51 protein-coding genes, 4 tRNA genes and 3 pseudogenes (1 of these 58 cut by a window edge) are annotated in these 56,065 nt (G+C 68.9%); 41 read left to right on the plus strand and 17 right to left on the minus strand.

The window, feature by feature from the left end; all coding sequences use genetic code 11:
* Positions 1–456: 456 nt before the first annotated feature.
* The 3 genes and pseudogenes from BMX93_RS09155 to BMX93_RS13560 form a co-directional block, all read left to right on the plus strand.
* Positions 457–1,539, plus strand: coding sequence for a DNA cytosine methyltransferase (locus tag BMX93_RS09155; protein ID WP_091970317.1), 1,083 nt, complete (start codon positions 457–459; stop codon positions 1,537–1,539).
* A 28-nt stretch (positions 1,540–1,567) separates the two neighbouring features.
* A complete protein-coding gene (locus tag BMX93_RS09160; protein WP_091970319.1) occupies positions 1,568–2,098 on the plus strand; it encodes a LuxR C-terminal-related transcriptional regulator in 531 nt (176 codons plus the stop codon).
* A gap of 54 nt (positions 2,099–2,152) precedes the next feature.
* Positions 2,153–2,233, plus strand: a pseudogene (locus BMX93_RS13560) (VOC family protein); the annotation flags it as partial.
* A 44-nt stretch (positions 2,234–2,277) separates the two neighbouring features.
* On the opposite strand, the gene BMX93_RS09165 reads toward BMX93_RS13560, so the two are convergent.
* Positions 2,278–2,955: a TetR/AcrR family transcriptional regulator C-terminal domain-containing protein gene (locus BMX93_RS09165; protein ID WP_091970321.1), complete on the minus strand. Its 678-nt coding sequence runs from the start codon at positions 2,953–2,955 to the stop codon at positions 2,278–2,280.
* A 44-nt stretch (positions 2,956–2,999) separates the two neighbouring features.
* Here BMX93_RS09165 and BMX93_RS09170 point away from each other — a divergent pair, with 44 nt between their 5' ends.
* The 11 genes from BMX93_RS09170 (at position 3,000) to BMX93_RS09220 (ending at position 13,095) form a co-directional block, all read left to right on the plus strand.
* Positions 3,000–4,484 (plus strand): MFS transporter, encoded by a 1,485-nt coding sequence (locus BMX93_RS09170; RefSeq protein WP_091970323.1) that lies wholly within the window; start codon positions 3,000–3,002, stop codon positions 4,482–4,484.
* A 297-nt stretch (positions 4,485–4,781) separates the two neighbouring features.
* Complete coding sequence (locus tag BMX93_RS09175; protein WP_245725813.1) at positions 4,782–5,603, plus strand: helix-turn-helix domain-containing protein; 822 nt, start codon at positions 4,782–4,784, stop codon at positions 5,601–5,603.
* Positions 5,604–5,826: 223 nt separating this feature from the next.
* Positions 5,827–6,900 carry an ArdC-like ssDNA-binding domain-containing protein gene (locus BMX93_RS09180; protein WP_091970327.1) on the plus strand — a complete coding sequence of 358 codons (1,074 nt, stop codon included), beginning with the start codon at positions 5,827–5,829 and terminating at the stop codon, positions 6,898–6,900.
* Complete coding sequence (locus BMX93_RS09185; RefSeq protein WP_091970330.1) at positions 6,900–7,799, plus strand: bifunctional DNA primase/polymerase; 900 nt, start codon at positions 6,900–6,902, stop codon at positions 7,797–7,799. The genes BMX93_RS09180 and BMX93_RS09185 overlap by 1 nt, the downstream gene beginning before the upstream one ends.
* Positions 7,796–8,452 (plus strand): DUF2637 domain-containing protein, encoded by a 657-nt coding sequence (locus BMX93_RS09190; RefSeq protein WP_245725814.1) that lies wholly within the window; start codon positions 7,796–7,798, stop codon positions 8,450–8,452. Before BMX93_RS09185 ends, BMX93_RS09190 begins: the two co-directional genes overlap by 4 nt.
* On the plus strand, positions 8,449–8,874 hold the full coding sequence (locus tag BMX93_RS09195; protein WP_091970332.1) for a hypothetical protein: 426 nt from the start codon (positions 8,449–8,451) through the stop codon (positions 8,872–8,874). Before BMX93_RS09190 ends, BMX93_RS09195 begins: the two co-directional genes overlap by 4 nt.
* Positions 8,875–8,956: 82 nt before the next feature.
* Positions 8,957–9,820, plus strand: a complete 864-nt coding sequence (locus tag BMX93_RS09200) for a hypothetical protein (protein WP_091970334.1) — start codon at positions 8,957–8,959, stop codon at positions 9,818–9,820.
* The gene (locus tag BMX93_RS09205) at positions 9,817–10,887 is read left to right on the plus strand and encodes a ParB/RepB/Spo0J family partition protein (RefSeq protein ID WP_091970336.1); all 1,071 of its coding nucleotides are present in this window, start codon (positions 9,817–9,819) and stop codon (positions 10,885–10,887) included. Before BMX93_RS09200 ends, BMX93_RS09205 begins: the two co-directional genes overlap by 4 nt.
* Positions 10,888–10,955: 68 nt before the next feature.
* Positions 10,956–11,642 (plus strand): hypothetical protein, encoded by a 687-nt coding sequence (locus BMX93_RS09210; RefSeq protein ID WP_091970340.1) that lies wholly within the window; start codon positions 10,956–10,958, stop codon positions 11,640–11,642.
* Between the two features lie 17 nt (positions 11,643–11,659).
* Positions 11,660–12,829: a M23 family metallopeptidase gene (locus tag BMX93_RS09215; protein WP_091970342.1), complete on the plus strand. Its 1,170-nt coding sequence runs from the start codon at positions 11,660–11,662 to the stop codon at positions 12,827–12,829.
* Positions 12,829–13,095, plus strand: a complete 267-nt coding sequence (locus BMX93_RS09220) for a DUF6112 family protein (RefSeq protein WP_091970344.1) — start codon at positions 12,829–12,831, stop codon at positions 13,093–13,095. The genes BMX93_RS09215 and BMX93_RS09220 overlap by 1 nt, the downstream gene beginning before the upstream one ends.
* A 13-nt stretch (positions 13,096–13,108) precedes the next feature.
* Here the strand turns inward: BMX93_RS09220 and BMX93_RS09225 are convergent, their stop codons facing one another.
* Positions 13,109–13,963 carry a TIGR02391 family protein gene (locus BMX93_RS09225; protein ID WP_091970346.1) on the minus strand — a complete coding sequence of 285 codons (855 nt, stop codon included), beginning with the start codon at positions 13,961–13,963 and terminating at the stop codon, positions 13,109–13,111.
* Between the two features lie 133 nt (positions 13,964–14,096).
* On the opposite strand from BMX93_RS09225, the gene BMX93_RS09230 reads away from it, so the two are divergent.
* From BMX93_RS09230 to BMX93_RS13330, 11 genes and pseudogenes are all read left to right on the plus strand, one after another.
* Positions 14,097–14,366 (plus strand): DUF6112 family protein, encoded by a 270-nt coding sequence (locus BMX93_RS09230; RefSeq protein WP_066475040.1) that lies wholly within the window; start codon positions 14,097–14,099, stop codon positions 14,364–14,366.
* A 40-nt stretch (positions 14,367–14,406) separates the two neighbouring features.
* Positions 14,407–15,885: a TrbL/VirB6 family protein gene (locus BMX93_RS09235; protein WP_091970348.1), complete on the plus strand. Its 1,479-nt coding sequence runs from the start codon at positions 14,407–14,409 to the stop codon at positions 15,883–15,885.
* Between the two features lie 4 nt (positions 15,886–15,889).
* Positions 15,890–17,350 (plus strand): SCO6880 family protein, encoded by a 1,461-nt coding sequence (locus BMX93_RS09240; RefSeq protein ID WP_091970350.1) that lies wholly within the window; start codon positions 15,890–15,892, stop codon positions 17,348–17,350.
* Between the two features lie 52 nt (positions 17,351–17,402).
* On the plus strand, positions 17,403–18,617 hold the full coding sequence (locus BMX93_RS12935) for a hypothetical protein (RefSeq protein WP_177170163.1): 1,215 nt from the start codon (positions 17,403–17,405) through the stop codon (positions 18,615–18,617).
* The gene (locus tag BMX93_RS09250) at positions 18,614–20,164 is read left to right on the plus strand and encodes a TraC family protein (RefSeq protein ID WP_091970352.1); all 1,551 of its coding nucleotides are present in this window, start codon (positions 18,614–18,616) and stop codon (positions 20,162–20,164) included. The genes BMX93_RS12935 and BMX93_RS09250 overlap by 4 nt, the downstream gene beginning before the upstream one ends.
* Positions 20,161–20,688, plus strand: coding sequence for a hypothetical protein (locus BMX93_RS09255; RefSeq protein ID WP_218139287.1), 528 nt, complete (start codon positions 20,161–20,163; stop codon positions 20,686–20,688). The genes BMX93_RS09250 and BMX93_RS09255 overlap by 4 nt, the downstream gene beginning before the upstream one ends.
* On the plus strand, positions 20,685–22,457 hold the full coding sequence (locus tag BMX93_RS09260; RefSeq protein WP_091970354.1) for a type IV secretory system conjugative DNA transfer family protein: 1,773 nt from the start codon (positions 20,685–20,687) through the stop codon (positions 22,455–22,457). Before BMX93_RS09255 ends, BMX93_RS09260 begins: the two co-directional genes overlap by 4 nt.
* Before the next feature lie 72 nt (positions 22,458–22,529).
* A complete protein-coding gene (locus BMX93_RS09265; protein ID WP_091970356.1) occupies positions 22,530–23,009 on the plus strand; it encodes a single-stranded DNA-binding protein in 480 nt (159 codons plus the stop codon).
* 11 nt (positions 23,010–23,020) lie between these two features.
* Positions 23,021–23,593 carry a hypothetical protein gene (locus BMX93_RS09270; RefSeq protein WP_091970358.1) on the plus strand — a complete coding sequence of 191 codons (573 nt, stop codon included), beginning with the start codon at positions 23,021–23,023 and terminating at the stop codon, positions 23,591–23,593.
* Entirely contained in the window at positions 23,593–23,829 is a 237-nt protein-coding gene (locus BMX93_RS09275; RefSeq protein WP_091970361.1) for a hypothetical protein, read from the plus strand. The genes BMX93_RS09270 and BMX93_RS09275 overlap by 1 nt, the downstream gene beginning before the upstream one ends.
* Positions 23,830–24,088: 259 nt before the next feature.
* A pseudogene (locus BMX93_RS13330) lies at positions 24,089–25,066 on the plus strand (recombinase family protein); the annotation flags it as partial.
* 610 nt (positions 25,067–25,676) lie between these two features.
* Here BMX93_RS13330 and BMX93_RS09285 read toward each other — a convergent pair.
* Positions 25,677–25,749: transfer RNA gene (locus BMX93_RS09285), tRNA-Lys, on the minus strand.
* Positions 25,750–26,206: 457 nt separating this feature from the next.
* Here BMX93_RS09285 and BMX93_RS09290 point away from each other — a divergent pair.
* Both BMX93_RS09290 and BMX93_RS09295 read left to right on the plus strand, forming a co-directional pair.
* Positions 26,207–28,225, plus strand: coding sequence for an SH3 domain-containing protein (locus BMX93_RS09290; RefSeq protein ID WP_091970363.1), 2,019 nt, complete (start codon positions 26,207–26,209; stop codon positions 28,223–28,225).
* A gap of 73 nt (positions 28,226–28,298) precedes the next feature.
* Positions 28,299–28,371 (plus strand) — tRNA-Glu (locus BMX93_RS09295).
* 1 nt (position 28,372) lies between these two features.
* Here BMX93_RS09295 and ppk2 read toward each other — a convergent pair.
* Complete coding sequence (gene ppk2 / locus BMX93_RS09300) at positions 28,373–29,269, minus strand: polyphosphate kinase 2 (RefSeq protein ID WP_177170164.1); 897 nt, start codon at positions 29,267–29,269, stop codon at positions 28,373–28,375.
* Between the two features lie 108 nt (positions 29,270–29,377).
* Between ppk2 and BMX93_RS09305 the strand changes: the two genes are divergently transcribed.
* Together BMX93_RS09305 and BMX93_RS09310 are read left to right on the plus strand one after the other, a co-directional pair.
* Positions 29,378–29,451 (plus strand) — tRNA-Asp (locus BMX93_RS09305).
* A 13-nt stretch (positions 29,452–29,464) separates the two neighbouring features.
* A tRNA-Phe gene (locus BMX93_RS09310) sits at positions 29,465–29,538 on the plus strand.
* 127 nt (positions 29,539–29,665) lie between these two features.
* On the opposite strand, the gene BMX93_RS09315 is transcribed toward BMX93_RS09310, so the two are convergent.
* The 5 genes and pseudogenes from BMX93_RS09315 to BMX93_RS12940 all read right to left on the minus strand — a co-directional run bounded on the left by BMX93_RS09315 (position 29,666) and on the right by BMX93_RS12940 (position 33,977).
* Complete coding sequence (locus BMX93_RS09315) at positions 29,666–30,694, minus strand: alpha/beta hydrolase (RefSeq protein ID WP_091970365.1); 1,029 nt, start codon at positions 30,692–30,694, stop codon at positions 29,666–29,668.
* A gap of 15 nt (positions 30,695–30,709) precedes the next feature.
* Positions 30,710–31,000, minus strand: a complete 291-nt coding sequence (locus BMX93_RS09320) for a DUF3073 domain-containing protein (RefSeq protein WP_425438780.1) — start codon at positions 30,998–31,000, stop codon at positions 30,710–30,712.
* A gap of 54 nt (positions 31,001–31,054) precedes the next feature.
* Positions 31,055–32,116: a phosphoribosylformylglycinamidine cyclo-ligase gene (gene purM / locus BMX93_RS09325; protein WP_091970367.1), complete on the minus strand. Its 1,062-nt coding sequence runs from the start codon at positions 32,114–32,116 to the stop codon at positions 31,055–31,057.
* A 206-nt stretch (positions 32,117–32,322) separates the two neighbouring features.
* Positions 32,323–33,753 (minus strand): annotated as a pseudogene (gene purF, locus BMX93_RS09330) (amidophosphoribosyltransferase); the annotation flags it as partial.
* A 29-nt stretch (positions 33,754–33,782) separates the two neighbouring features.
* On the minus strand, positions 33,783–33,977 hold the full coding sequence (locus BMX93_RS12940; RefSeq protein ID WP_177170165.1) for a hypothetical protein: 195 nt from the start codon (positions 33,975–33,977) through the stop codon (positions 33,783–33,785).
* Between BMX93_RS12940 and BMX93_RS12945 the strand changes: the two genes are divergently transcribed.
* Positions 33,967–34,281 (plus strand): hypothetical protein, encoded by a 315-nt coding sequence (locus BMX93_RS12945; protein WP_091970373.1) that lies wholly within the window; start codon positions 33,967–33,969, stop codon positions 34,279–34,281. The two genes, BMX93_RS12940 and BMX93_RS12945, sit on opposite strands and share 11 nt — an antisense overlap.
* Before the next feature lie 549 nt (positions 34,282–34,830).
* On the opposite strand, the gene BMX93_RS09345 is transcribed toward BMX93_RS12945, so the two are convergent.
* Positions 34,831–36,165, minus strand: coding sequence for an NAD(P)/FAD-dependent oxidoreductase (locus BMX93_RS09345; RefSeq protein WP_091970375.1), 1,335 nt, complete (start codon positions 36,163–36,165; stop codon positions 34,831–34,833).
* A gap of 204 nt (positions 36,166–36,369) precedes the next feature.
* Between BMX93_RS09345 and BMX93_RS09350 the strand changes: the two genes are divergently transcribed.
* Together BMX93_RS09350 and BMX93_RS09355 are read left to right on the plus strand one after the other, a co-directional pair.
* Positions 36,370–36,639, plus strand: a complete 270-nt coding sequence (locus BMX93_RS09350; protein WP_091970378.1) for an ACT domain-containing protein — start codon at positions 36,370–36,372, stop codon at positions 36,637–36,639.
* A 3-nt stretch (positions 36,640–36,642) separates the two neighbouring features.
* Positions 36,643–37,992 (plus strand): PFL family protein, encoded by a 1,350-nt coding sequence (locus tag BMX93_RS09355; protein WP_091970380.1) that lies wholly within the window; start codon positions 36,643–36,645, stop codon positions 37,990–37,992.
* 117 nt (positions 37,993–38,109) lie between these two features.
* Here the strand turns inward: BMX93_RS09355 and BMX93_RS09360 are convergent, their stop codons facing one another.
* The gene (locus tag BMX93_RS09360; RefSeq protein ID WP_091970382.1) at positions 38,110–39,705 is read right to left on the minus strand and encodes a xylulokinase; all 1,596 of its coding nucleotides are present in this window, start codon (positions 39,703–39,705) and stop codon (positions 38,110–38,112) included.
* A 97-nt stretch (positions 39,706–39,802) separates the two neighbouring features.
* On the opposite strand from BMX93_RS09360, the gene BMX93_RS09365 reads away from it, so the two are divergent.
* Entirely contained in the window at positions 39,803–40,378 is a 576-nt protein-coding gene (locus BMX93_RS09365; RefSeq protein WP_091970384.1) for a P-loop nucleotide/nucleoside kinase family protein, read from the plus strand.
* 4 nt (positions 40,379–40,382) lie between these two features.
* Here BMX93_RS09365 and BMX93_RS09370 read toward each other — a convergent pair whose 3' ends face one another.
* The 4 genes from BMX93_RS09370 to purL all read right to left on the minus strand — a co-directional run bounded on the left by BMX93_RS09370 (position 40,383) and on the right by purL (position 46,328).
* Positions 40,383–42,050 (minus strand): formate--tetrahydrofolate ligase, encoded by a 1,668-nt coding sequence (locus BMX93_RS09370; RefSeq protein ID WP_091970386.1) that lies wholly within the window; start codon positions 42,048–42,050, stop codon positions 40,383–40,385.
* 132 nt (positions 42,051–42,182) lie between these two features.
* Positions 42,183–42,596, minus strand: a complete 414-nt coding sequence (locus BMX93_RS09375) for a DnaJ family domain-containing protein (RefSeq protein ID WP_091970388.1) — start codon at positions 42,594–42,596, stop codon at positions 42,183–42,185.
* 44 nt (positions 42,597–42,640) lie between these two features.
* Positions 42,641–43,987, minus strand: coding sequence for a dipeptidase (locus BMX93_RS09380; RefSeq protein WP_091970390.1), 1,347 nt, complete (start codon positions 43,985–43,987; stop codon positions 42,641–42,643).
* Between the two features lie 76 nt (positions 43,988–44,063).
* The gene (gene purL, locus BMX93_RS09385) at positions 44,064–46,328 is read right to left on the minus strand and encodes a phosphoribosylformylglycinamidine synthase subunit PurL (RefSeq protein ID WP_091970393.1); all 2,265 of its coding nucleotides are present in this window, start codon (positions 46,326–46,328) and stop codon (positions 44,064–44,066) included.
* Positions 46,329–46,435: 107 nt separating this feature from the next.
* On the opposite strand from purL, the gene BMX93_RS09390 reads away from it, so the two are divergent.
* Positions 46,436–46,846, plus strand: coding sequence for an NUDIX hydrolase (locus BMX93_RS09390; RefSeq protein WP_425438781.1), 411 nt, complete (start codon positions 46,436–46,438; stop codon positions 46,844–46,846).
* 63 nt (positions 46,847–46,909) lie between these two features.
* On the opposite strand, the gene BMX93_RS09395 is transcribed toward BMX93_RS09390, so the two are convergent.
* Positions 46,910–47,944, minus strand: coding sequence for an NAD(P)-dependent oxidoreductase (locus BMX93_RS09395; protein ID WP_091970397.1), 1,035 nt, complete (start codon positions 47,942–47,944; stop codon positions 46,910–46,912).
* Positions 47,945–48,062: 118 nt separating this feature from the next.
* On the opposite strand from BMX93_RS09395, the gene BMX93_RS09400 reads away from it, so the two are divergent.
* The 7 genes from BMX93_RS09400 to BMX93_RS09430 all read left to right on the plus strand — a co-directional run bounded on the left by BMX93_RS09400 (position 48,063) and on the right by BMX93_RS09430 (position 55,454).
* On the plus strand, positions 48,063–49,121 hold the full coding sequence (locus BMX93_RS09400) for a D-2-hydroxyacid dehydrogenase (RefSeq protein ID WP_091970399.1): 1,059 nt from the start codon (positions 48,063–48,065) through the stop codon (positions 49,119–49,121).
* A gap of 74 nt (positions 49,122–49,195) precedes the next feature.
* Positions 49,196–50,038 (plus strand): IclR family transcriptional regulator, encoded by an 843-nt coding sequence (locus tag BMX93_RS09405; protein ID WP_091970401.1) that lies wholly within the window; start codon positions 49,196–49,198, stop codon positions 50,036–50,038.
* Between the two features lie 228 nt (positions 50,039–50,266).
* A complete protein-coding gene (locus BMX93_RS09410; RefSeq protein WP_091970403.1) occupies positions 50,267–51,688 on the plus strand; it encodes an MFS transporter in 1,422 nt (473 codons plus the stop codon).
* Positions 51,685–52,461: a glucose 1-dehydrogenase gene (locus BMX93_RS09415; protein WP_091970405.1), complete on the plus strand. Its 777-nt coding sequence runs from the start codon at positions 51,685–51,687 to the stop codon at positions 52,459–52,461. Before BMX93_RS09410 ends, BMX93_RS09415 begins: the two co-directional genes overlap by 4 nt.
* Before the next feature lie 2 nt (positions 52,462–52,463).
* Complete coding sequence (locus BMX93_RS09420) at positions 52,464–53,522, plus strand: zinc-binding dehydrogenase (RefSeq protein ID WP_218139288.1); 1,059 nt, start codon at positions 52,464–52,466, stop codon at positions 53,520–53,522.
* The gene (locus tag BMX93_RS09425; protein WP_091970407.1) at positions 53,519–54,268 is read left to right on the plus strand and encodes a fumarylacetoacetate hydrolase family protein; all 750 of its coding nucleotides are present in this window, start codon (positions 53,519–53,521) and stop codon (positions 54,266–54,268) included. The genes BMX93_RS09420 and BMX93_RS09425 overlap by 4 nt, the downstream gene beginning before the upstream one ends.
* A gap of 91 nt (positions 54,269–54,359) precedes the next feature.
* On the plus strand, positions 54,360–55,454 hold the full coding sequence (locus BMX93_RS09430) for an aldose epimerase family protein (protein ID WP_177170166.1): 1,095 nt from the start codon (positions 54,360–54,362) through the stop codon (positions 55,452–55,454).
* Between the two features lie 12 nt (positions 55,455–55,466).
* Here BMX93_RS09430 and BMX93_RS09435 read toward each other — a convergent pair whose 3' ends face one another.
* Positions 55,467–56,065: the 3' end of an MFS transporter gene (locus BMX93_RS09435; protein ID WP_091970411.1), read on the minus strand. The gene runs 658 nt beyond the window's last position; the window shows 599 of its 1,257 coding nt (coding positions 659–1,257); its start codon lies off the right edge, out of view — the gene reads right to left on this strand; it ends in the stop codon at positions 55,467–55,469.

A 56,065-nucleotide genomic window follows, 5' to 3' on the forward strand; every position in this document is an offset into this window, starting at 1 on the left:
CCTCGGCTTCCGCAACCTCACCAACTACATCGCCCGCAGCCTGCTCGAGACCGGCGGCTTCAGACCCCACCTACACCCTCATCTGTGAAGAGCCGTCAACGGCGTCGAGAGCGACCTGTCCCCGTCGCCGGCCGCGACCGTGCGCAGCAGGTACTTGTACCCGTCGCCCGCGCTCATCACGCGCATCGAAACCGTCAACCGACCCACCGCCTCCGCTCACCGGGCAGGTGAGCGGAGGCGGTCTGTCGCATCCGACGCGAGACAACGAATCTCGCGGTGCCCTCGATCTGCAAGACGCGTGGTGGCTCTGAGGCAAGGCCGGAACGACGGCTCGGGAGGGGCCGGGTCGGTTGGTGCGAGGCCGGGTGCGGAGGCGGGCGAGCACCTGGCAGGTGACCAGCCCGGTCAGGAGGCGTAGCGGTACCGGCCGGGGATCGAGAGCCTGCCGGAGTCCTCATGCGCGAACCGAACGACGAGAACGACGATCGCCCGCTGCGGGTCGGGTCACTGTTCTCCGGCTACGGCGGACTCGACCTCGCCGTCGAGGAAGTCTTTAGCGCCCGCACGATCTGGTTCTCGGAGATCAACGAGCCCGTCGCCCGCGTCTTCGCCCACCACTGGCCCGCCGCCCCCAACCTCGGAGACATCACCGCCATCGACTGGAACACCGTCGAACCTGTCGACGTGATCTGCGGCGGCTTCCCGTGCCAGGACGTCTCCACGGTCGGGAAGATGGCCGGCCTGAAACACGGCACCCGCTCCGGCCTCTGGGCGCACATGGCGACCGCCGTCGAGGCGCTGCAACCCGAGTGGGTCGTCATCGAGAACGTCCGGGGGCTGCTTTCGGCAACCGCGATCCGCGCGACGACGGAAGGAGACGACGATGAGCAACGCAACCCCGAGACCGCACCCCCCGAGGACGCAACCCTTCGCGGTTTGGAACCCGACCCGTGGGGTCTGGGAGACCAGCCAGCCCGACCTCTACGGGCACTTGGCGCCGTACTCGGAGACCTGGCCGACCTCCGGTACGACGCACGATGGGTCGGCCTACCCGCTTCCGCCATCGGCGCACCGCATCCCCGATTCCGCATTTTCATCCTCGCGCGACGCGCTGTTCCGCACTCCACTTGCCTCGGACTCCGCCAGGGGTGGCGAGACGTTGGTACAGGTGAAGGCCCGTCGCGGCACGATCGCGCTCAGCCATCAGGTGATCGACCTCGTGACCCGGCGCGGACGCCAGCCCCCACCGGAGGCGACGTTCGCGTTGATCGAGGAGTTCTTCGACGCTGGGGACGCTACGCCGCCGCCATCGCCCGATGGGAACACATCACCGGACGACCCGCCCCGGAACCAGCCATCCTGACCGAGAAGCTCGGCCCGCGCCCCGCCCCTGCCTTTGTCGAGTGGCTCATGGGACTGGATGAGGGATGGGTTACAGAGTCCGGTCTCGGGCTTACGTCGACTCAGCAGCTTGCCGCGCTCGGCAACGGTGTTCTTCCTCGCCAGGCAGTAGCGGCGATCCGATCCATCGGTTGGTAGCTTCCGTGCGGGATCTGACAACGGCCTCATGGACATCCACATACCCGGCCTCGACGGCCTCGAAGCGACCCGGCGGCTCCTGGACGCAGACGCCCCCGATGCCGACGGCGACGTGCCACGCATCGTCATCCTCACCACTTTCGACCTGGACAGATACGTGTACGCGGCCCTCCAGGCCGGAGCCAGCGGCTTCCTCCTCAAGGACGTCTCGGCCGACCACCTCATCGCCGCGGTTCGCACGGTGCAGGCCGGAGACGCGCTCCTGGCACCCACGATCACCCGGCGCCTGGTCGAGCGGTTCGCGCGACCTCGGGCGACCGCAACCCCGACGCTGCGGCCCTCGGCCTTCTCGCTTCCCGGGGAGAACGAGGTCCTCGGCCACGTGGCGCGCGGAATGAGCAACGCCGAAATCGCCGAAGCCCTCATCGTCGGCGAGACGACGGTCAAGTCCCACGTCGCCAACCTGCTCGGCAAACTCGGGTTGCGGAACCGGGCCCAGACCGTGGTGCTCGCCTGTGAGACCGGGCTCGTCCGGGCAGGTGATCCACCGACCCTCTGACTCACATGCCTTGTCCTCGCCTCGTCGCCGTGTCGATAGGCGATGCTGCGAGCGAAGCCCAATGCCGACATCTTCGGCCGCGCCTTCGTCATCGCGGACCCGGACGGGAACCTCATCCGCGTCTCGCCGTTTGACTCACAGGCGAGCGGGCGACCGCGACCCCCGCCAGTGGCTCTCGATCAGGTCGCGCGGCCCGATCTGATGCCGGTCAGGAGCAGGTCGAGCCCCGTCGCGAACTGCTCACGGTCGTCGTGCTCGCGCAGGTCGGGCGCCGCCGTGCGGAGGAACGGGTAGGCATCCGGATCGAGCTGCGCCCAACGTTGCGACTGCTCGGTGAGCCACTCGTCCTGTGTCTTGCCCTGAGCGGCGATCTGCGCGTTGCGGGACATCTGAGCCGCCACGCCGAGCACGTACGTGAAGATCGCGGTCGCGACGTAGAACTGCCGGTCGGCAGGGACACCGAACGAGCGCAGCAGACCGCCGATGCGGTCGAGCGCCCGGAGCCTGCTGGACAGGCCGGGGCTGTGGGGCAGGTGCGCACCGATCCACGGATGCCGATCCAGAGTGTCGAACAGGGACAGCGCAAGGTCGCGGATGGCGTCGAGCTCATCGCCGGCCCCGGCCGGGATGTCGGACTCGGCGAGGACCGCATCGCAGGCCAGGTCGAGGAGCTCCTGGCGGTTCGCCACGTGCCAGTGGATCGCGCCCGAGCCACTGTGCAGGCGCTCGGCGAGCGTTCGGAAGGTGAGTCCCGGCGAGCCCGCCTCGTCCAGGATCGCGATCGCGGCCGCCACGACGGCATCTCGGGTCAGCGAGTTGTCCTTGGGGCGGCGGCCGGCGGTGCGCGGCGAGGTCATGCATCCATCTTGACACGAATGGAACAGTAATCCAATATGAGGTTATGGAACAGCAATCCAATCCTTCCCACGCCCCCGCCACAGGTGCCAGCGGCTCTGGCCGTCCGCAGTCGCTCCGTGCCGCGTGGCCGGCGCTCACGGGCTTGGCCGCTGTGTTCCTCATCGAGATGCTGGACACCTCCGTGCTGAACGTCGCCCTACCGACGATCGCCAAGGACCTGTCCGCCTCGGCGTCCGAGCTGCAGTGGGCCAGCGGCGCCTACGCGCTCGTGTTCGGCGGGCTGATGCTCGCCTTCGGCACGATCGCCGACCGGTTCGGCCGCCGCCGGATGATGCTCGTCGGGCTCGCCCTGTTCGGGTTGGCGAGCCTTTCGATTCTGCTGGTCACCCATCCGCTCGGCTTGGTCGCCGTTCGGGTCGCGATCGGGGTCGCGGCGGCGATGACCGCACCGGGGTCGATGGCGCTGTCGTTCCGGCTGTTCGACGACGACGCGCTGCGGGTGCGGGCCACCGCCCTCATCTCCACTGTGGGGCTTGTCGGCCTCGCGATCGGGCCGACAGTCGGTGGCCTGCTCCTCGCCGTCGCCCCCTGGCAGGTGCTGCTGCTGCTCAACGTTCCCATCGCGATCCTCGCGTTCGGCGGAGTCCGCTTCGGCATCCGCGCCGACCGGCCCGATGAGCTGCACCGGGTTCCCGTCGACATCGTGGGCGCGCTGCTGGGCACCGCGACGATCGTGCTCGCCCTGCTCGCCCCGACGCTGTTCATCGACCTCGGCGGGCACAACCCGTGGCCCTGGGTCGCCGCCGGTGCCGCCGTGGCCGGACTCATAGGCTTCGTCCTTCGCCAGCGGCTGGCTGCACATCCGCTCATCGACCTCGCCCTGTTCCGCCGCCCCTCGGTCGCCACTGGACTGACCTACCAGGCCGCCCTCGGCCTCGCGACGGCTGGCCTCGGCTACACCGTCACCCTCCAACTCCAGCTCGCCTGGGGCTGGCCGCCCGCGCTCGCCGCGCTCGGCACTCTCCCGCAGGTGCTGACCATGATCGCCATCGCCCCCCTCGTCGAGCGGATCGTCAAGAAGGTCGGCATGGACAAGGCCGGCCTCTATGGCTCCTCCGCCGTCGTGGCCGGCCTCCTTGTCTACGCACTGCTCGGCCGCTACTCCTACGCACTCATCGCGCTCGCGCTCGTGCTCGTCGCCGCCGGCATGCGGATCACCATGATCACCGCGACCATCAACGTGATGCGTGGCCTTCCGCCCGAGCGCACGTCGATCGGCGCGGCCCTCAACGACACCGCGCAGGAGGTCGCGGCCGGCATCGGCATCGCGGTAGTCGGGCTCGTCATCGCCGCATCCATCGCCGGCGCCCTCACCGGTGCGGCCTGGACCCCGACCGAGACCGCCGCATTCGAGAACTCCGTCACCCTCGGCGTCCTCATCCTCACCGCCGTCGCTGTCGCCCTCCTCGCTACCGCCCTCATCCGCACCGCCCGCACGCGCACCCCGAACCCCGCGCCGTCGAAGTGAGCAAAGGGGATGCTGAGCACGACCGAGGTCCGCGACTGCCTGCGAGCGCACGGCTCGCCGGCAGCTGGCCGGGTCCAACTGGCCAACTTCGGCGGCAATCGAGCGGATGCAGCAGACCTCGGCAACTGCCCGATCGGGGTGCAGGCTCGCTCCACGGGCCGATGAGGTGGCTAGGCGATGTCGGCGCCCGCCGCTCAGGCTGCGAAACAGTCGAGGGACGCCGGGGCCACCTTCGTGCCGGTCATGGCGCGCACGTGCGTTCATCACGAACCAACCGCACCGGTAGCCCACGACTGCGTGAAGCTGATCTTTGTCCGCTCGGGTTCCGGGATCGTGTTCAGTGAGTTCGGGCAGCGATCCGTAGCTCTTGGCGATGTGGTGATCCTCGGCGCCAGCACCTTGTGCGGTCACGAGCCGCACGAGCATCTCACCGTCACGACGATCTACCTTGACCCGGACTACATGATCGACCAGGTGTTCTGGCAACACTCGGCCGTCCTGTCCGACCGTTTCCACGCGCAGCAGTTCGCGGAGACCGTCTACAGCGAGCCGGCCCAGGTGGCGAGCCTAGGAAAGGAACGAGCAGGCATGCTTATGCCCTGGCTGGATGAGATGGTCTCGCTCACCCTTGACGGCCCCGCACCGGAACGGTTCTACCGGATGCAGGCTCTCCTTTGCGCCGTTCTCGATGTCCTCATCCCGTACATCAAGACGACACCCGCACGGATGTCAGCGAGCCAACGTGCCCGGATCATCCCCGCCGCGCCACGGCTACGGCAGTTCCTGCCGCTTCGCGCGGAAGCCGCCCAGGCTCGCACGCTCCTGCATGAGTCTCCTGAGCAGCTGTGGACACTCGCAGCGCTGGCCGCGGAGGTCCATCTCTCACCCAAGCAGCTTTCACGGGTGTTCGTCGAGGCATATGGAAAGACACCGCTGGCGTATCTGACCATGATCCGCGTCGAACGCATGGCGCACTTGCTGCGTGACAGCGACCTGAACGTCACCGCGGCAGGCAGAGCGGTCGGCTGGGCCAGCCGCAGTCGCGCAGCCGAAGCCTTTCGTCAATGCGTCGGGGTCACCCCGCAGGAGTACCGAACCAGCACCCGCGTGGCCAGGTGACCGGGATCGGGACATCCCTGTAAGCGATAACGACACCATCGCCACCTCCCCTCCCCATGGCTGGATCGGGCTGGTAATCCGGTAGGGACTCGTCGGGTTCATCGGAGCCTGACGGTCGCCACTCTCCGTTCCGTCCGTCCTGGTTTCCTGATCCTCCCGGCGTACCTCATGGTCGCAAGGGCCACCGGCGCACGCCTCCGGCCCTCTCCGGGAGGAGGTCATCATGGCGACGGACGAAGAAGCCCGCGCGGCGCGGGACGCGAAGCTCGACGCCCTGCACGAGAAGCTGGCCGGTGCGGTCGAGCAGGTCGTCTCCGGTGAGGACTGGATGCGTGCGCTCGAATTCGCGGCGCGGTTCCGGGCGCGGTCGTTCGGGAACACGCTGCTGATCTGGGCTCAGCACGAGGAGGCCTATGAAGCCGGCCGTGTGTCTGAGCCGGAGCCGTCCTATGTCGCCGGGTACAGGCAATGGCAGTCCCTCGGCCGGCAGGTCGAGAAGGGTCAGCCGGGCTACATGATCTTCGCTCCGGTGACGGGGCGGTTCGCGTCGAGCAACCCGTCCGATTCGGAGTCGTGGCGGCGTCTGGATCGTTTCGAGAAGCCGAAGCCGGGCGAGGTGGTGCGCTCCCGGATGGTCGGGGCGAAGCCGGCCTACGTGTGGGATGTCTCGCAGACCAGCGGCGGCCCGGTACCGGAACGTCCGCGCCCAATTCTGCTGGACGGCGAGGCGCCGGAGGGCCTGTGGGCGGGTCTCGTCGGGCTCGTGGAGGCCGAGGGCTACTCGGTGCTGCGGGTCGAGCATGAGGGCCTGATCCGCGGCGCGAACGGCCTGACCGACTACCAGGCGCGCACCGTCGCGGTGCGGGCGAACATGGACCCGGCCGCGCAGGCCAAGACCCTCGCGCACGAGCTCGCACATGTGAAGCTGCACGGCCCCGGCAACGAGGACGGTGTGCGGCATCGCGGGATCGCGGAGGTCGAGGCCGAGTCGGTGGCGCTGATGATCGGCGCCGCGCACGGCATGGACACCAGCTCGTACACGATCCCCTACGTTTCGGGCTGGGCCGGCACGGTCAAGGACAAGTCCCCGGCCGAGGTCGTGCAGGCCACCGGGGAGCGGGTGCGGCGCGCGGCCGGCGCGATCCTCGACGCGCTGCCGACCGTCCAGCTCGGCGGCGGCGATCCTCCGGGACTCGACCGCGAGGCCCAGGCGACCGAGAGCGGCCGACGCCACGAGGCGCCTGCGCCGGAGCAGTCGCGCCCGGCGCGGACGGCCGAGCTGGCGAGGAGCCTGTGATGGACCCGGCCGCGTTGTTCGCCTCGGTCACCGGGATGGCCCTGCCTCGGGCGGCCGGGGTGCTGGCCGCATCCGGGCTGCCGGTGTTCCCGTGCGTGCCCGGCGGCAAGCGCCCGCTCACCTCGCATGGCTTCCAGGAGGCCAGCAACGATCTGTCGCGGGTCGCGGCGTGGTGGCGGCGCTGGCCGGGCGCGAACATCGGGGTGCCGACCGGGCGGGCCTCGGGGCTGGAGGTCGTCGACGTCGACCGGAAGGCGTCGGGCAGCGGGTTCCCAGCGTTGCACCGCGCGCGCGGCGCGGGCCTGATCGCGGGATGGCAGGCGGTGGTGCGCACGCCGTCTGGCGGCGCGCACCTCTACTTCCCCGCCGACCCATCCCGGCCGCAGCCGTCCTGGCAGGCCGCCGGTCCGCACATCGACTTCCGCGGCGAGAGCGGCTACGTCATCGTGCCGCCCTCGCACGTCGGTACCGGCGAGTCCCGAGCGGGCTACGTCGTGGCCGGTGGCCCCGACCGGGGCATCGCCGCAGTGGACGCGGCACGGCTGCGGGACTTCCTCGACCCGCGCCCCGAACCCTCGATGACGCGGGCTCGGGGCGTGATCCGCGACGGGGACGCCGAGCGATTGGCCGCGTGGGTGGCGCTGCGCGGGGAGGGCGAGCGCAACCGCGGCCTGTTCTGGGCCGCATGCCGTCTCGCGGAGGCCGGCGTCGACCCCACGGTGACGATGGATGCGCTGGGTCCGGCGGCCGAGCACGCGGGCCTGCCGCCGCGGGAGGTCGCCGTGACGATCCGCTCCGCTTACCGCGCCGCGCTCGCTACACCGCGCGCGGGCGCCGCGTACGGGCAGGGCGAGGCGCCGCGGCGCGGGCGGCGGGTCGAGAGCCAGGTGCTCTCGTGATCCCCGGCACGCCGGCGAGCGGGCGGCTCGCGATGGTCACCGCCGTCGCCGGGACGGTGCTGATCGCCGCCGGCGCGTTCTGGCTGTCCTTCACCGCGCTCGCGGACCTCGCCCGGCGGTCCGGGGTGAACGCCGGGCAGGCATGGGCGTGGCCGGTGATCGTGGATGGGCTGATCGTGGTCGCCACGGTCGCCGTCGTCGCCCTGGCCGGCCAGCGAACGGCCTGGTATCCGTGGGGGCTGCTCGCCGGCGGGGCGCTCATCTCGGTCACCGCGAACGCGCTGCACGCGGTCGTCGCCGCTGATGCCGACATGCCCGGCGTGCTCGCCGCGTGCGTGGCCGCGGTTCCACCTCTCGTGCTGCTCGCCTCGACGCACCTGACGGTCGTGCTCGTCCGCTCTCAGCACAGCACGCCGGTCGCAGAGCTCGCACTGGAGCCCGCCGATTCGGCGGTGTCGGATGCGGCTGAGGCACGGGACCCGATGGGACGGCGCGGGGTCGCGGCGCGCCTTCGGGTGGAGGGTTGGTCGAACAAGCAGATCGCCCGGCACCTCGGCGTTGCCCCGTCCACTGTGGGCCGGTGGTTCGCCCATCCGGCCCTCGCTGCGGGAGCACCTGCCTTGCAGGAGACCGCAGAGGAGCTGAGCGAATGAACGACACCGAGCACACCGTCCCGCGCGGGCACGACGACGAGCCAGCCCGCACCCGCACACGTGAGGCGGAGCCGGGCGAGGCATCGGACCTGGCCCGACACCGCGACCCGTCCCTGACGAAGCAGGCAGCGACGACGACCGAAGTCGCGGCGAAGAAAAAGGCGCGTCCCGGCGTCGAGTGGGTGCGCCCCTCAGAGTTGCTGGTCTCTCGCGGTGGACGGATCGCGGGCCGGGGCATCAACTTCCAGGCCGAGCTCGCCCGCCGTGCCCGCCGGCTGCCCGGCCAGACCTACCGGGCGACCCGCTCCGGGGTGCAGTCGATGAGCGAGCGGGCGCGGAAGCTGCCGCCGGCATCGGCGTTCGGCCGCGGCGCCGGGGAGCGGTTCTCGTGGGTGTCGCGCTCCGGGGTCGGGCTGGGCTGAGGTAGCCATGAGCACCCCCGGCACCACGACGACAACGGTTGCTGGGGGCCGTGTGCGCACCTGCCGTTCAGGAGGTGCCGTGATGCCGACACGACTGGACGGCCGCGAGTCTCGGGCGAGGTTCGAGGACCCGGAGGGGCTGCGCGCCCTGCTCGACCGTCTGCACGCGGCCGGGCGTGGTTCGTGGCGGGATGACCCGGAGGCCGCGGCGCTGATGCGGCATGCGGCCGAGAAGTACGCGGCACTTGCCCGCCGGCACGGGCTGGACCCGTGGGAGGCGGCCGCTGCGGCGTTCGACGCGATGCGCTCCGCCTCGGTGCGCCGGGCCGAGGACCCGTGGGCGATGGTGACCCGCGCGGTGCAGGTGACCTGCATCGCCGAGGAGCGAGCCAACGGCCTGCTGTGCTCGGTGCATCAGGCCCGCAGGCCCCGCTACTCGGTGTTCCATGACGCGGAGCGGTTCAGCGACCGGGAGAACCTGCTGACCGACTACCACCCCGCCTTCCGCGTCGAGGACCCCGAGCCCGACGACGAGGGCGAGCCGGGTGCCGGGCCGGAGCCGTCGACCAGCGCGGCGACGGCGGTGGAGGACGCGATCGCGTTGCTGGCCCTGCTCGGCTGGGAGCCTGGCATCGCGCGCGCCGGGGTGGAGTTCGTCGCCTCCCGGCTGGCCGAAGCCGCATCTCGATCCTCAGCGTTCGAGGTGCTGCGCCGCGACCGGCACGCCCGCGCCCTGCTCGATCTCCCCGGTGCGTCGTGGACGACGCTGCTGCGGACCCTCCTCGGCTCGCCGGACACCGCGCTCGCGCACACCAACGCCGGGCGCGGGGTGCTGCTGCGCCTGTTGATCGGCGAGCCGCTGCGTGCCCTCCTGCTCGATGACGAGCTGGTGCGGGCGGTGAGTCTCGCCGCCCCGCGCCGACCCCGCGGGGGTGAGCAGGGATGAGCGCGCCTGCCGGGTACATCGAGTTGGAGCGGACCGTCGACTCGATCACGGTCGGGCGACGCCACCGTGAGGACCTGGGCGACCTTGACCCGCTGGTCGCCTCGATCCGCCGCGACGGCCTGCTCCAGCCGATCACGATCACCCCGGACGGGCACCTGATCTGCGGTGCCCGGCGTCTGGCGGCGATCAAGCGGCTGGGCTGGAAGACGGTGAACGTGTGGGTGCGGTCGGGCATCTCCGACCGGCTCGGGCAGCTCCTGGCGGAGCAGGACGACAACCTGCTTCACAAGCCGCTCACCCAGTTGGAGGCCGCCGCCCTCTACCGGGAGCTGAAGGAATTGCTCGCGGAGGACGCCGCACGCCGGCAGGAGGCGACCCGGTTCCGGGCCGTCGGCGAGGGCGGAGAGGACGGTGGTGCCAACTTGGCACCACCGCAGAACCCGGCGGGCAAGACCCGCGCGCAGGCGGCGCAGATGGTCACCGGCCGTAACTCCTACACGACCCTGGAACGCATCGGCCGGCTCCAGGACCTCGCCGCCGATCAGACTCAGTCCGAGCGGGTGCGTCAGCGCGCCGCCGAGGAGCTGGCGCTGATCCAGGCCGGCGGCGGCGTGTTCGCCTCGCACCAGCGGATCAACGCCGAGCTGTCGCTGGCCGAGCTCGACCAGCTTGCCGCCGACGCCGCTCAGCCCGCCGGCGTGCGCGAGCAGGCATGGGCGGAGGCTGCCGCGATCCGCGACGCCGCGCAGGCGGGGAAGGCCGCGGAGCTGGAGCGCCTGGCGGATGCGGCCCTCGCCCGCGTCAAGGCGAGCAAGGGCCGGGGCAAGGCGAAGCGGCCGGCGCTCACGGCGGTTGTGCCGGGCGAGCCGGTGCCGTTCCCGCTGCGGGTGTTCGTCCTGACTTGGGACGAGCTCGACGGGTGGTGGTCGCACTACGACCCGGCTGAGGTCGGCCCGGCGCTGACGGCCGAGCAGTGGGCACGGTTCGAGGCGACCGTGACCGGCACCGTCGCCTTCGCGGACGCGGCACGCATCGCACGCAAGGACGAGACCGAACGCACCGCCTGATCGGACCTCCGGGCGGCGGGGCGCACCTGCCTTGCGACAACGCTTCGTCCGCACTCCCGGAGGCACCAATGGATCAGCCCGCCGAGCCCCGCCGTCACCGCCGCCTGCTCATCGCCGCCATCGCCGGTGGCCTCGCCCTGCTGGTCGCGGTCGGCGTCGGCATCTACGGGCTCGTCCGCGGCCCCGGCGACACCCGCCCGGACCCGGCGCGGTCCGGCACCGTCGCCACGAGTCCGGCCGCGCCGTCGAGCACGCCGGCAGGGCCGGCACGGCTGCCGGCGACCGGGGATGCGGAGGCGTTCGCCCGTGCGGTCGCCGAGGCGCTGTTCACCTGGGACACCCTCTCCGGCGCAGCCCCGGCCGATTACGCGCAGGTGCTCGCGGATGTGGCCGACACCTCGGAGGCTGGCGCGCTCGCCTCCGACGTGCGCGCCTACCTCCCGACCGCGGAGGCGTGGGCGCAGCTCACGACCTATCAGACCCGCCAGTGGCTCACCATCGACACCGCGGCCGTGCCCGAGGCGTGGACGACCGCCGAGGCGCAGGCCGCACCCGGCCAGCTCCCGCAAGGGGCGGCCGCCTACACGATCACCGGGACCCGGCACCGCTCCGGCATCTGGGGCACGGAGCCGGTGGAGGCGTCCCGGCCGGTGTCGTTCACGGTGTTCCTTGTCTGCGCGCCGCCGGCGCCGGAGTTCCGCGTCGGCCTGTGCCGCCTGCTGCGGCTCTCCGAGCTCGACAACCCGCTGCGCTGAACGGCGGCCCCACGGTGATGAAGAAGCTGATCGCGATCGCGGTCGCCCTGACCTTCCTCGGCCCGTCCACGGCGCTGCTCGGCGTCGGGGTGCTGATGAACCCGGCCGCGACCGCGACCTGCGTCTCGTCGTCGCTGATCGTCGGCCCGGTGCCCGACTCGCTGACCGCGACCACGAGGAACGGCGAGACGGTCACGCTGAACAGAACCCAGCTCACCCACGCCGCCACGATCATCACGGTCGGCGCCCAGACGGCCGGCGTCGGCCGGCCCGGCGTCGTCATCGCGCTCATGGCCGCGCTCACCGAATCCTCGCTGCGAATGCTCGCCAACACGAGCGCCTACCCCGAGTCTGCCGGCTACCCGAACGACGGCAACGGCGGCGATCACGACAGCCTCGGGCTGTTCCAGATGCGCCCCGCAAGCGGGTGGGGCACCGTCGCGGAGCTCATGGACCCGACCTACCAGGCCCGCGCCTTCTTCGGCGGCGAGTCCGGCCCGAACTACCCGAGCCCGCGCGGCCTGCTCGATATCCCCGGCTGGCAGGGCATGGACCCCGGCGCCGCGGCGCAGGCCGTCGAGGTGAGCGCCTACCCGGACAGGTATCAGAACTACCAGCCCGTCGCCGAGGCGATCCTGACCGCCCTCACCCGGCCCGCCGCCTCCGGAGGCGGCGGAAGCGACACGGTCATGCCCGAGACGACGCGCCTCGTGTTCCCGCTCCCCGAGGGGAGCTGGGTGCGGACCAGCCCGTTCGGGTGGCGGAACGACCCGATCACCGGCGAGCGGCGCTTCCACTCCGGCAGCGACTTCGCCGCCCCGGACGGAACCCCCATCTACGCCGTCGCTGACGGCGTGGTCGTGCGCGCCGGATACACCGACTCCGGCGGCGGGGTCATCGTCATCGAGCACACCGTCCAGGGCCAGCGCGTCGCCTCCTATTACATCCACATGTGGCAGGACGGCATCTACGTCTCCGAAGGCGAGACCGTCACCGCCGGCCAGCACATCGGCGATGTCGGCTCCTCGGGGCACTCGACCGGGCCTCATCTGCATCTGGAGATCCATCCCGGCGGGTACGGCGCCGAGGCCGTCGACGCCGACGCCTGGCTCACCGAGCACGGCGCCGAGGGCATCACCGCAGGCGACGCCGCCCCAGCCGCTTGCACGGCGGGAGGGCTGCGCTGATGGACGTGTTCCCCGACTTCGGCGGCGTCGGCGGCGCGACCGACCTGCGCTCCATCGTCGGCGCGCTGCTCATGTTCGTCCTAGTCACCGCCGTCCTCATGCTCATCGTCTGCGCGATCGTGTGGGCCGTCGCCTCCGCCCACGGCAACTACCACGCCGCCACGAGAGCCCGCACCGGCCTGTGGGTCGCGGTCGGTGCCGCCGCCCTGGCCGGCGCCGGGGTCGCGTGGCTCAACTTCCTGCTCGACGTCGGCACGCGCCTGTAGGAGCCCGCCGCGACTAGTCCTCCTGGACCTTGCCAATCTCGCACTTGTCGAGGAGCCGGGCGAGGTAGCTGTAGGCGGCAAGCCGCTCCATCGCTTCCTGCTCGCCGAGTTCGTCGCGGGTATGCGTCGTGACGTTGCGGATGGTGAGGTTCAGGCCCGTGGCGAGGCTGTTGAGCGCTTTCGTCAATGGCTCCAGACCTCCACGCATGCTCTTGGTGGTCTTGTCGCTGGGGTCTCCTGGCCATGTCAGCTTCGGTCGTCCCTGTTCTGGATCGCCTGGTGAGAGCGTCTGCTGCCAGAACACGGTGTCGTTGACGTCGGTGCGGCCGAGCTTCGTCTTCCAGTGAACTGTGAGTGCTTCGGACGCCTCGCGCACCGCAACGCGGTACTGATGCGTCGTCCAGTGAGCCGCCGCGGCCGACCAGACGATCGGGTGGAGCTGGGACGGTGCGAAGCCGGGGATACCGGATTCCTCGGCGGCTTCCGCTTCCGAGATGAGCGTGTGCAGCCGGCCTCGGATTGTCGCGGCGGTCGTGCGGATGTCCTGCGGTGCGATCAGCGCCTTCGGCGCGGACATCAGCGACCAGTTGGCGATCGGGTCGATGGCGCCGATGCCGGCGACCGCGATGTGCGCGCCGGTCACCGAGACGGCGCGTGCGGCTGCACCGGCGGCCTCCGCGACGTCGAGTTCGAGGCTCCGCACCTTCGCGGCGTCCTGGCGGTCTTTCGTCCAGACGGTCGGCATCAGGCCACGGGAGCTCATGTGATCGGACTCGACCTGCGTGACCATCCACGCCTCGAAAGCCCGCTCGAAGTCCTCGACCGCGGCGAGCAGTCGCCGCAGATAGTCCGCACCGTAGACCGCCACGCCAGTCGCTCCTTCTCTGCGGCGCCGTCGAAGCACCCGCAGCCCTCAGCAAACCACCTGCCTCCGACGTTACTGGCCAGCGCTGGCGCACCTGACTGCCGAGAACTCATCTCGACCAGTCAAGGGAGCAACCGTGATCGACATCGACCCCAACGGGACCGGCCTGCCGGGCATCGAGCAACTGCGCATCATCGTCGGCGCGGTGATGACCGTGGGCCTCATCCTCAGCGTCTTGGCCTTGATCGTCTCGGCGATCGTGTGGGGCTTCGGCGCGAACAGCAGCAACCCACACTTGGCCTCGCGCGGCAAGGTGGGCGTCCTGGTCTCCTGCGGGGCCGCGATCATCTGCGGCGCGTCGGTGACGCTCGTGAACTTCTTCTGGAACGTGGGCCAGGCGGTATGAGCCGCCCGGAGCACAGCTCGGCAGACCGGGAGCCGGGCCGATGAGCGTCTGCGATGTCCCGGTCATCTCCTCCGTCTGCGACGCCGTGGGCGAAGGAACCGCATCCCTGATCGCGGCCCCCTTCGACTGGCTCGCGCAAGCGATGGGCCAGGCCGCCGCCTGGCTGTTCGAGGCCGTCTGGACAGTCTTCGACACCACGACCCTCGTGGACGTCACCGGCGCGCAGTACGTCGCCGTCTACAACATCCTGTTCGGCGTCGCGGTCTTCCTGTTCCTCATCTTCTTCTGCCTCCAGCTCATCACCGGCCTCATCCACCGCGATCCCACCGCCCTGACCCGAGCCGCCCTCGGGCTGGCGAAGTCGGTGCTGGGGTCGTTCCTGGTCATCACGCTCACGGCGCTGCTGTTGGAAGTCACCGACCAGCTCTGCGTCGGCATCGTGCAGGCCACCGGGAACACGATGGAAGGGATGGGCGACCGGATCGCCCTGCTCGCCGCCGGGTTCGGTGCCATCAACATCGCCGCCCCCGGCGTCGGCGCGATCATCACCATCTTCCTCGCAGGCCTCGCCATCAGCGCGGCGGCGATCGTGTGGTTCTCCCTGCTCATCCGCAAGGCGCTCCTGCTGGTCGCCATCGTCTTCGGCCCCATCGCGCTCGCCGGGGCGACCTGGGACGCGACAAAGGGATGGTTCGCCAAGTGGGCGACGTTCGTCATCGCCCTGATCTTCTCCAAGCTCGTCCTCGTCGTCATCTTCCTCGTGGCGATCACCCAGGTCTCCGCACCCATCGAGCTCGACCTGGCCTCCATCAGCGACCCCATCGCCGGGGTCGTGCTCATGGGGATTGGTGCGTTCGCGCCGTACATCACCTACAAGTTCCTCTCGTTCGCGGGCATCGACATGTACCACGCGATGAGCTCCGAGCAGGAGGCCAAGCAGGCCCTCAACCGACCCGTCCCGATCCCGTCCGCACCCTCGGCCGACAGCGCGAAGAAGGTACTCAACGGCGGCACACCTCCCAGCGGAGGCGGTAGCAGCAGCGCGAGCCCCACCGGGCCCGCGCCGGGCGGCGGCGCTCCCGCTGCGGCTTCCGGCGGCTCCGGGGCTGCGTCCGCGGGAGCGGGTGCGAGCAGCGGCGCCGGGGCTGGGGCCGCGGGCGCCGGAGGTGCCGGAGCAGGTGCCGCTGGTGCAGGTGCCGCGGGTGCCGGAGCAGCAGCCGGCTCGGTCGGAGCGGCCGTCGTCGTCGGCGCCGCGGCCGTCAAGACAGCGGCGACCGTCGGCCCGAAGGCCGGCGGCGCAGTCGGCGGCGCGGCCGAGAGCCACGCCGGAGCCGCCACCGAGCAGGCATCGCCGCCTCCTGCCCCGCCCTCGAACGGCACGCCACCGACCCGGCCTGCTACGCCCGCACCGTCCTCGGCACCGCCCGCATCCTCGGCACCGCCCGCCGCGTCGGGGTCCGCGCCGAGACGGCAGGACCCGCCGCCTCCACCGTCCGCAAAGCCGACAGGAAGGGAGTAGGCCGATGGCCTCCAATACGCACAGCGACTACCCGCTCGCCCCCGTGCAGTTCTCCCGCCTCACCCGCCGCGGGGTCATGCTCGGCCTGTCCCTGCCGCAGCTCGTCGTCCTCGCGGTCGCGGTGCTCTCCGTCGTCGCCGGCCTCTACACCGACGGCGGCATGGGCCTGGCATGGGCCTCCCCGGTCTGGAGCACCGCGGCCCTGCTCGCCGTGATCCCGGCCGGCGGCCGGAAGCTGATCGAGTGGGTTCCCATCGTGGCCCGCTGGACCGCACGGACCTACCTCGGGCAGCTCATCTATCGGCGGCGCGTCATCAAGCCGAGGCCCGCAGGGACGCTCGCCCTCCCCGGCGACGCGGCGCCGCTGCGGGAGTGGGAGGACCCCGAGACCGGCGCGGCGATGATCCACGACCCTCACGCCCAGACCCTCACCGCGATCCTCGGCGTCTCTCATCCGGCTTTCGTGCTCCTCGACCCCGGCGAGCAGCAGCGCCGCGTCGGAGGGTGGGGCCGCGTCCTCGCCGCCGCCTGCCGCTCCGGCAGGATCGCCCGCATCCAGGTCTCCGAGCGGACCCTGCCGGACTCCGGCACGGGCCTGGCCGAGTGGTGGCGTACCCACGGCACCGACGACGGCTCCTGGGCCGCAACCACCTACGCCGAGCTCATCGAGCGCGCCGGCCCCGCCGGGGAACGCCACGCCACCACGATCAGCCTCGCGCTGGACATGAAGGCCTCAAGCCGACAGATCAGGACCAGCGGCGGCGGGATGTGCGGGGCCGCCGCGGTGCTGCGCCAGGAGATGAGCACCCTCACCACGGCGCTGCGCGCCGCAGAGCTCACCTCGACCGGATGGCTTACGCCCGGCGAGGTCGCCGTGATCCTGCGCTCGGCCTACGACCCGGCCGCCGCGCCCGCACTTGAGCGGCACGGCGACCTCGGCCGCGACCTCGCCATCGCCGGCCCGGTCGCGGTCACCGAGACCTGGGACCGGCTGCGGTCGGACTCCGCGCACCACGCGGTGCTGTGGATTACCGAATGGCCCAGGTCCGCGGTCTATCCGGGCTTCCTCGCCCCGCTCGTGCTGTCCAACGGAATCCTGCGCACCCTCGCCCTGCACTACACCCCGGTACGTGCCGACCAGGCAGCCAGGGACCTGCGGAAGAAGAAGACCGAGCTCATCTCCGACGCCGCCCAGCGCCGCAAGATCGGCCAAGTCGAGGACACCGCCGCCTCCGCAGAGCTCGATGACGTGCTCCAGCAGGAAGCCGACCTGACCGCCGGCCACGGCGTGCTGCGCGTCACCGGCCTCGTCTCCGTCTCCGCGCCGACCATCGACGACCTCGACGCCGCCGTGGCCGCCGTCGAGCAGGCCGCTATCCAGGCGAGCTGCGAGACACGGCGGCTCGTCGGCCAGCAGGCGCAGGCGTTCACCGCCGCCGCGCTGCCGCTGTGCCGGCCGGTCTGACCGGGCGCACCTGCCGAACGCCACTCATCCGATCCGTAGAGGAGACACGATCATGCCGACCTTCGATGACCCCAGGAAGGACGCGGCCGAGGCGTTCGAGGCCCTGCGGGGCCTCGCCCACGCCTCCCGTTCCTTTGCCGACCCTGCCGACACCTATGCCGTGACGGGCGATCTGCTGGGCGGCGTGCGGTCGCTGCGGCAGGTGGTCGACCAGCTCGCCGCCGCCCACATCGCGCACCGTGGCCGCGCGTACGACGACGCGGGCAGCCAGGCGGCCGGCGCGACCTCCGCCTTCGCGGCCGCCGACGAGCTGCACCAGGCCGGCACGCTGCTGGATGCCGTGGAGGAGCGGCTGAACGCGGCTTCCCAGCACTCCGGCCGCATCGCCTCGCACCCAGCCACCGAGCGCGAGAGCATCGGAGCGGCCGGCCCAGAGCGCACCGTGACGCAGGCCGGTGCGCTCACGCTGACGGTGTGGCCGGACACGCCATTGGGTGAGCATCAGCGCCACGGCTACCGCGTCGAGGACACAACGACGGGGGAGGCCGTCGAGGGCCGTGACCTGTTCACCGGGGCGGGAGCCCCGGTGACTCCGGATCAGGCCGTGCGCGAGCTCGCCGTGTTCCTCTCCGCCGCCGGGGAGGCCCGGCAATACGCGCTGGACAACCCCGGCACGAACCCGGAGAACGAGGGACTGTTCCCCGAGCGGATTGCCGACGCCGCGCGCCTCAACGCCGACGCACTGAACGAGCTTGTCGAGCACGGCCCGAACCGTGCCGCCCGCGACGAAGCGCCGGAGGCCGAGCTGCGGTGGATCAGCGTCGTGTTTCTCCAAGGCGAGGAAGCCGACAAGGTGCTGACGCTGATCGACCGCGACGGCACGGACGCGGCAATCGAGCACCTGGCCGGATTCGACTACGGCGAGGAGACCATGCGGGCCGCGCTCGAGAACGGATACATCTACGCCAGCCCTCCGGCCGGGACGCTCGACCGGACCGCGACTCGGGACGACTACACGCTCGTCCACAACCCTTTCAACGGCTACGTGTCCCTCTACCGCGAGTTCATCGCCACGCCCGAGCTCGCCCCCGAGCCGACCGAGGTACACCCTCTGGTCACCGCCCTCATCGAGCGGCACGCCCAGCGGCGCGACACCCCGACGCCGCAACGCCCGGTCCGCCCGGACGTGCGCGGGCAGGCCGCCGCGGCCGACTGGTTCGCCCGCCCGCCGGCATCTTCGGCGCACGGCCGGGGGCGCGTGCTGTGACCGGGCAGGAGGAAGGCCGGCTGCACACGAGCGTCCTGGTCGGCCCGAACGGGGAGCGCCGCAAGCACCGCAAGGCCCGCCGCCAGTCCGCCGCGCAGGTCGAGGCCGACGCCCGGCAGACCCGCAAGGCCGAGGCGAAAGCGAAATGGGAGGCGGAGCAGGCCGAGAAGCGGAACACGGTCTACCTGCCCGCCGCAGGGGAGCCCGGGCCGGGCGCGCTGCGCACGCCGGGCCGGTTCCGGCTCCCGCGACACCAGGACACGTCCGCGACGCTCGCCGGGCAGTACCCGTTCCTCGCGGAAGCCGGCCTCGGGTCCTCGGGAGTGTTCGTCGGCCAGGACCTCTACAGTGGCGGGAGCTTTGTGTTCGATCCGTGGGAGCTCTACCGGCGCGGGATCATCACTGCCCCCAACATCGTGCTCGCCGGCATCGTGGGCAGCGGGAAGTCGTCGCTCGCCAAGAGCCTCTACACGCGGTCGCTGCCGTTCGGGCGTCGGGTCTATGTCCCGGGCGATCCGAAAGGGGAGCACACGCCCGTCGCCGAGGCGGTCGGGGGGCGGGCGATCGTCCTCGGCCACGGGCTGCGGAACCGGCTCAACCCGCTCGATGAGGGCCACCGCCCCTCCACGGTCAGCGACGCGGAGTGGGGCTCTCAGGTCGCCGCCCGCCGCCGCGACCTCATCGGCGCACTCGCGGAGACCGTGCTCGACCGCGCCCTCTCCCCGCTGGAGCACACCGCCATCGACCTCGCGCTGAACGATGCGGTGCGCACCTCCGAGGTGCCGATCCTGCCGATGATCGTGGACCGCATCCTCGCCCCGAGCCGGGAGGACGACGCGGACGGGCGGCTCGCAGAAGACGGCCGCCTCGTCGGCCACGCCCTGCGCCGGCTCGTGGCCGGCGACCTCCAAGGGCTGTTCGACGGACCCTCCACCGTCCGGTTCGACCCGTCCTTACCGATGGTGTCGCTCGACCTGTCGCGGGTCGCAGAGAACTCCACCCTCATCTCCGTCCTCATGACGTGCTCCAGCGCCTGGATGGAATCGGCCCTCTCGGACCCGAACGGCGGCCAGCGTTTCGTCATCTACGACGAGGCATGGAGGCTCATGCAATATCCGGCGCTGCTGCGCCGGATGGACGCCCAGTGGCGGCTCGCCCGGCACTTCGGCATCAGCAACATGCTCGTCTTCCACAAGCTCTCCGACCTCGACAACGTGGGCGACGCCGGAACCGCGATGCGCGCACTCGCGTCCTCGCTGCTGGCGAACGCCGAGGTGCGGATCGTCTACCGACAGGAGCCGGACCAGCTCGGCTCCACCGCGCTCGCCCTCGGGCTGACCGGGACCGAGCAGAAGCTGCTGCCGTCGCTGGGGACCGGGCAAGGACTCTGGCGGATCAAGGACCGCAGTTTCGTCGTCCAGCACCAGCTCCACCCGGCCGAGCTCGCCGCCTTCGACACCACCGCCCGGATGACCAGCGATTCCCGCAGGTTCACGAATCCCGACGCGGCTTCGGGAATCCCGAACGTTCCGAGCGAAGCCCGATGAGCCGGCCCCGCTACAAGCGATCACCGGGCGAGCACGCAGCCGATGACAAGGAGATTCCCGTCGTCCTGCCGCATGTCGTCATGACGGTCGCCGAAGACGGCACCATGACCGTCACCATCGACGGGGCGCCGCACCTGCCAGAGCCGTTCGCACCGCCCTGGCGGCGCGAGTCCTTCGCCCAAGTGCTCGACCAGCTCACCGGCCAGCGACGCTCCCCGGTGCGCGTCGAGGTCCGCGAAGCAGACGGCACCGTGTTCACCGACATCATCACGCCCTCCCGACGCCGCACCGTCCCCAAGCCGCCGGCGAGGGCCGCCGTGCCCGCGCTGCCAGTGCTTTACGGGGAGGGCTTCGTGCCGGGCGAGGACGTGGCGGTCGCCGTCGTCATCGCCCACGGCGACGCCGCCCCGGACGGCACCATGCGCGGCCTCATCGAGGCGGCGCAGCTCGCCGCGAGCCCGACCCGCGAGATGATCCTGCTCGGCCGCGTCTCCGGGGCCCTGACCATCGGGCACCCCGAATGAGCACGCCCCGCCCGGCCAGCTCCCTCGGGGACGAGCTGAGCAACCTCGGCATCGGCATCCTCATCGCCGCCGCCGTCCTCGCCGGCATCCTGCGCGGCGCCGGCTCCGTTGCCGCATGGATCACCGGCGTCGACCAGCCTGCAGGCGGGGTCGAGGCAGGCCTGGGCGTACTGCTGAACCCGCTCGACCCCGCCGTGCCGCTCGAGGCACCGGGCCTGAGCCCGGTGGCCTACTGGATCAACGCGACCGTCCTCATCCTCGGGACCGGCACGCTCGGCTGGTGGGCCTGGCGGTTCTTCCGCGAGCACGGCCGCCAGGCCAGAACCGACCCCTACCGCATCCCCGGCATCGCCGTCCGAAGCGACGTCGCCAAGGCTGCATCCGAGCGCGCCCTGCTGCGCCGGGCCGGACACCTGCGGCCCTCGCTCGACAAGCCGACGCCGGAGGACGTCGGCTACCGGCTCGGCGTCTCACGCGGCACCGGCGTCTGGGCCTCCGTGGAGGACAGCATTCTGCTGATCGGCCCACCGCGCTCCGGCAAAGGCGCCCACATCGTCATCAACGCCATCCTCGACGCGCCCGGTGCCGTCGTCACGACGAGCACCCGGCCCGACAATCTCACCGCAACGCTCCGAGCCCGGCAGAAGATCGGCCCGGTCGCCGTGTTCGACCCGCAACACTTGGCCGAAGGCGTGCCCGCCGGGCTGCGCTGGTCGCCGATCCGGGGATGCGATGACCCGCTGACGGCGATGATCCGTGCCACCGGGCTTGCCGCCGGCACCGGACTCTCCGCAGGCGGCGTCGAAGGCGGCGGGTTCTGGGAAGGCAAGACCCGCACCGCCATCCAATCTCTGCTCCACGCCGCCGCACTCGATCACCGAGGCTCCGGCGAGCTGTTCCGCTGGACTCTCGACCCCTCGGCCGCCGCCGACGCGGTGGCGATCCTCACCGCCAGCCCGCGAGCCGCGACCGGATGGGCGGACGCCTTGCAGGCGATGATCGACTCCGACCCCCGCACCCGCGACTCCATCTGGCAGGGCGTCTCATTGTCCTTGGCCGCTCTCGCGGACCCGCGCGTGCTCGACGCGGTGAGCCCGAGGGACGGCGAGGACTTCGACCCCGAAGCCTTCCTACAAGCCAAAGGGACCCTCTACCTGCTGGCGACCGGGGCCGGCGCGAACAACTCCGCCGCGCTCGTCGCGGCGTTCGTGGAGGACCTCGTGGAAGCCGCCCGCCGCATCGCCGCCCGCAGCCCAGGTGCCCGGCTCGACCCGCCGCTCCTGCTCGCACTCGATGAGGTCGGCAACCTCGCGCCCCTGCCCTCGCTGCCGACCCTCATGGCGGAAGGCGGCGGCACCGGCATCACGACGATGCCGGTCTTGCAGTCCCTCGCCCAAGCCAGAGAGAAGTGGTCAGAGCACGCGGCCGGCGCAATCTGGGACGCGAGCATCGTCAAGATCATCCTCGGCGGCGCCTCCAACAGCCGCGACCTCCACGACCTCACCACCGTCATCGGCGAACGCGACGAGGTGACCGACTCCACCACCATCGGAGACCACGGCTCCCGCTCCGCGCAACGCTCGATCCGGCGGGTGCCGATCATGCCTCCAGGTGCGATCCGCACGCTGCCGTTCGGCACCGCGCTCGTGCTTCTGCGCTCCGCCCCGCCCATCGTCACGAGGATGCGCGCTTGGATGGACCGCCCCGACGCCAAGACGCTACGAGCCGATCGGGTCGGTATCGAGGCCACGCTGCAACGCCGCCCATAGGAGGACGCGGGCGCACCTGCCTGACAAGAGCGACCCGTGGTGGGCCGCAGCGAGTGTCAGGAGGACGGGCGCATGGCCGAGAACCGCGCAGAACCGCTCTGGGGCTACATCGCCTCGGAGCCGGACATCAAGACGACCAGAAATGGCAAGGCGAGGTTCTTCGCGTTCGCTGGTGAGCCGCAGTACCGGGATGAGCCGGAGGGCTCGCGCACGAGGGTCGGCACCGAGTACCGGCCGATGGTGGCCTACGGGCAGGTCGCCGAGGCAGCGGCGGCCAAGTTCGCGCGCGGCGACAACTTCGTCGCGATCGGCTACACCCGCCCTTACTCCCACAAGAAGGACGGGAAGGATGTCTCGGGCGAGGAGTTCGTGGCCCTCGGGATCGGCCACGACGCGCTGCGGACGAACTACGAGGTGGACCGTTCCCCTCGACCACCCCGCGACGCATCCGGCGAGGCACCGACCGCCGCCGCGAAGCGCAACCGGGAGACGCCGCCGGAGTTCACCGCCGCGCGCACCCCTACCTCCGCGACGCGGACACTCGCACTCTGAGCGGAAGCGCCATGACTGAGAACGACGCGACCCGCGAGCCCGAGACGCCGGGCGCCGATCCCGCCGGCGAGCACGACCCGATGCTGCCGCCGGAGCCGCCGCACCCGATCAACTGGAACCTGCTGACCGCCGACGAGGCCGAGGCCGAGTGGCTAGAGCTCAACAGGTGGGTCAACTGGCTCCGCACCACCTACGGCCTCCCGGCCAGCGTCGTGCCGCCATTCTGGCACCGACACGGCGAGCTCGTGTGGGAGCTCAGCGCCTTGCACCTGCACTGGCTCGCGGCATACGACGCCGAACAGAACGCTTCCGCGCCTCTGGGCTGGCACCGCGACTTCGCGGACGCGCGGCAGCGGCTCCGCGATTGGGTCGCCGCCTGCGGCACGCGTCTGGACCGCGACCGTCCGACGCGGCAGACCGCCTGGCCCGGCGAGGAGCCCGGCGATCCAGTTGAAGAGACGGGCATCGAGAACCGCGACGAGGACTTCGTGGCGTGGATGCTCGCCGATGTCGCCGCCCGCCGGCAGGCCGAAGACGAGTTCTACGCCAACCTGGACCCGAGCACAGGCGAGCTGCGCGGCTGATGGGCTCCTACGTCAAGAAGACCGACCGCCGCGCCTACGAGGATCGGTCGTTCTCCGTCCGTGCGGTGCATCGTGACCCGCCGGACCTCCACAAGCTCGCGGAGCTGCTGATCCGCCTGACCTTGCAGGAGACCGGCCGCACCCGCGCCGAGCGGCGGGCGGCCGAGCTGCCCGAGACTTATCGCCCCTCCGGCCCGGAGCCCGCGATCATGGCCGCGTCAGAGGCGACCGGGTAGAATGGCCGTCAAGCAAGCCTCGCGTCGCTGGGGTGTTGTGGTCCTAACCCCGCTGTTCTAGCGGGCAACCTAACGTGGTCGACCTGACCTAGTCCTAGAGCCTCCGGGCTTTCTCTCACGATCAGCACCCCTCGGGCGTTCAGCCCGAGCGCGGGGGCCGATTCCCGTGAGAGAAGGCCCACAAGTGACTTCCACGTTCGCGCGCACCGCCAATCCGGTGCGCAGTCTCATCGACCCGCCCCAGGGCACCGCGCTCGCGGTGTCCTACCTGCGCGTCTCGACCAAGGAACAAGCCGAAAAGGGCGGCACCGACGAAGGCTTCTCCATCCCCGCCCAGCGCGAGGCCAACCGCCGCAAAGCCGAACAGCTCGGCGCGGTCATCGTGGAGGAGTTCATCGACGCGGGCGAGTCCGCCCGCAAGGCCGACCGGCCCGAGCTGATGCGAATGATCCAGTACGTCAAGCAGCACCGCGTCGCCTACTGCATCGTCCACAAAGTCGACCGGCTCGCCCGCAACCGCGCCGACGACGTGACCATTCACCTCGCGCTCCAAGAGGCCGGGGTCATGCTCGTCTCGGCCACGGAGAACATTGACGAAACCCCGAGCGGGATGCTGCTGCACGGCATCATGTCCACGATCGCGGAGTTCTACTCCCGCAACCTCGCCACCGAGGTCATCAAGGGCATGACGCAGAAGGTCGCCAACGGCGGCACCCCGACCAAGGCGCCCATCGGCTATCTCAACGTCCGCGTCCGCGACGAGCTCGGCCGCGAGGTCCGCACCGTGCAGCTCGACCCCGACCGGGCGCCGCTGATCGAGTGGGCGTACAAGGCATACGCCTCCGGGACCTGGACCGTCAGCCAGCTCCACGACGAGCTCACCACGCGCGGGCTGCGAAGCCTGCCGACGCCGAAGCACCCCTCCAAGCCGCTCGCGGTGTCCTCGGTGCACCGGCTCCTGACAAATCCGTACTACAAGGGCGACGTGATCTACCGGGGCGTGGTCTACAAGGGCGCGCACGAACCGCTCGTCCCGGCCGAGGTCTGGTATCAGGTGCAATCTGTCCTCACCGCGCACAAGTCCGCCGCCGAGGCGACCCAGGTGCACGACCACTACCTGAAAGGCACCGTCTACTGCGGAGCCTGCGGGTCGCGCCTCATCATCTCCAACGCGAAGAACCGGCACGGCAACGTCTACCCCTACTTCGTTTGCTCCGGTCGGCACTCCAAGCGGACCGACTGCACCCGGCAGGCCATCCTCATCGAAGACGTCGAGCACTTGATCGAGGACTACTACCAGCGCGTGCAGCTCGTCCCCGCCCGGCGCGAGGCACTGGCCGGGATGCTGCACCACGAGTTTGACCGGCTCATGTCCGCCGAAGCCGACGAACTCGCACAGCTCACCGCCAACCGCGACCGCCTGGAGCACGAGCAGGACCGGCTCATGCAAGCCCACTACGCCGACGCGATCCCGCTCGCCGTCCTCAAACGAGAGCAGGACCGCATCCTCGGCGAGCTCGACCAGGTGAACCGTCGCCTCGACGCGCACCAAGGCGAATACACCGACGCTCGCGCCCACCTGGACGACGCCCTGAACCTGCTCGTGAACTGCGCTGACATCTACGCTCGCTGCGACGACGCCAACCGGCGCCTGTGCAATCAGGCGTTCTTCACCAAGGTCTACGTCGAGGAGGACGACGAGCTGCGCGTCGAGAACGCCCGTCCCTTCGAGATGCTGCTTGATCCCGAGGTCAACGCCGACGCGCTGACCTGGGCCGCGAACGCCGACAAGGCCCGAACCCCAGCCCTTGATTCTTCGGGCCAAGGTTCGAGCCTTGTGCGTTGGGTGCCCCCACGGGGGCTCGAACCCCGGACCCAAGGATTAAAAGTCCCTTGCTCTACCAACTGAGCTATAGAGGCCCTGCCATACTACTCTGCCGGCTCCACAGAGACGAAGGACTGGCCGCGGAGCGCTGGGATGGGCCGGGAACCCTCAACCCAGAACTCTGAAAAAGCTGAACCTCAACCTTCTCTTGAGCCGGACCGTCCGTCTCGCGCGTCGAGGTGGAATGGCTCGCCGAGCACTCGCCAGTCTCCAGCGCCCGACGCGGACGACGCGGCATCCTTCCTAGTCAGGACCGTTTTATGCGGAGCCCTGCGAATACCCGCGGGGTCTCGTGCGCGGTCTCCATGTTCTGCCACTTCCCTGAAGTTCAGCTGAGGATCTGGTTGCCGTCGTCCCTGAGTGCTGCCTAGATTCCGGTGCATCCCGGGGCTCAGGTGTGGCCCGCCGCCAAGTGGGCCGGGGAAGACACCGAGGCCCCGGGTTCAAGACAACAGATCCACGCGGCGAGCAAGGCCGCAGGAAGGACCAGCCGTGAACCCGTTCATGAGAACGGCACGGGTGGCTCTCACCTCGTCACTGGTGGCCGCAACAATCGCCACTGCAGGACTGGTGCTGAGTCCCCTCGCCCAAGCTGAGTACTCGCCCCTGGCCGCGACAACCGATGTCAACGTCCGTCAGGGCCCGAGTTCCACCTCCGCCGTGCTGGCAGTGCTGTCCGCCGGCGATACCGTCACCCAGCGCGGCAGCGAGGAGAACGGCTGGCTCCCCATCACCTACGACCAGAAGGACGCCTGGATCCAGGCACAGTATGTGAGCGCCACCACCGCCGTCACCTCCCAGTCGACGGTGTCGACCGCCGTGCTCACCAAGGGTGCCTATGTGCGCTCCAGCGCCACGGCCGATGGCTGGATCATGGGCTCGCTGGCCAAGGGCACCACAGTGCCCGTCATCGGCGAGGCCCAGGGATCCTGGACGCCGGTGAACTACTACGGCCGCTCCGGCTGGGTGGCTTCCTCGCTCCTCGATGCCAGCTCCGCCAGCGCCGCCGTGAAGATCACCAGCGCCGTTTCGCAGGACTATCTGTGGGTGCGCACCGGCGAGAGCACCGCCTATCCCTCGATCGGGATGCTCTACCCCGGCGACAAGGCGAGCGTGACCGGCGACCCGTACAACGGCTGGGTCCCCATTACCTTCCAGGGCCAGCCGGCCTATGTGGCCGCCAATTACTCGCGCTACTCCACCGATCCGAGCATCATCGCGTTGAGCGCGTCCACCAAGGACAGCCGATCGGCCCCGGCCGCCTCCACCTCTGCCCCGGCACCCAGCGCCACCCCGTCATCGCAGACTCCCAGCGCGGCGCCGACTGCCTCGCAGACTCCCAGCGCGGCGCCGACTGCCTCGCAGACTCCCAGCGCGGCGCCGACTGCCTCGCAGACTCCCAGCGCGGCGCCGACTGCCCCGCAGACCTCGCCAGCTCCGGCGCCCAGCGCCACCGAGACCGAGCCAGCCCCGGCGCCCAGCGCCACCGAGACCGAGCCAGCCCCGGCGCCCAGCGCCACCGAGACCGCGCCAGCCCCGGCGCCCAGCGCCACCGAGACCGCGCCAGCCGACGATTCGGCACCGACCACTCCGGCGTGGACCACCGACGACGTGAACCTGCGCACTGGCCCCGGCACCGACACGCAGTCGGTTCAGGTGCTTCCCGAACAGACCGAGGTGGCGCTCACCGGCACCACGAACGGCGACTGGAGCGAGGTCGTCTACAACGGTTCCAAGTACTGGATCAACACCCGCTTCCTGTCCACCACCAAGGGCACGACGGACGACACGCCAGCACCCGCACCGGCTCCCGCACCCGCACCTGTACCGGCACCGGCACCGGCACCGGCACCCGACACGGTTGGGCCCGACCCCACCGCACTGCCTGCCACGAGCGGCACGAAGTACACCACGGCCGACCTGAACGCCTACTTGACCTCGGACCAGCCCAAGCCGGCCACGACGGTGATCCCCTACGGCACCGCCGTCGCAGTGAGCGACACGGTCGAGAACAATCGCGTCCACATCGTGTGGAACAACACCGCCTACTGGGTGAGCGTGGACTATCTGAGCAACTCCCAGCCCACCGACAACACGGCGAGTGGTTCGACCACCAGCAGCACGACGGACAACTCTGCGGTGGCAAGTCCGGGTTCCTCTACCGATGCCGCTCAGTCCGCCGTGGACTTCGCGATGTCGAAGGTGGGCCTGCCCTATGTCTGGGGTGGCAGCGGCCCCAACGGATACGACTGCTCCGGCCTCGTGCAGGCCGCCTATGCACAGGCCGGCGTCACCCTGCCCCGCACCACCTGGGACCAGGTCAATGCCGGCACTCGCGTGTCGCTGGCCGATGTCCAAGTCGGTGACCTGGTGTTCTTCTACGACAACTCCCACGTCGGGCTCTACATCGGCAATGGCAAGGTGGTCAACGCCCTCAATGAGAACGTCGGAATCCTGGTTTCCGACATCAGCTACCTCGGTACGCCCTCTGCGGTGGTGCGGGTGGCCTGAACCGCGCCCGTACAGCGGCTCGGCGCTCCGGGATTTCGAACCGGGGCACCGAGCCGCTACCATGTTCCGGCAGGTCCCCATCGTCTAGCGGCCTAGGACCCCACCCTTTCAAGGTGGCGACACGGATTCGAATTCCGTTGGGGATACTCAATCCTTCGGGCTCGCGCCACCGCGCGAGCCCGAAGCGGCGTCCAGGCCATTGTCCTCAGGATCCACATATCCCTCACCGGGCCTCTTGCCCACCAGCGTCGATGCATGATCGGGCACTTCACGCTGAAGCGACTTGTCGGGCCGGCGGTAGCCGGTGGACGCCGGTCGCTTGGGCAGTTCAAGGGGCTCGCGCTCGATGTGCTGGTAGGGGATCGTGGACAGCAGATGCGCGATCATGTTGAGCCGGGCACGCTTCTTGTTCTCCGCGTCCACGACGAACCAGCGTGAGCCCTCCACATCGGTATGCACGAACATGTCGTCCTTGGCGCGTGAATAGTCCTCCCAGCGGGTCAGCGACTCCACATCCATCGGTGAGAGCTTCCAGCGACGCATCGGATCGGTCAGCCGCGACCTGAAGCGCTTCTCCTGGGCCTTGTCCGAGATCGAGAACCAGTACTTGCGCAACAAGATGCCGTCCTCGATGAGCAGCCGCTCGAAGATCGGGCACTGCCGCAGGAAGCGCTGGTGCTCCTCCGGGGTACAAAAACCCATCACCCGTTCCACACCGGCCCTGTTGTACCAGGACCGGTCGAACAGCCTGATCTCCCCTGCGGCGGGCAGATGGGCGATATAGCGCTGGAAGTACCACTCGGTGCGCTCGCGGTGCGTGGGAGCCGGCAGGGCCACGATCTGGGCGATCCGAGGATTGAGGAACTCGGTCACCCGCTTGATGGCACCACCCTTGCCGGCCGCGTCGCGTCCCTCGAAAATGACGGCGATCCGCGCACCCGTGGTGCGTACCCACTCCTGCATCTCCACGAGTTCCTTCTGGAGCCGGCGCAGCTCGGCCTCGTAGACATCATTGGGGATCTTGGCGGGCTTGCTGGACGTCATGGCAACCATCGTCCACCCAACGCGGCCGGGAAGCACCGACTTTGGCATTCACTCGGAGTCACGCTATAGTTCTACAGCCCGCTCAGCACGGGCGGACAATTCAACAATGGCCCTGTAGCGCAGTTGGTTAGCGCGCCGCCCTGTCACGGCGGAGGTCGTGGGTTCGAGTCCCATCAGGGTCGCTTGTCGTGACCTGGCCAGGTAGCTCAGTTGGTAGTAGCGTGCGCCTGAAAAGTGCAAGGTCGGCGGTTCGAACCCGCCCCTGGCCACCTCTGAGGCGCAGCTCTTGCGCTGTTCGCCTGCCCATCCTCGCGTTGGGGGGCGATGACTGGGTTCTTCGAACGAGGGCATGCGCCGAAGAAGCATCCGGACCCGAGACAGTCCAGGGCCCTGTGCTCAGCGGTGGCCCGCAATCGTCTCGGAGCCCAACTCGTCGCGGTACCGCTCGATTGACTGTTCGGGACGCACATAGGCCTCCAGCCAACGGTCGATCTCGTCAAACAGCACGGCACGCACCGGCTCGCGGGACAGCACGAGATCGTGTACGCCGCCCTTGATCCGGCGGATGCTCACATGGTTCCCCAGATTCACGGCGGCGGCGCAGATTCGGTCCACGTCGAGCACGAGGTCCTGGCCGTGCATGTCCTCACTCCAGGTGCGCGAGAAGTTGCTCTCCTGGCTGGTGAGCACGAGCACCGGCGTGTCGATGTGCAGTCCCCTCGCAACCTTCGCCTGGCCAGCCAGGATGGCTCGGCCCCAGCCCCACCGGGGGACGAAGGCGGGAGTGGACTTCAGACCGAGGTCCCAGTTCCATTCACCGTCCAGCGAGGCGTGCAGAGAGCTTCGGTAGAAGCCGGTGTCCAGCGAGGCGGCCAGCTCCGCGAGCGGGTTGATCGCCGCTACCGCATGGGACACCGGGAACATCACCCGCCACAGCAGGGGGAAGCCCTGCATGTCCAACCACGGGGAATTGAGGATCAGGCCCGCCAGCAGCCCCGGTCGTTCGGATGCCCACAGGCTGCCCACCAGCCCCCCGGTGGAGTGCCCGGCGAAGGTGATTGGCACACCGGCGTGGTCCTCGTGGATCAGCGCGACGGCGGCGTCCAGCTCGCTCTCGTATTCGCGCAGATCGGCGACATAGCCGGCGACGAGGCCGGCGCGCAGATTGCGGCCGTAGCGCCGCAGGTCCAGCGCATAGAAATCGAAGCCGTGCGCATCGAACCACGCCGAGACGTGGTCCTGGAAGAAGTAGTCGTTCCAGCCGTGCAGATAGAGCACTGCTCGTCCATGACGGGGTTCGCCGCGGCGGACCAGCGTAGCGGTGAGCGGAAGATCAGGCTCCCCCTCCACGTGGGCGGCGCCATCAATCGACCAGCTCGTCGCGACGTGGCCCGCGAGAAGGGTGTCGGGAGACCAGGCGTGCATGACCGGGTGCGTCGATCAGCGACGCTCGTCCTGGTCATCGTCCAGACCGGTGTCGACATCGTCCTCGTCGTACCGGTGCACGAGGTCCGCATAGTTGTCGGGGACCTCTTCGCGCGCACGATCTGCTTCCTCGTGAACGCTCTTGGATCGGAGCTCCCGCTCCAGTGAAGCGAAGTCAGTATCAATCGAGCGATACTTGAGATCGCGGGCTACCTTGGTCTGCTTCGCCTTTTGTCGGCCGCGCCCCATCTGGGTCGACCCCCTCGCTCTGTCACTCGCGGCAATGGCCGCGCCAATGTTGGTCACTTTCGTGACTGCAAGGCTACCCAATAGATGGAGTGGGAACCAATCGGGTCCACCTCAGCCGGCTGGATGCGCCCCCACCAGCTCCACTGCAGGTGCACCGGGCGCTGCGGCGTCGACATGCCCGCAGACCCAGGAATCCAGCCCCATCGCGCCGAGCACCCGCAATGCTGCGTCCGCCTGTTCGGGCCCCACCAGCGCGATCATCCCGACACCCATATTGAGCGTCTCCTCGATGTCGGCCTGGTCGAGCCGGCCCACTGCCTGCACGAGTTCGAAGATGGGCTTCGGACTCCAGCTCGCCCGCTCGATTCGCACCTGCAGGCCCTGGGGCACGACCCGCGCCAGATTGTTGGCCAGACCGCCCCCGGTGATATGGCTCATGGCATGCACAGTGACCTGCCGCAGCAGCGTCATGATCTCGGCGGCGTAGACGTGGGTGGGTTCCAGCAACTCCTCGCCGAGGCTGCGCGCCAGGCCCTCGGGGGTGGCATCCAGGCTCAGCTTCCCGTCGCTGAGCAGCACCTGGCGGACCAGCGAGTAGCCATTGGAGTGCAGGCCGCTCGAGGCCATCGCAATCGCCACATCGCCCTCGCAGACCCGATCCGAGCCGAGCAGCTCGTCGGCCTCGGCGACCCCGGTAGTAGCCCCGGCCATGTCGAAGTCATCGGGACCCATGAGCCCGGGATGCTCGGCGGTCTCGCCGCCGATCAGGGCGCAGCGGGCCGCGGCGCAGGCGTCGGCGATGCCCTTGACGATGGATGCGATGCGCTCGGGGACGACTTTGCCGCAGGCGATGTAGTCGGTGAGGAAGAGCGGCTCGGCTCCGCAGACCACCAGATCGTCCACGAGCATGCCGACCAGATCCCAGCCCACCGTGTCGTAGACACCCAGGTCGCGCGCCAGCGCCACCTTGGTGCCCACCCCATCCGTGCTGGTGGCCAGTACTGGATGGCGGTAGCGGGCCAGCGCCGAGGCATCGAACAGGCCGGCGAAACCGCCGATACCGCCCAGCACCTCGGGACGGCTGGCTCGGGCCACGTGCGCCTTCATCAATTCCACGGCATCGTCGCCGGCGTGGATGTCGACACCGGCCCGGGCATAGGCGCTCTGCTTCACGAATGCTCCTGATCATCTGGGTGGCTTGACGGCCCGGCCGGGCCGATCGACTCGGCCGCGACGGGTACGGCGTCATCGCCGGGCTGGGCCCACAGCGGCTGGGGGCTTGCGCTGGCAGACCCCTGCGGTTCCCTGTGGTCCAGTTCGGTGTCGTGGCGGAAACCGGCGGCCGGCGCCTCCTCGGCGTCGAGGCCCATCTCGGTGGCTGCACCGTGCGGCACGGGGATCGGGTACACGCCGTCGAAGCAGGCCCGACACAGCGAATCCTTCGGGACATGGGTGGCGGTGATGAGCCCGTCGAGGCTCACATAGGCCAGGGAGTCCGCACCGATCGCCCGGCAGATCTCGTCGACCGACAGGCCGGGCGCGATGAGCTGAGCACGGTTGGCGAAGTCGATGCCGTAGAAGCAAGGCCATTTGATGGGCGGGGAGGAGATCCGCACGTGCACCTCGGCGGCGCCGGCCTCGCGCAGCATCCGCACGAGCTGGCGCTGGGTGTTGCCGCGCACGATGGAGTCGTCCACGACGACCAGCCGCTTGCCCTCGATGACATCGCGCAGCGGATTGAGCTTCAGCCGGATCCCCAGATTGCGCAGCGTCTGGGAGGGCTGAATGAAGGTACGCCCGACATAGCTGTTCTTCACGAGACCCATGCCGTAGGGGATCCCCGACTCGTCGGCGTAGCCGATCGCGGCCGGCACCCCGGATTCCGGCACCGGGATCACCAGATCTGCATCGGCAGGCGCCTCTTGGGCAAGGATCTTGCCCACCTTGACGCGCACATTGTGGATGCGCCGTCCAGCGATGATCGTGTCGGGACGCGCGACGTAGACGTACTCGAAGACACAGCCCCTGGGCCGGGCGGGCGCGAACCGGCGCGAACGCAGCCCTGCTGCGTCGATCGCCACCATCTCGCCCGGCTCGATCTCGCGCAGGAAGGTGGCACCCACGATGTCGAGCGCTGCCGTCTCGCTGGCCACCACCCAGCCGGTCTGCATGCGCCCCAGCACAAGCGGACGCACACCCTGGGGGTCGCGGGCCGCGAACAGCGTGGTCTCGGTCATGAAGGTGAGGCTGAAGGCCCCCACCAGCCTCGGCAGCAGCTCCAAGGCGATGTCCTCGATCTCGCCGTCGCGGCAGGCCATCAGGGCCGTGATGAGCGAGGTGTCGTTGGTGGAGTCCATCACCTTCTTGTGGGGCACCAGGTGCGCATCCTCGGAGCGCTCCCGCAGCAGCCCTTCGAGCTGGTCAGTGTTGGTGAGATTGCCGTTGTGGGCGAGCGCGAGACCCCCGGTGGGGGTGGCCCGGAAGGTGGGCTGGGCGTTCTGCCACACGCTCGCCCCCGTCGTCGAATAACGGGTGTGGCCAATGGCCAGATGGCCCTTGAGCGAGTTGAGCGTGCCCTCGTCGAAGACCTGGCTCACCAGGCCCATGTCCTTGAAGACCATGATCCGTGAGCCATCGCTCACCGCCATCCCAGCTGACTCCTGGCCACGGTGCTGCAGCCCGTACAGCCCGTAGTAGACGAGCTTGGCCACTTCTTCGCCGGGAGCAAAGACACCGAAAACCCCGCACTCGTCGTGCGGGCGTTCATCCTCGGGGTCGGGATTGGGGCGGATACCGCGACTCAACACCACGCCGACAGCCTACCGTCTGAGCTGAGGTCTCATCGCAGGTGGACCACCGCGCCATTGCCGCCCGAGCAGGTGACCAGTCCGGAGGATGCCGCGGTACAAGACATCGCATAGCTGCGGCCGGTGACGGGACTGGTGACGTCGAGGGTGGTGGATGGTGGCGAACCGGCAGCACGGTAGGCGGCCGCGACATTGCTTGCGAACTGGCAGCTGGTCATGGAATTCACTGCCACATTCGATCCGCAGCTGGTGGTGTTTGCCGGGAAGCTCGCGGCAGCCGTGGTGCTGGGCGTTGCCGACGGGGAGCTGGGCGTTGCCGACGGGGAGCTGGGCGCCGAAGGGCTCCCCGGCGGTGAGCTCGCAGGCCCGGCGAAAGATGGCCCAGGCGCCGTCGTGGCGCCAGTCGCCGGGCTGACACTGGAGGGTGCCGGTGTGCCGATACCGGCGAATCCTCCGCCGAGCCAGCTGAGCAGCACGAGCACCAGGGCCACCAGCTGGACCGCCCAGACCACGAGGAAGGTGATCCAGTAGCGCAGCACGGACAGCCCCCGGCGCCGGGCCCTTGACGCCATGGCGGCGGCCGGCACCGCACCGAGCGGTCCGAGGACGAGGGTGACGAGCACAATAACGAGTACCGAGGGGCGGGCTGCCGACTCCGGAGGCGGCGCACCATACGACGATCCGGTCCGGGCAATACCTGCCTGGTGCGTCGTCATCCAGGCCGGCCTCGGCGGATCCTCGCGGGCAAACCTCGGCCGCTGCTGGCCCTTCGGTGCCTGGGCCCCAGCTGTCTGGGCCGGTTGCTGCGGGGACAGCCGGGGCTCGGCCTGCCCGGCGGGCCATTGTGCTCGCCCCGGCTCCGCGGCGCCACCAGGCCGATCACCGGGCGTTGCGCGTGGGGTGAAGTCGGGGCGGGGAAAACCGGGACTGGTGGGCCAGTCGGCCTCCGGGTCGCCGCCGGACCCCGGTTGAGTCCCCGCTGCCCACCGGGCGTCATTGCGATCCGATGCCACCAATCCCCCCTTCGCCCGGCCGATGCCAGCACAGGCCCGCCGTCAGCCTAGAGCGAGGCAGCCGGGCTCAGTCCCCGACCGCCTGCTTGTCGCCCGTCGTGTGCCGGTCATTCTCGTCGACCAGGTCACCGATGATGCCCGACCCCTCCTTGCTGAAGGTGAGATAGCGCACCCCGAGGTTGATCATCGACTGGATGCGGTTGCGCCCACCCAGCAGGAAGTACAGGTGCAGCGCCACCCAGCTGATCCAGGCGGGGAAGCCGGTGAAATCGAGCTTGTGCCCGTCGAGCGCGAGCTGGACGACAGCCGCATTGCGCCCGATCGTCGCCATCGTGCCCTTGTCCCGGTACTCGAACTTCTCGGTCGGGCGCCCTGCCTCGAGGTTGAGGATCTGCCGAGCGGCGAATTCGCCTTCCTGCATGGCCGGCTGCGCCAGCTGCGGCAGCGGGTTCTCGTCGATGATCGCGCCGTCACCGACGGCGAAGACCCGGTCCTGCCCGTGCACCCGCAGATCGGGGCCGGTGACGATCCGCCCCCCGCGTCCCAGCTCGAAGCCCCAGTCGATGACGTCCTTGTGGGCACCAACACCGGCTGCCCAGATGACCATGTCCGAGGGCAGCGTCGAGCCGTCCTTGAGCAGCACCGAGTCGTCGCGCACTTCGGCGATCGCAGTGGTGGTACGCACGTCAACACCGCGACGCTGGAGCTGACGTCGCGTGTAGTGGCGCAGCTTGGGATGGAAGGGGGCCAGCAGGTGCTCGCCCATCTCCACGAGCGTGACATGGACCCGGTCGATGGAGACATCGGGAAAGATGGCGGGGATACCGACGGACTTCATCTCGGCCAGCGTGCCGGCCATCTCGACACCGGTGGGACCGCCGCCGACGATGATCACGTCGAAGTTCTTCTTGGGGTGGGTGTCCAGCGACTCGAGATTGCTCAGGATGAAGTCGCGGGCCGCCACCGAGCTGGAGCGGGTGTAGATGGTGTGGGCATGCTCCTTGGCGCCCTCGATGCCGAAGAAGTTCGCTCCCACGCCCTGGGCAAGAATGACGTAGTCATAGTCGATCGGACCGCCCTCGGCGCACTGCACCTGGCGGTTGCCGGTGTCGATACCGGTGACAGCGGTGAGCCGGAAACGTACGCCCGGGAGCCGGGCGGCGAACGAACGCAGCCGATAGGTGACGTCGCCGGGGTTGAGCCCTCCGGTGGCCACCTGGTACAGCAGCGGCTGGAAGGTCGTATAGGGATTCTTGTCGGCGATGACCACGCGGCACCCGACCCGCGCCAGCTCCCTGGCTGCATGGAGGCCGCCGAACCCGCCACCGACGATGACGACGCGGGGCCCCTGACCCGGTTCGTAGGGCTCCTTGGAATTCTCGAGTCGCATAGGGAACTTCATGCATACCTCCTGATCACACGGACGCTTCAGGTCCTGGTTCAGCCCATGACAAGGACAGACCGCCGACCGGATGCTCGAACCGACAACTCCGCCTTCACCGGACAGCTCCGCCGGCCGTTACCCATTGTGCCGAGCTGGGCCGCGATAACGCCAACGCTCAGCGTGGAATCCGCCATCGGAGGACAGCCCACTAGGGTTGTGCGCATGATTGCGATCGTCACCGTGACGGGCCTGGACCATACCGGCATCGTCGCCGCCGTCAGCACGCGGATGAGTGCCCTCGGCATCAACATCGTCAACATCTCGCAGACGATCATGGGTGAGTACTTCACGATGATCGCCCAGTGCGAGTTCGACGAGACCGCCCAGCCGATCGAATCGATCCAGGCGGAGTTGCGCAGGGTCGGAGAAGAGCAACAAGTCGTCGTGCGTCTCCAGTCCGAGGCCATTTTCCGCGCGATGCACGAGCTGTAAGCCATGGACAGCGCACACGACATCCTTGAGACGATCGAGATGATCGAGGAGAACCGGCTCGACATCCGCACCGTGACGATGGGCATTTCCTTGCTCGACTGCGCCGACCCCGACCCGGCGGTGGCCTGCAAGAAGATCTACGAGCGCATCGTGCGATGTGCCGGCAGCCTCGTATCGACGGCAGCCGGTATCGAGACCGAGTTGGGTATCCCGATCATCAACAAGCGGATCGCTGTGACCCCGATCTCCCTGGTCGCCGCCGCATCCCACACCGAGAACTACACCTGCTTCGCCCAGGCACTCGACCGCGCCGCCTCGGCGGTGGGCGTCGACTTCATCGGGGGCTTCTCCGCACTCGTCCAGAAGTCGCGCACCACTGCCGACCGCCGGCTCATCGCCTCGTTGCCCGAGGCGCTGGCGAGCACTGAGCTGGTCTGCTCGTCGGTGAACATCGGGTCGAGCAAGGCCGGTATCAACATGAGTGCCGTCACCCAGATGGGTGAGATCATCCGCGAGGTCGCGGCCCGCACCGGCGGAATGGGCTGCGCGAAACTCGTCGTGTTCTGCAATGCAGTAGGTGACAATCCCTTCATGGCCGGTGGGTTCCACGGTGTCGAGGAGGGCGACTGCTGCGTCAACGTGGGCGTGTCCGGCCCAGGGGTGGTGAAGCGCGCTCTGGACAAGGTGCCCGATGCCAGTTTCGGCCAGATGGCCGAGACGATCAAGAAGGCGGCCTTCAAGATCACCCGGATGGGTCAGCTGGTCGGCACGATGGCGGCGCAGCGGCTGGACGTGCCCTTCGGCATTGTCGACCTCTCGCTTGCCCCTACTGCGGCGATCGGCGACTCCGTGGCCGAGATCTTGCAGACCATGGGTGTCGAGCACGTCGGCGGCCACGGCACAACGGCGGCGCTGGCGCTGCTCAACGACGCCGTGAAGAAGGGCGGGCTGATGGCCTGCTCGCATGTCGGCGGGCTATCGGGTTCCTTCATCCCGGTGAGCGAGGACGCTGCCATGGTGGATGCGGTCCGCAATGGATCGCTGAGCCTGGACAAGCTGGAGGCGATGACCGCCATCTGTTCGGTCGGGCTCGACATGATCGCCATCCCCGGTGACACGCCGGCCTCCACGATCGCGGCGATGATCGCGGACGAAGCCGCGATCGGCATGATGAACAACAAGACGACAGCTGTACGCGTGATCCCCGCACCGGGCTCGGTGGTGGGAGACGAGATCGACTTCGGCGGGCTGCTCGGTTCGGCGCCCGTGATGGCGGTGAATCCATCGGACGCCGAGCGGCTGACGCGCCGCGGGGGACGTCTACCGGCTCCGGTGCACAGCTTCCGCGCCTAGGCCGTTCCGCACCACCGGTGGCGCAGATGGAGGCTGGGGCAGGTAGAAGCGGGGCATCGTGTCGGCCAGGGTCACGCTCGCTCGTCGTGGTGGGATGCCTGGGAGCAGGGCGGCGAGCTACCAGGTGAAGTTCGCCGAGGCGCTGCGCTCGATGGGCAGGCCGGCCCGGTAGCGCTCGATGAAGCGGGCGAAGCCCTCGACCTCGTCCGGTTCGGCGCGGACCGTGGTGGCCTGGCTCCCCGCGAACAGCGCATCCAGATGGTCGGCAAGCGGCTCGGTGGCCCCCGAGAGCGCATAGGAAGCCAGCAGGGCCATCCCCCAGGCACCCCCCTCTCCCGCATTGCTGCCCACCGAGACGGGGCTGTCGAGTGCGGCAGCCAGGATCCGCTGGGCCACTGCCTTGGTGCGGAAGATGCCACCCTGGGCGAACATGGCGTCCAGGGCCACACCTTCGTCGCGCAGCAGCACGTCCATGCCCAGCCGAAGGGTCGCGAACGCCGAGGAGAGCTGCAGGCGCATGAAATTGGCCAGCGTGAATGAGCTGGCTGGACCACGCACGAAGAGCGGACGGCCCTGGTCGACGCCGACGGAGTGCTCGCCCGACAGATAGTTGTACGACAGCAGGCCGCCGCAGTCCGGGTCGCCGGCCAGGGCGCGCTCGAACAAGGTGGCGTACAGCTCGTCGGAACTGCGCGTGGCTCCCACGGCGCCGAGCAGCTCGCCGAACAGCCCGACCCAGTCATTGAGGTCAGAGGTGCAGTTGTTCACATGCACCATTGCGACGTGCTCGCCGCTGGGGGTGGCCACCAGATCGATCTGGGAGTGCATCTTGCTCAGGGGATGTTCGAGCACCACCATGGCGAAGACGCTCGTGCCGGCACTCACATTTCCGGTGCGCGGCCGCACCGAGTTGGTGGCGACCATTCCGGTACCGGCATCGCCCTCCGGCGGGCAGGCCACCGCTCCGGGATGCAGCGTGCCCAGCGGGTCGAGGAGACTGACGCCTTCGGCGCTCAGCGTGCCGGCCTTTCGGCCGGCGGGCAGGACCTCGGGCAGCAGTTCGGAGACCTTCCAGCCCAGGCCACGGTCTGCGATGAGCGCGTCGTAGGCGGCCAGTTTCTGCTCGTCGAAGCCGGTGCCCTCGGCGTTGAGCGGGAACATCCCGGACGCATCACCCACGCCGAGCACCTTGCGCCCGGTCAGCTGCCAGTGCACATAGCCCGCCAGGGTGGTGAGGAAACGCACCCTCGGCACATGGTCCTCGCCGGCCAGGATCGCCTGGTGGAGATGGGCGATGCTCCAGCGTTGCGGAATGTTCACGCCGAACAGCTCGGAAAGCTCCTCGCTGGCCTGCTGAGTGGTGGTATTGCGCCATGTCCGGAAGGGCACCAGCAGCTGGTCGTCCTCGTCGAAGGCCAGGTATCCGTGCATCATGGCCGAGACCCCGATCGCACCGATCTCGCAGAGCTCGCGGTGCTGGTGAACCCGGTAGTCGTCGGCGAGCAAGGCGAAGCTCTCCGCCACGCCGTCCCAGACGTCCTCGAGCCGGTATGACCAGACCTCGTCGACCAGCTGGTTCGTCCAGTTGTGCGCACCGCTGGCTATCACCTGACCGGTCTGGTCGACAAGGACCGCCTTGATCCTCGTGGAGCCCAACTCGATCCCCAGGGATGTGCGCGAATCGGCTATCCGGTTCGAGCCCTGCTCCGTCACAGTGCCTCCATGCAGATCGCGGACGTGCTTGGGTTGATCTTAACCACGACTCGAGCAGCGTTCGCCGGGCGGGTGACGGCGCTGGCAGAATTGGCCCATGCTCATCGCGATGGCAGGCCTGCCTGGCACCGGCAAGTCCCACCTGGCCGAGCAGCTCGCAGATCGGATCCACGCGGTGCTGCTGAGCGTCGACCCGATCGAATCCGCGATGGCGCGTGCAGGGCTGTGGCACAATGAGGCGACCGGAATGGCGGCCTACTACGCGGCCCAGGAGATGGCCCACGCCAACCTGTCACTGGGTCGCGATGTCATCGTCGATGCCGCCAACTACCTGCTCCGGGGTCGTCAGATCTGGACCGAACTCGCCGATCAGCAACACACCGATCTCGTCTTCTTGCTGACCGTCTGCTCCGATCCCGGCGAGCATCGCCGCCGGGTGGCCGAGCGGTACCGAGCGCTTCCCGGCATCCCCGAGGTGACCTGGGACGATGTCGTGAAGCGCAACCTCGAGACGCAGATGTGGGGGTCCGAGCCGCGCCTCGCGGTGGACACTGCCGGCACCGTCGACCTCGACCAGCTCATCGCCCTGATCCACTGCTTCGCCAGGGCCGAGGAGCCGCTGGACACGCACACCCGCCGACCGCCGGCCCGGCGCGCAGCACTCATCTCCTGAGCGTTCAGGACAGCCCGGTGATGTGACCGTCCTCGTCGATGTCCATGCCCACGGCGGCAGGCACCTTCGGCAGTCCCGGCATCGTGAGGATGTCGCCGGTCAAGGCCACGACGAACCCGGCACCGGCACGCAGTACCAGCTGGCGCACGGTGATCTCGAAGCCGCGCGGCGCGCCGAGCTTGGCTGGATCGTCGCTGAATGAGTACTGGGTCTTGGCCAGGCAGACGGGCAGCGAGCCAAAGCCCAGGCGCGTGAGATTCTCCAGCTGGCGCTGGGCGCGGGGCGAGAAATTCACGGCGTCGGCACGATAGATTTCGCGTGCCACGGTCTCGATCTTCTCGCGCAGACCCAGCTCGGAGCTGTAGAGCCGGTGATAGTGGTGAGGCCTCTCGCAGACCTCGACGACCGCCCTGGCCATCTCGAGACCACCCCTGGAGCCCTTCTCGAAGACCTCTGCCGTGACCACCTGCACGCCCAGACGGGCACACCGCTCCCGCACCAGGGCTATCTCGGCGTCCGTGTCGTCGGGGAATCGGTTCAGTGCCACCAGCGTGTTGACGCCGTACTTGTCCAGGTTCTCCAGATGCTGCTCAAGATTGGCCATCCCGGCATCGAGGGCGACCAGATTCTCCTGGGACAGCTCGGCGCGCGGCACGCCGCCGTTGTACTTGAGGGCATGGACAGTGGCCACGAGCACCACCGCATCGGGGGCCACCCCGGCAGAGGGGCAGACGATGTCGAGGAACTTCTCGGCACCGAGGTCGGCGCCGAATCCCGCCTCGGTCACGGTGTAGTCGGCAAGCTTGAGGGCCATCCGGGTGGCCAGCGCGGAATTGCAGCCGTGCGCGATATTCGCGAACGGACCGCCGTGGATGATCGCCGGGGTGTTCTCGACGGTCTGCACGAGATTCGGCTTGATCGCATCCTTGAGCAGCATGGCCATCGCCCCGACTGCCTGCAGGTCGGTGGCGGTCACCGGGTCACGGTCGGGCGTATAGGCCACCACCATGCGCCCCAGCCTCTCCTTGAGGTCCTTGATTCCGCTGGTCAGGCACAGAATCGCCATGACCTCGCTGGCCACGGTGATCTCGAAGCCACCCTGGCGCGGGATCCCATCGGTGCGTCGGCCCAGCCCGATGAGCACCGATCGCAGCGCGCGATCGTTCATGTCGACCACTCGGCGCAGCACGACGCGCTGCGGGTCGATGCCCAGCGGATTGCCGCGGAACAGCGAGTTGTCGAGCATTGCCGCGAGCAGATTGTTCGCGGCACCGATGGCGTTGAAGTCGCCGGTGAAGTGCAGATTGATGTCCTCCATGGGGAGCACCTGGGAGTACCCCCCGCCTGCTGCGCCGCCCTTGAGCCCGAAGCATGGGCCCAGGGATGGCTCTCGCAGCGCGCTGATGGCGTTCTTGCCGATCGCGTTGAGCGCCATGGACAGCCCCACGTTCATCGTGGTCTTGCCCTCGCCGGCCGGTGTCGGGTTGATCGCAGTGACGAGCACGAGTTTGCCGTTGGGTCGGTCCTTGAGCCGGTCGAGCAGGGTCAGCGAGAGCTTGGCCTTGTCACGCCCGTAAGGCTCGTACTCGCTCTCGTCGATTCCCAGATCGGCGGCGATCCGGGAGATCGGAGCCAAGGTGGCCTGCTGGGCGATCTCGACATCGGATTTCATCAGGCACACTCTCCCAGTTCCTCGTGACAACCAACCCATTGATGCACATCGGTTCGGTGCCCGGCGCGGCACCGCTCCCACTACTCGGACGCCGCTGCGCCCAGGTCATTGCGACGACGACGCACTGCCCCGCTATTGTGGCGCGGCGCCGCCATCCGCGCGCGATGCCCGCCACGCGGCGACAGTGGCCTCCACATCGAGCAGCGAGGTGATGACCCTCGGGTGGGCGCCGGCGTCGAGGTTCGATGCCTTGATCGCCTCGTTGAGCGCCACGACGATCTCCCGGGCCTGCTGTTCGTCGCGCACCCCTGCCAAGCTCTGGGCGATGCGCTCCTTGGCGCGCCGCACCTGCAGCGGCGCAGGCAGCGTGTCGCCGAGATCCTCGCGTTCGAGCCGCGAGAGAATCCACGGCTTCTCGGCGCCCGGGCGGCCGAGATGGACCGGTTTGCCGCTCAGCGGATTGTGGTCGAATTCGCCGCGTTCGATGGCCTCGCGCACGATTCGGTCCACATAGCTCTCGAAGCGTCCGGGCTGCTCGTCCTCCATGGCCCATCTCCCCTCGGCCAGCCCCGGCTGCGGCCGGCCGGCGCTCAGCGCGCCAGCCTGTCGAGCAGCAGTGCCTCTGCGATGGCGCCCTTCGACCAGTCGCCCAGATGCAGCGATTCGTCGATGCCGTGCATCCGCGAGTGCGGATCCGACACGGCGGTGCCGAGAATGGTGGCCTGCGGGAAGGCCTGCTGGAAGCTGGCGATCATGCCGATGGAGCCGCCGGTGCCGGTGAGCACGGGCTCCACGCCCCAGGCGCGCGTATAGGCAGAGAATGCCTGCTCGCAGATCGGGCCCTCGAAGGGCAACTGCGAGGGATTGTTCGCCTCGGCGTTCGAGCAGTTCACCTGAACACCCCATGGGGCGTTCACCCTGAGATGCTCGAAGAGCCGGTCGCGGGCGTTCTCCTGGGTGTCACCGGGCGCGATACGCAGACTGATCCGGGCCCTGGCCGAGGCAATGAGCACATTCGAGCTGAGCGCGATGGGTGTGGTGTCCAGACCGATGATGCTCAGGGAGGGCTTCATCCACATGCGATCGACTGGCGAGTCGTCGCCGATGAACTGCACCCCCTCCAACAGACCGGTCTCGGCGCGCAACCGTTCCTCGGGATAGTCGAGTTGCTCGGCGGCCCGCCCGCTCACCAGCCCCTTGACGGCCACATTGCCCCGCTCGTCGTGCAGCGTCGCGAGCAGCCGGCACAGCGCAGTGAGCGCATCGGGCACCACTCCCCCGTACTCCCCGGAGTGGATGGCATGGTCGAGTGATCGCACCTCGACGACACAGTCCACGACGCCACGCAGCGAGGTGGTGAAGGCCGGCTGGCCGACATCCCAGTTCCCGCAGTCGCAGATGAGATAGGCATCGGCTTCCAGCTCGTCGCGGTGGGCGGCGAGCAGGGCGTCGAGGGTGGGCGAGCCGATCTCCTCCTCCCCCTCGAACAGCAAGGTCACCCCCACTGGCGGTTTGCCGTCGAAGGCGCGCAGGGCAGCCAGATGCAGGCCCAGGCCGCCCTTGTCGTCGGCGGTTCCCCGCCCGTACAGCCGTTCACCGCGCTGCACGGCCACGAAGGGTTCGGTCTGCCACAGCGCCACCTCGCCGGTTGGCTGCACGTCGTAGTGGGAGTACAGACACACTGTCGGCTTGCCCTCGGGGGCCGGCCAGTGGGCCAGCACGGCCGGTTTGCCGCCGGCCTGGATGAGGCGCACGTCGTCCCAGCCGAGCAGCTTGATGAGCCCGACGAGGGTGTCCGCCATGCGGTTCACATCCTCGCCGTGCTGAGCCTGTGAGCTCACCGAGGCGATGGAGATCATGTCGCGCAGGTCGTCGAGGGTCTGCGGCAGCGCGGCGTGCACTGCGTCGATGATGTCCTGGTCCCTGTCCTGAGTCACTGGCATCTCCCTGATCCGAAGGACTGTTGAATTCGTCGAGTGGCCGCCGGGCCCACGGACACGGCGGCAGCGGGCGTCACACCGCCTGCATGGCAGCCGGGATGGGCCGCGACCAGGCCTCGCGCAGCTCATCGAGAGTCACGCTGAACAGCCCCTGCACCTCGACAGCGCTGGCCTCGCTCACCTCGCCGATGCGCGCCAGAGGCACCCCGGCTGCCGCACAGTCGCTGGCGAAGTCCTCGAAGCCGCGGGCAGGCAGGGATACCAGCACACGGGCCGGGGTCTCGCTGAACAACTGCGCGCACGCGTCGAGCTCCCCGGGCAGGCGCACCGTGGCACCCAGCCCATTGCGCAGGCAGGATTCCACGAGTGCCACGGCTAGTCCTCCCTCGGACAGATCGTGGGCGCTGCTCAGCACTCCGCCGGCTGCCGCACCGCGCAGCAGGCCGGCCAGCTTCCGCTCGGCATCGAAGTCCGGGAAGGGGGGCAGGCCACCGAGATGGTGGTCGAAGAGCACATCCTCCCAGGCCGAGCCACCGAGCTCCTGCTTCGTGATACCCAGCAGGACGATCGCGTCGCCCGGCTGGGAGAATCCCTGCGCCAGACGCTGGCGGACATCGTCAATGACACCGAGCATGCCGACCAGCGGGGTGGGCATGATGTTGGCCCCATCGGTCTGGTTGTAGAAGCTCACATTTCCGCCGGTCACCGGCACGCCGAGCGCGGTGCAGCCGTCGACCAGGCCCTTGATGGCCTCGACGAACTGCCACATCACCTCGGGGTCCTCCGGGGATCCGAAATTGAGGCAGTCGGTGATGGCCACCGGCTCGGCGCCGCTCGCAGCCACATTGCGGTAGCTCTCGCACAGCGCCAGCTGCGCCCCGAGATAGGGGTTGAGATAGGCATAACGCCCATTCGCGTCGGTGGCCAGCGCCACACCGAGATTGGTCTGCTCGTCGATACGGATCATTCCGGCGTCCTCGGGCTGGGCCAGCACGGAATTGCCCCGGACGAAGCGGTCGTACTGATCGGTGACCCAGCTCTTGTCGGCGATGTTGGGCGAGCCCAGCACCTTGAGCAGGGCATCCGCCAGCTCCTGGCCATCCTCGGCGCGGGGCAGGTTGTTCGCGTGATCGGCATTGACGCGGTCGAGCCATTCGGGGCGGCGCTGAGGGCGGTCGTAGGTGGGCGAGTCGTGCGCCACGGTCTTCGGATCGACGTCGACGATGGTCTCACCGTGCCAGTCGATGACGAGCCGATCGTCCTCGGTGACCTCGCCGATGATGGTGGCCTGGACCTCCCACTTCTTGCAGATGTCCATGAAGCGCTCGACGTCGCCCGGCTCGACGACGGCCATCATGCGCTCCTGCGATTCGCTCATGAGGATCTCCTCAGGAGTCATCGTGGGGTCGCGCAGGGGCACCAGATCGAGCTCGCAATGCATGCCGCCGTCACCGGCCGAGGCCAGCTCACTGGTGGCGCAGCTGATGCCGGCCGCCCCGAAGTCCTGGAGGGCGGTGACCACCCCGGCATGGAAGAGCTCCAGGGTGCACTCGATGAGCAGTTTCTCCATGAAGGGGTCACCCACCTGCACGCTGGGGCGCTTGCCGGGGCCGTCGGCCTCGAAGGTCTCGGAGGCCAGCACCGACGCACCGCCGATCCCATCGGCGCCGGTGGCCGCACCGAACAGGATCACCTGATTGCCCTCGCCGGTGGCCTTCGCGAAGTGCAGGTCCTCATGGCGCATCACGCCGACACACAGCGCGTTGACCAGCGGGTTCCCGTAGTAGCTGGCGTCGAATCCGAGCTCCCCGCCGATATTGGGCAGGCCCAGGCAGTTTCCGTAGCCACCGACCCCGGCGACGATGCCGGGCAGCACCCGCTGGGTGTCGGGGGCATCCAGCGGACCGAAACGCAGCGAGTCCATGCAGGCGATCGGGCGAGCCCCCATCGCCATGATGTCGCGAACGATGCCGCCGACGCCTGTCGCCGCACCCTGATAGGGCTCGACATAGCTCGGGTGGTTGTGCGATTCGGCCTTGAAGGTGACGGCATAGCCCTGGCCGATGTCGACCGCCCCGGCATTGTCACCGATGCCGGCCAGCAGCGGCCCGCGGGGCGTGACCTGGGGCAGGGCGGAGAAGCGCTTGAGATGCAGCTTGCTCGACTTGTAGGAGCAGTGCTCGGACCACATCACCGAGTACATGGCCAGCTCCGCACCGGTGGGGCGACGCCCGAGTAGCGTGCGGATCTGGGCATACTCGTCGGCCTTGAGCCCGAGATCCGACCAGGGCTGGGCCGCATCAGGCGTCGTGCGGGCATTCTCTACGGTGTCAACCACGCCAACAATCTATCGTGCAGCGCCCCAGGGCCTTCGGCGTGCATCCGTGGTGGGATCCTGCGGGGACAACGGGACCAGGGGTCGAGAGGGACAGGGAAGGAATGCAGGTGAAGATCTTCGAACTGGCCGCAGTGGCCTTCCTGCGCGGCCACGAGGTGCTCAACGTCCGCAAGTCGGGAACCGACCATGTCATCCTGCCCGGCGGAAAGATCGAGGCGGGCGAGAGCCCGCTGGACTGCGCGGTGCGCGAGACACGCGAGGAGCTGGGGCTGCGCGTCGAGCGTGCGGAGTTGAGCCGGCTGGGCACTTTCACGGCCGCGGCCGCCAACCACGATGCGGACGCGATCCACTGCACGGTCTTCCTCGCCGACTGGCCTCGCAGCGCCACAGCAGTGCCCGATCACGAAATCGCCGACTACGAATGGACAGATCTGCTGAACTGTCGCGAGGATCCCCGGCAGGCCCCGCTGCTCATCGACCACGTCCTCCCGGCGCTGGAGGCTCGCGGGCTCATCTGAGCGGCCCGAATGATGGCCGGGTGTCGCCTGAGATCGTGGCTCCTCATGTCCTCGGTGGTGTCTTCATGCTCCGGGTGGTGTCCTCGCGCCGTCCATGCCCAAGAGATAGCTCTGCACGACAGTCAGATTCTGCTCCCCGAATCCCGCGGCGACCAGGGCGCTGAAGATCTCACCCAGCCTGTCGGCAAGTGGGGTGAAGGTGGCGCAGTCCTGGTCAATCTGCCGGGCAAAAGCCAGATCTTTCACCATGAACTTCGCCGGGCCGCTCGGACGGTGGTCATGGTGGACGAGGCGGTCCCTGCTGATCTCCAGCAGCCGGCTACCGGCATAGCCGTCCTGCAGCAGATCGAGCAGCGCGCCCAGATCGAGCCCGCAGCGTTCGGCGAGCACGGCTGCCTCGCCCAGGGCCTCCACCGTCGCGGCAACGATCATCTGGTTGCAGGCCTTGGCCACCTGTCCCGAGCCCAGCGGGCCAAGGTGGACGGGACGCCCGAAGGAAGCCAGCAGCGGCTTCACGGGACCGACGTCCTCCGCTGCCCCGCCCACCATGACGGCCAGTGTTCCTGCCGCGGCACCCTCGACACCGCCGGAAACCGGCGCGTCCACGAGACGGACGCGTCCGGCGCTGCTCTCGCGCACCTCGGCGTCGAGCTGGCGCAGCCCGATCGGCGAGACACTCGAACTGATGACGATGGTGGCCCGGGCGCCCGAGTCCTCGAATCCTGCGAGCAGGCCGTGGGGTCCGGCGAGCACCTCGCGCACCTGAGGCAGGTCGGGCACCATGAACACGACGACCTCGCAGCATGCTGCCAGCGAGCGCGCATCCTCATGCCAGCGCACACCTGGCCCGATCGTGTGGGCAACGTCGATCCGGTGGCGGGCGCTCACATTGAGACAACGCGGGGGTGTGCCCTCCGACAAGGCGAGATGGAGGTGACGTGCCATCGGCAGGCCCATCGCACCCAGACCGATGAAACCCACCTGTCCGTCGGCTATCTGTTCCCGGGTTGTGCACTCCTGGTGCGTGGACTCGCCTGACTTCTGTTCCTGGGTGCTGTGTGTTTCCTGGGGGCTCCTGGGTCGGCTCTGACCAGTCATGCCCCCAGCCTAAAACACGTTCAGCTGAAAAAATATCATTCACTCAGGTGAACGGTCTCGCTATAGTCGTGCCTGACGGTGTCTGCCCCGGGCGCCTATCCCAAGGATGTGATGACTCATGAGTGCGAACAAGAAGCTGCGGGTCGTGGTGGCGACCCCTCTCAAGGACGAGCACCTCGCCCTCATCGAGGAGCGCGAGCCCAGGCTCGAGATCGTCAAGGACGACTCCCTGCTGCCCCCGATGCGTTGGGCCGCCGACTTCTCTGGCGATCCGCACTTCCAGCGCAGCGCGAAACAGCAGCAGGCCTACGAGGCACTCATCGACTCAGCCGAGGTCATCTACGGTCTGCCCGATTCCAGTGCGGCCGGCCTGGCCCGCGCCGTGCGCGCCAATCCTGGTCTGCGGTGGGTGCAGTTGATGGCGGCTGGTGGCGGCGGGCAGGTGAAGTCGGCAGGGCTGAGTCGCGAGGAGCTGGATCGCGTCGTCTTCACCACCGGCGCCGGGCCCCATGCCGGCCCGCTGGCCGAATTCGCCCTCTTCGGAATCCTTGCGGGTGCCAAGGACCTGGTCCGCCTGCAGGCCCAGCAGCGCGAGAAACTGTGGAGCGGCCGCTGGCCGATGCGCGAGCTCGACGAGAGCACGGTGCTGGTGCTCGGTCTGGGCCACATCGGGCGCGAGGTGGCAGCCAAGGCCAGCGCGCTGGGGATGAGGGTGATCGGCACGAGCCGTCACCTCGGGGTGCAGATTCCGGGCGTGGACGAGATCGTCGATCCGAGTGACCTCGCCACGGTGATCGGCCGGGTCGATGCGATCGTCAACACCCTGCCCGGCACGGAGGCCACCGCAGGCCTGCTCAGCGCCGAACTGCTCGATGCCGTGCATCCGGGTACCACAATTGTCTCGGTCGGTCGCGGCACGGTCATCGACGAGGAGGCGCTCGTGGCCGCGTTGCAGCGCGGGCAAGTCGGGCTGGCCGTCCTCGATGTCTTCGCCACGGAGCCGCTGCCGCAGAACAGCCCGCTGTGGACGCTGCCGAATGCCATCGTCAGCCCTCATACCGCGGCCAACAGCCCGAAGGAGGAGCGCCTGATCGCCGAGCTGTTCGCCGAAAACGCAAGACTCTTCCTCGACGGCTTGCCACTCCACAACGTCGTGGACACCGTCGAGTTCTACTGAGCCGTCCAGCACACTTCCATCGGGCGGGCCGAGGGGCCGTTGTGCCCCCTCCGTCCTCATCCAGGAGCCCCCACATGTCGTCCGCCAGCCCATCTCCCACTAGCCCCTCGTCCAAGAGCAGTTCGTCCAGCCCTGCGCCGGCCGTGAGCCGGGCGGTGAAGATCCTGGCGGTGCTGGCTGACGCCCATGGTGTGGAGATGTCCCTGGCGGATCTGGCGCGTGCTGTCGGAGCGCCCAAGTCATCGGCTTTCAATGTCTGCTTGGTCCTCGAGGAGGCCCAGCTCATCAGCCGCCGGGAGTTCGGCTACACCCTGGGGCGGCGCACCGTCGAGCTCGGTGGTGCCTATCTCTCCGGCTTCGACCAGGTGCGCGAGTTCTACCGGGTCTGTTCCTCCTCTCCGGTGCTCGCCACGGAGCTCGTCCAGCTCTCGGTGCTCGACGGCACCGATGTCGTCTATCTGGCGCGCCACGAAGGATCGACCCCATTGCGGCTGTCGGCGGGGGTGGGCGATCGTTTTCCCGCCTCGGTCACCGCGGTGGGAAATGCCCTGCTCATGGCGCTCTCCCCCGATGATGTCGCTGCCCGCTATGCCAGCCTGGATGCCCTCCCGGTGCGCACCTCGCGCTCCACGAGGACGGTGGCCGAGCTGCAGGACAAGCTCGCCGCAGCACGGACTCGGGGCTATGCCCTCGACCGCTCCGAGGTCTTCCCCAATGTCATTGGTATTGCGATGCCTGTCCCGGCCCGCAACCCCGGCGAGAACGCCCTGGCGATCGGGGTCTCGGTGATCGGCCCGCGGGAGGGTTTCGATGTTCCCCCAGAACAGCTCACCGCCATCGTGGACGCCCTGCGCGAGGCCGTCCGCCAGCTCAGCAATCCCATGTCTCGTGATGCGCTGCAGGAGTCGCGCGCCTGATCCGGCGCGGTCTGCTGGCGGGACCGATGTGGCCCTGAAGCACATCCGTGCTGAATGCTCGTTCAGAACTATGGACACCGTTCACAGTGCTGGATACACTCACGGTGTAACGCGATGACGCGTGACGTGCAGGAGCGCACGCCAGCACAGCGCAATGTTTGGACAACAGAGCCGTTATTTGGACAACAGAGTCGTTCGGCCCATTTCACGTTCTGCAAGGGAGCAGCGATGAATGCACGATTTGCCCACGATGTCGCGGGAACATCCCGTGGGCATGATGACCCCGAGTACGCGGAGAATCTCCAGCGCGCCACGCTCGCAAGTTCGGTGGGAAGTGCTCTGGAGTACTACGACTTCGCCCTGTACGGGCTGGCCTCAGCCCTGATCTTCGGCAGGTTGTTCTTCCCGGCACTGGGCACGGGCATGGCGCTCGTCGCCTCACTCGCCACCTTCGGAGTGGGGTTCCTTGCCCGTCCGCTCGGTGGCTTCTTCTTCGGGGCGATGGGCGACCGGCTGGGCCGAAAGTCGGTCCTGCTCATCACGATCGCGCTGATGGGCGGCGCCAGCACCCTGGTCGGAGCGCTTCCCACCGGTCAGCAGATCGGCATCTGGGCTCCTGTCCTGCTTGTCTTCCTGCGGCTGTGCCAGGGTTTCGGCGCCGGGGCGGAGCAGGCCGGGTCGACCACCCTGATGGCCGAGTACGCACCCCCGGAGCGGCGCGGTTTCTTCGCCTCGTTGCCATTCATCGGTATCTATCTGGGAACGCTGTTGGCCTCGGGAGTCTTCGCCCTTGTCACACTCGTGCCTGACCATCTGCTGTTCTCCTGGGTGTGGCGCGTTCCCTTCCTGTTCTCGGTGGTGCTGATCGCGGTGGCCCTGTGGATCCGCTCCCACCTGCAGGAAAGCCCGACCTTCGTCCATCTGGAAGCCCAGGAGCAGGTGATCGACAACCCGATCAGCGATCTCATGAAGCACTCGCGGGGCAATGTCCTGCGTGGTATCGGCTTGCGGATGGCAGAGAACGGCGGCTCCTATCTCTTCCAGACGCTTGGTATCTCCTTCGCGGTGACCGCTGGCCTGACGAAGTCCGGGGGCTCTGTGGCGGTGGCCATCAGTGCCGTCGTCGCCATCGTCACGGTTCCGCTGGCGGGCAGGATCTCCGACCGTGTCGGGCGCAAGCCCGTCTACCGCACCGGGGCTCTCATCATCATGCTCGTGGCCTTCCCGGGTTGGTATCTGCTCTCCAGCGGGAAGATCGTGCTCGCAGTGGTCGTGCTCACCGTCGCGATCAGCTTCGGGGTCTGCGCCATGCTGGGTGCCCAGTGCGCCATGCTGCCGGAGTTGTTCGGCAACCGCCGGCGCTACATCGGGGTGGCCAGCTCCCGCGAGATCTCCGCCGTGCTGGCCGGCGGAGTGGCACCCATCCTCGGCGCCTGGCTGCTCGCGATCACCCACAATGCGTGGTGGCCGATCGCGATCTACGCCTGCGTCCTCGGAGCGATCACCTTCGCGACCACCTTCTTCGTACCCGAGACCAAGGGCCGCGACCTCACCCTGCTCACCGATGCGGGTGGGGACAGCGGTCAGGATGAGTTGAAGCGCATCGAATCCTTCGGTCCGCTCGGAACAGTCAGAGGAGCAATTGCATGACATCGGCAGAGCGCTACTTCGACATCACGGGCCGCAAGGCCCTGGTCACCGGGTCCAGCCGTGGCATCGGCTACAGCCTGGCGCGGGGCCTGGCTCAGGCAGGCGTCGAGCTGGCCGTGCACGGGCGGCACGCCGAGGGGGCGAGGGCCGCTGCCCAGCGTCTGGCGCAGGAGACCGGCGCGCAGGTGCACGCCGTGAGTTTCGACGTGACCGACCCCGATTCGGTGGCCGAGGGCGTCGCGCAGACGGTGGAGGACCTGGGCGGTCTGGACATCTTGGTGAACAATGCCGGAATCCAGCGGCGCCACGCCTTCACCGAGTTCCCGGTTGACGAGTGGAATGAGGTCATCGCCACCAACCTGAGTTCTGCCTTTCTGGTCTCCCAGCAGGCCGCCAAGGTCTTCGTCGCCCAGCGGCGCGGCAAGATCATCAACATCGGCTCCGTGCAAAGCCAACTCGCACGCCCGAGCATCACCCCCTATTCCGCGAGCAAGGGGGGAATCGTCATGCTCACCAAGGGTCTGTGCGCAGACCTCGGCCCGCAGGGAGTTCAGGCGAATGCGCTGGCACCGGGTTATTTCAAGACCGAGCTGACAAAGACCCTGGTTGAGGACGAGCAGTTCACGGCATGGGTGACGGGGCGCACCCCGGCGGCCCGCTGGGGCGATGTCGACGACCTCGTCGGAACGCTGCTCTTCCTGGCATCCCCCGCCTCTGACTTCGTCAACGGCCAGACGATCTATGTCGACGGCGGAATGACGGCGGTGGTGTGACGATGAGCGGCCAGCAGATGACAGCGGTTGTTGCGCACGGCGCAGGTGACATGCGCCTGGAGCAGCGTCCCATTCCGGAACCGGCACCGGGCGAGGTGCTGGTGAGGGTTGCCTATGTGGGTGTCTGCGGTTCCGACCTCGGCTACTACCGGGCAGGCCGGGTGGGCGCCTTTGCGATCCGCGAGCCGCTCGTGGTGGGCCACGAGGTGGTCGGCCGGGTCGAAACGGACCCGAGCGGCACGCTCGCCGCAGGCACTGCGGTGGCTGTTCACCCCGCCACACCCGGTGAGCACCTGCCGGGGCTGGACGGACGCCCGAACATCTGGCCGCAGAGCCGCTATCTCGGCAGCGCCGCGACGCTGCCCCACACCCAGGGTGCGATGAGCCAGTTCTTCAGCCCCCGGGCCGATCAGCTGCGGGTGCTGCCCGACGGTTTACCCCTTGACAGGGCCGTGCTGGCCGAGCCGCTGGGGGTGGCCCTCCATGCGATCAATCGCGCCGGCGGGGTCGGTGGCCGCCGTCTGCTCGTGAGCGGCGCCGGGCCGGTCGGGCTGCTCGTCGCGGGTGCCGCAAAGGCCCTCGGCGCGCGCCATGTCGCGGTTGTCGATCTTTTCGACGAGCCGCTGGCCAGGGCACGCCAGGTCGGTGCCGACGAGGTCTTCCGCAGCGATCGCGATGCCTTGCCCACCGGTGGCTTCGAGACGGTCATCGAATGCTCCGGGGCTCCCGCTGCGCTCACCGCAGCGCTGGATGCGGCAGCCTGGGGCGCCACGGTCGTGCAGGTGGGAATCCTGCCCGGTGATGCGCGTCCGGTGGCGCTGGCGCCGCTCATCGCCCGCGAGATCGATCTGCGCGGTTCCTTCCGCTTCATCGACGAGATCGATCACGCCATCACCCTGCTCGCCGAGAACCCCTCGCTGGGCCACGTCATCACCGATGTCTTCGACGCCAGGGACGCGGTGGCTGCCTTCGACCGGGCATCGGACTCGAGGGCCTCGGCGAAGGTGGCGGTGCGCTTCGACACACCTGCGTCCAAACCGGGAGTGGGTGGCCAGGCATGAGACTCGCACGCATCCAGACGCCCCTGGGCCCACGCCCAGTGGTCCAGGACGGGAGCAAGTGGGCGGTCGTGAAGGACCTCTTCGCCGATGAGCCCGAGAGCACCGGGGAGTTCTATCCCGTCGACGGTGCCCAGCTGCTGGCCCCGGCGCAGCCGATGGTGGTGCTGGGCATGGCGCACAACAATGGCCCGAGCGACCGTCTGCTCGCGCCACAGGCTTTCAGCAAATCCGCCCGCAGCGTGGTAGGGCCCGGTCAGGCGATCGAACTCGACACGAGTCTGGGCGAGATCAACATCGAGGGCGAGCTGGCGGTCGTCATCGGGCGGAGCTGCCGGCGCCTCACCCCTGAACAGGTCCCCGGGGTGATCCTGGGCTATTGCATCGGTAACGATGTCACCAATGTCGACCAGGCGAGCCTCGACGAGAAGGCCACCCAGGTGAAGAACGGTGACGGCTACACCCCACTCGGGCCGTGGATCGAGACCGAACTCGACGCCGACCACGTGCACATCGATGTGCGTCTCGACGGTAAACCGGTGGCCTCGTCCAACACAGACAGGCTGGCGTGGGCAATCAGCGAGCAGCTCGTCGCCCTGACGCGCTATCTCACCCTCGGGCCCGGCGATGTCCTGCTCACGGGATCGCCCACCACATGGGCGACCATCACCCCTGGTCAGCAGGCCGAAATCACGATCGAGGGGATCGGAACGCTCTCGAATCCCGCGATTGCAGTGCCACAAGCCTGAAACAGGCCTACCGGTACAGGCCCTCCTGCCGCCGATTCCGGCCCGAGGGCCTGACAAGATTGTGGGCGTGCACACGTCAATGGTGAACTCTGTGGGAACGACTGATGAGGCAGCGGATTCTGCGGCCACCCGGCTGGCTGACTGCGCTCCGGGCGATTCCTTGGCATTCGGGCGGCTCGATGACGGCACGCCGGTCACCTTGCGGGCCATCGGGGTCCCCGGTGGCCCAGTGGCGCGGCTGCTCGACTTCGGGGCCACGGTCCAGGGGCTGCGAGTACCGTTCGCCGACGGGGTCGATGAGGTCGTGCTCGGTCTGGGGGACGCGCGGGCCTATGAGCACGGCGAGGGCTACCTCGGTGCGGTGGTGGGCAGATATGCGAACCGGATCGCAGGCGCCCGCTTCACGCTGGACGGGAAGGAGTACCGACTCGACGCCAACGAGGGTTCCACTACCCTGCACGGCGGTGCGAGCGGCTTCTCGCACCGTATGTGGGCAGTGGCCGAGCACGACCCCCACCATGTGCTGTTCACCCTGGTCAGCCCCGACGGCGAGGGAGGCTTCCCCGGTGAGCTGAAGGTCCGGGCGCGCTATACAGCGCTTGCCGACGGGCTGGCGCTCGAGCTGTCCGCCACCACGGACACCACGACGATCGTCGGGCTCACCTCGCACAGCTATCTGCAGCTGTCCAGCGATGTCCTCAACCGCTGCGACGACCTGCTCGTGCAGATCCCGGCCAGCCGTTATCTGCCGATTGATGCCGAGTCGATCCCGGTCGACGGCTTCGCATCGGTGGGTGGCACGCCATTCGACTTCCGCGAGCCGGCGTTGATCGGCACCAGGATTCGCGCCGACGACGAGCAGATCGGGCTGGCAGGCGGGATAGACCACAGCTTCGACGTGGACGGCGAGGGTTTGAGGCTCATGCTGCGCGCGGACAACCCGCGTGTGGGGCGGCGGCTGGAGGTGTGGTCAGATCAGCCGGGTGTTCAGGTGTACACCTCGAACTATCTCACCGGAGCCCTCGTGGACCAGGCCGGTCGGCGACTGCGGCAGGGTGCGGGCCTCGCGGTGGAACCCCAGATCCACCCCGACACCCCAAACCGCCCGCAACTCGGCTCCGCCAGGCTGGAAGCCGGGCACACCTGGACCTCGCAGATCGAGTGGCACGCCAGCTCACTGGGCTGAGCCTGCGGGTGTCTAGCCTCGTGAAAGGGTCGTGCTGGCGGGCGGTTTCGCCACCGGTGCGACGAGCATGGCCAGGACACAGATCGCACCGACCGCGAGCATCGCGTGGAGCACACCGAAGTGATCACCCAGGAAACCGAGCAGCGGGGGCCCGGCGAGGAATGCCCCATAGCCGATGGTGGAGACAACACTGATCCTGAAGGACGCCCGCTGCGGGTCGTCGCCTGCCGCCGAGATGCCCACCGGGAAACCGAGACTGGCGCCCACACCCCAGATCGCCGCTCCGACGAAGGCCAGCCATTCGGGTCCGAAGACCACGAGCAGGCAGCCGAACACCGCGGCACCGAACATCACCCGCAAAACGCCGACCCGGCCGTAGCGGTCGAGCAAGCGCGTACCGAAGATGCGCCCACAGGTCATGAAGACCAGGAACACCGCCAGCGCAACGACACCCAGCGCCGCGCTCAGCCCATGGCCCTCCACGAAGGCCACCGCCATCCAGTCATTGGCCGTGCCCTCGGTGAATGCCGCCGCCAGCACCATGACGCCGATGAACAGCGTTCTCGGCTCGGTCCATGCTGACCGCTGGACCGCCGAGGGGCCTGCCGCCG

It is taken from the genome of Propionibacterium cyclohexanicum (assembly GCF_900111365.1).
In the GTDB taxonomy this organism is placed as follows: Bacteria; Actinomycetota; Actinomycetes; order Propionibacteriales; family Propionibacteriaceae; genus Propionibacterium; species Propionibacterium cyclohexanicum.

What these genes read in the sequence shown, in the direction of transcription:
- BMX93_RS09155 (WP_091970317.1), top strand. Translation starts at nt 457, where the DNA reads ATGCGCGAACCGAACGACGAGAACGACGATCGCCCGCTGCGGGTCGGG.
- BMX93_RS09160 (WP_091970319.1), top strand. Translation starts at nt 1,568, where the DNA reads ATGGACATCCACATACCCGGCCTCGACGGCCTCGAAGCGACCCGGCGG.
- BMX93_RS09165 (WP_091970321.1), bottom strand. Translation starts at nt 2,955, where the DNA reads ATGACCTCGCCGCGCACCGCCGGCCGCCGCCCCAAGGACAACTCGCTG.
- BMX93_RS09170 (WP_091970323.1), top strand. Translation starts at nt 3,000, where the DNA reads ATGGAACAGCAATCCAATCCTTCCCACGCCCCCGCCACAGGTGCCAGC.
- BMX93_RS09180 (WP_091970327.1), top strand. Translation starts at nt 5,827, where the DNA reads ATGGCGACGGACGAAGAAGCCCGCGCGGCGCGGGACGCGAAGCTCGAC.
- BMX93_RS09185 (WP_091970330.1), top strand. Translation starts at nt 6,900, where the DNA reads ATGGACCCGGCCGCGTTGTTCGCCTCGGTCACCGGGATGGCCCTGCCT.
- BMX93_RS09195 (WP_091970332.1), top strand. Translation starts at nt 8,449, where the DNA reads ATGAACGACACCGAGCACACCGTCCCGCGCGGGCACGACGACGAGCCA.
- BMX93_RS09200 (WP_091970334.1), top strand. Translation starts at nt 8,957, where the DNA reads ATGCCGACACGACTGGACGGCCGCGAGTCTCGGGCGAGGTTCGAGGAC.
- BMX93_RS09205 (WP_091970336.1), top strand. Translation starts at nt 9,817, where the DNA reads ATGAGCGCGCCTGCCGGGTACATCGAGTTGGAGCGGACCGTCGACTCG.
- BMX93_RS09210 (WP_091970340.1), top strand. Translation starts at nt 10,956, where the DNA reads ATGGATCAGCCCGCCGAGCCCCGCCGTCACCGCCGCCTGCTCATCGCC.
- BMX93_RS09215 (WP_091970342.1), top strand. Translation starts at nt 11,660, where the DNA reads ATGAAGAAGCTGATCGCGATCGCGGTCGCCCTGACCTTCCTCGGCCCG.
- BMX93_RS09220 (WP_091970344.1), top strand. Translation starts at nt 12,829, where the DNA reads ATGGACGTGTTCCCCGACTTCGGCGGCGTCGGCGGCGCGACCGACCTG.
- BMX93_RS09235 (WP_091970348.1), top strand. Translation starts at nt 14,407, where the DNA reads ATGAGCGTCTGCGATGTCCCGGTCATCTCCTCCGTCTGCGACGCCGTG.
- BMX93_RS09240 (WP_091970350.1), top strand. Translation starts at nt 15,890, where the DNA reads ATGGCCTCCAATACGCACAGCGACTACCCGCTCGCCCCCGTGCAGTTC.
- BMX93_RS12935 (WP_177170163.1), top strand. Translation starts at nt 17,403, where the DNA reads ATGCCGACCTTCGATGACCCCAGGAAGGACGCGGCCGAGGCGTTCGAG.
- BMX93_RS09255 (WP_218139287.1), top strand. Translation starts at nt 20,161, where the DNA reads ATGAGCCGGCCCCGCTACAAGCGATCACCGGGCGAGCACGCAGCCGAT.
- BMX93_RS09260 (WP_091970354.1), top strand. Translation starts at nt 20,685, where the DNA reads ATGAGCACGCCCCGCCCGGCCAGCTCCCTCGGGGACGAGCTGAGCAAC.
- BMX93_RS09265 (WP_091970356.1), top strand. Translation starts at nt 22,530, where the DNA reads ATGGCCGAGAACCGCGCAGAACCGCTCTGGGGCTACATCGCCTCGGAG.
- BMX93_RS09270 (WP_091970358.1), top strand. Translation starts at nt 23,021, where the DNA reads ATGACTGAGAACGACGCGACCCGCGAGCCCGAGACGCCGGGCGCCGAT.
- BMX93_RS09275 (WP_091970361.1), top strand. Translation starts at nt 23,593, where the DNA reads ATGGGCTCCTACGTCAAGAAGACCGACCGCCGCGCCTACGAGGATCGG.
- ppk2 (WP_177170164.1), bottom strand. Translation starts at nt 29,269, where the DNA reads ATGACGTCCAGCAAGCCCGCCAAGATCCCCAATGATGTCTACGAGGCC.
- BMX93_RS09315 (WP_091970365.1), bottom strand. Translation starts at nt 30,694, where the DNA reads ATGCACGCCTGGTCTCCCGACACCCTTCTCGCGGGCCACGTCGCGACG.
- BMX93_RS12945 (WP_091970373.1), top strand. Translation starts at nt 33,967, where the DNA reads ATGGAATTCACTGCCACATTCGATCCGCAGCTGGTGGTGTTTGCCGGG.
- BMX93_RS09345 (WP_091970375.1), bottom strand. Translation starts at nt 36,165, where the DNA reads ATGAAGTTCCCTATGCGACTCGAGAATTCCAAGGAGCCCTACGAACCG.
- BMX93_RS09350 (WP_091970378.1), top strand. Translation starts at nt 36,370, where the DNA reads ATGATTGCGATCGTCACCGTGACGGGCCTGGACCATACCGGCATCGTC.
- BMX93_RS09355 (WP_091970380.1), top strand. Translation starts at nt 36,643, where the DNA reads ATGGACAGCGCACACGACATCCTTGAGACGATCGAGATGATCGAGGAG.
- BMX93_RS09365 (WP_091970384.1), top strand. Translation starts at nt 39,803, where the DNA reads ATGCTCATCGCGATGGCAGGCCTGCCTGGCACCGGCAAGTCCCACCTG.
- BMX93_RS09370 (WP_091970386.1), bottom strand. Translation starts at nt 42,050, where the DNA reads ATGAAATCCGATGTCGAGATCGCCCAGCAGGCCACCTTGGCTCCGATC.
- BMX93_RS09375 (WP_091970388.1), bottom strand. Translation starts at nt 42,596, where the DNA reads ATGGAGGACGAGCAGCCCGGACGCTTCGAGAGCTATGTGGACCGAATC.
- BMX93_RS09395 (WP_091970397.1), bottom strand. Translation starts at nt 47,944, where the DNA reads ATGACTGGTCAGAGCCGACCCAGGAGCCCCCAGGAAACACACAGCACC.
- BMX93_RS09400 (WP_091970399.1), top strand. Translation starts at nt 48,063, where the DNA reads ATGAGTGCGAACAAGAAGCTGCGGGTCGTGGTGGCGACCCCTCTCAAG.
- BMX93_RS09405 (WP_091970401.1), top strand. Translation starts at nt 49,196, where the DNA reads ATGTCGTCCGCCAGCCCATCTCCCACTAGCCCCTCGTCCAAGAGCAGT.
- BMX93_RS09410 (WP_091970403.1), top strand. Translation starts at nt 50,267, where the DNA reads ATGAATGCACGATTTGCCCACGATGTCGCGGGAACATCCCGTGGGCAT.
- BMX93_RS09415 (WP_091970405.1), top strand. Translation starts at nt 51,685, where the DNA reads ATGACATCGGCAGAGCGCTACTTCGACATCACGGGCCGCAAGGCCCTG.
- BMX93_RS09420 (WP_218139288.1), top strand. Translation starts at nt 52,464, where the DNA reads ATGAGCGGCCAGCAGATGACAGCGGTTGTTGCGCACGGCGCAGGTGAC.
- BMX93_RS09425 (WP_091970407.1), top strand. Translation starts at nt 53,519, where the DNA reads ATGAGACTCGCACGCATCCAGACGCCCCTGGGCCCACGCCCAGTGGTC.